This is a genomic window from Paraburkholderia madseniana, from assembly GCF_009690905.1.
Classification (GTDB): Bacteria; Pseudomonadota; Gammaproteobacteria; order Burkholderiales; family Burkholderiaceae; genus Paraburkholderia; species Paraburkholderia madseniana.
Genome location: NZ_VOSW01000051.1, coordinates 1 through 57,450, shown reverse-complemented (window position 1 = coordinate 57,450; position 57,450 = coordinate 1). Strand labels below are relative to the sequence as shown.

The window sequence follows — 57,450 nt, the reverse complement described above, 5'->3', positions numbered from 1 at the left end:
CAGAATTCGAACACGAATGCCGGTTTGTGACGCGGCCGGTGACATCCAAAACAGGTTTCCGATCTTGAGGCAAACGATGAGCACCCAGCAACCGACGATCATCTACACCCTGACCGACGAGGCCCCGCTGCTAGCGACCAGCGCCTTCCTGCCCGTCGTCCGCACGTTCACCGCGGCGGCCGGCATCGACGTCACCACCAGCGACATCTCTCTCGCGGGCCGCATCCTGGGCGAGTTCCCCGAATTTCTGACCGAGGCGCAACGGGTGCCCGACAGCCTGTCCGAACTCGGCCGCCTCACCCTCCTGCCCGACACCAATATCATCAAGCTGCCCAACATCAGCGCCTCAGTCCATCAACTGGTCGGCGCGATCAAGGAGCTGCAGGCCAAGGGCTACGCGGTGCCGGATTTCCCTGAAGAGCCGAAAACCGACGTTGAGAAAGCCATCCGCCAACGCTATTCCAGGTGCCTGGGCAGCGCTGTCAATCCGGTACTGCGCGAGGGCAACTCGGACCGCCGCGCGCCCGCCGCCGTAAAAAACTATGCCCGCAAGAACCCGCACAGCATGGGCGAGTGGAGCATGGCTTCGCGCACCCACGTGGCTCACATGAAGCACGGCGACTTCTACCATGGCGAAAAGTCCATGACGGTAGACCACGCCCGCGACGTGAAGATGGAATTGCTGACACAAAGCGGTAAAGCCATTGTGCTCAAGCCCAAGGTGTCGCTGCTGGACGGCGAGATCATCGACAGCATGTTCATGAGCAAGAAGGCGCTGTGCGACTTCTACGAAGAGCAGATGGAAGACGCCCGCAAAACCGGCGTCATGCTATCGCTACACGTCAAGGCGACGATGATGAAGGTTTCGCACCCCATCGTCTTCGGCCACGCGGTGAAGATTTTCTACAAGGAAGCCTTCGAGAAGCACGGCAAGCTGTTCGACGAACTGGGTGTGAACGTCAACAACGGCCTCGTCAACCTGTACGACAAGCTGGAAAGCCTGCCCAGCTCGAAGCGCGAAGAAATCATCCGCGATATGCACGCCTGCCACGAGCATCGCCCCGAACTGGCGATGGTGGACTCGGCCAAGGGTATCTCCAACCTGCATGCGCCCAACGACGTGATCGTGGACGCCTCGATGCCGGCCATGATCCGCATCGGCGGCAAGATGTGGGGCGCCGACGGCCGTCCGAAGGACACCAAGGCCGTGATCCCGGAGAGCACGTTCGCCCGCATCTACCAGGAGATCATCAACTTCTGCAAAACCAACGGCAACTTCGACCCCGTCACGATGGGCACGGTCCCCAATGTCGGGTTGATGGCCCAGCAGGCCGAGGAATACGGCTCGCACGACAAGACCTTTGAAGTTCCGGAAGCGGGCGAAGCCCGCATCGTCGACCTCGCCACCGGCGAAGTGCTGCTCACGCAGAACGTTGAAGAAGGCGACATCTGGCGCATGTGCCAGGTCAAGGACGCGCCGATCCGCGACTGGGTCAAGCTGGCCGTCACGCGCGCCCGCAACTCCGGCATGCCGGCCATCTTCTGGCTGGACCCGTACCGCCCGCACGAAGCCGAGGTGATCAAGAAGGTTGAGACCTACCTCAAGGATCACGACACCACGGGCCTGGACATTCAGATCATGTCGCAGGTGCGCGCCATGCGTTACACGCTGGAGCGCGTCATTCGCGGCCTCGATACCATCTCGGTCACGGGCAACATCCTGCGCGACTACCTCACCGACCTGTTCCCTATCATGGAGCTTGGCACGAGTGCCAAAATGCTATCCATCGTTCCCCTGATGGCAGGCGGCGGTATGTACGAAACAGGTGCCGGCGGCTCGGCGCCCAAGCATGTCAAGCAACTCGTGGAAGAAAACCATCTGCGCTGGGATTCGCTGGGTGAATTCCTGGCGCTCGCCGTGTCACTGGAAGAGTTGGGCATCAAGACCGACAACGACAAGGCAAGAATTCTGGCTAAAACGCTGGATGCCGCCACGGGCAAACTGCTGGACAACAACAAAAACCCGTCGCCCAAGACCGGTCAGTTGGACAACCGCGGCAGCCAGTTTTATCTCGCCCTGTACTGGGCTCAGGAATTGGCGGCGCAAACCGACAGCGCAGCGCTCGCCGCACAATTTGCCCCGCTGGCCAAGCAACTGACTGACAACGAGCAGACCATCGTGGACGAATTGTCAGCCGTGCAAGGCAAACCGGCAGACATCGGTGGCTACTACCGGCCTGACGCCGAAATGCTGGCCGACGTCATGCGTCCGAGCAAGACGCTGAACGCTGCACTGGCGGCTACGCAGGGTTAAGAGGGTCCGGTCGCCCTGTCAATCAGGGCGACTCGACGGATAGATGTGCCGGTAACCCGGCGGACTATTTTCGACCGATCAGCACGCCGACACCCAAGGCCACACCGGCCGTCGTCCACGGACGGTCATGCGCATAGTCGTTGGCAGCCCGAGCAGACTTGCGCCCCGTCTCGATGACGATGACCTGCGCATCGGCCGCCTTCTGTTTCGCACGCTTAAGACGCGCGCGCACCTTGCCGGACACCGGCTCCGCGTCCACGCTGGAAGCGTGTGCGACGTCTTCCGACGAGCCATTGATGTCGCTCACTGCGCTACCGAAATTTGACATACTGCCTCCCTGCAAGCGTGGTTAAGAACATCTACGCATCCCTCATCAGCGCGACGGCTGATGAGGCGTTACATCGGTCCGTCAGCTTTGACTCTGACTCTGGCTTTGACCCTGGACCGGCAAAACGCTGAGTTCGACAGTCAGCGTCTCAGCACCCTGCCCGGTGCGAATACCGGATACGGGCATCGCGTCGCGATAGTCGAGGCCGGTGGCGACGCGCACATAGCGCTCGTCCGGACACGTATTGTTGGCCGCATCGAAGCCGACCCAACCGAGTCCGTCGAGATACGCCTCCGCCCATGCGTGGCTCGCCGCCTGCATCGCGACACCGTCCATCAGCAGATAGCCCGAGACGTAGCGGGCCGGGATGTGGAGCGCTCGCGCCACGGCGATAAAAACGTGCGCGTGGTCCTGACAGACCCCGTGGTGGTTGAGCAAAGCCGTCTCTGCATCCGTGCTCACGTCGGTCATGCCGGGCTGATATGCGATCCGGTCGTGGATCGTATTCATCAACGCATGCAGCGACTGGAGCGGCGCGTCTTCGGTGCGCAGGTCAGCGGCAAGCGCCTTGATTCGTTCGCCGGCCCGCGTCAGCGGCGTCTCCCGCTCGAAGACCCAGGGCGGGGCAAGGCCATCGACCACGCCGAAGATCCCGGCCCGGTCCTCCGTGTCGACCGTTCCCTGCGCCACGATGACGATCTCGCGCTTGTTGCGCTCGTGCCGCACGAAATCGACACGGTTACCCAGACCGTCCACGTAAGAGACGTTCGGCTCGACGCCGTCGACCGTGACCTGCCAGTCGATCACCGTCTGCCCGGGGCACGACTGCGGACGCAACCTCAGACGCTGCAACGCGTAAGGGACCGGCTGATCGTACTGATAGTGCGATGTGTGGCGAATAGCGATACGCATGGCCGGTCTCAATCGAAGTTGTAGGTTTCGGCGATTTCAAAACCAAGCCGGTTGTTCTGCCCAATGAAGCCCTCGAGAAACTCGTGCAGGCCCTGCGCAAAGATCTGCTTGACCGTGTTGTCCCGAAGCGTGGCGAGCGTGATGTCGGCGGTCTTGTGGCAGGCATGGGTGAAACCATAGTCTTGCGCCAGATACGCGAGGTTCTCGACGATGTTCAGATAGCAGAAGTTCAGCGAGCGCGGCATGCGGCCGTTGAGGATCAGATAGTCGGCGATATTGGTCGGCTTGTACTGGACGTCGTAGACCCAGCGGTAGGATCGATGCGCGTCGACCGAGCGCAGGATCGATTCCCACTGGTAGTTGTCGAGCGTCGTGCCCACATAGGACACCGCGGGCAGCAACAGGTGGTATTTGACGTCCAGAATGCGCGCGGTGTTGTCAGCGCGTTCGATGAACGTGCCGACGCGGGCGAAATCGAAAATCTCGTTTCGAAGCATCGTGCCGTGAAAGGTGCCGCGAATCAGCGCAGTCTGGCGCTTGATCTGATCGAGCACGACCGGCAGTTCACTCGCCGCCACCGGCTTTGCGAGCACGCGCCTGACCACCATCCACGCTTCGTTCACGCTCTCCCACGCTTCGCGGGTGAGCGCCGTGCGCACCATGCGGGCATTCGAGCGCGCCGCTTCGATGCACGACAGGACGCTCGACGGATTGTGGCCGTCGCGCAGCAGATAGTCGGAAACGGTGCCGGCGGTATAGGCGTCGTGTTTCTCCCGGAATCCCTCTTCCGTGCCGGAGGTCACCACCACGGACGACCAGGTTGCCTGCGCATCGGACGTTCGGGTCAGCGCCATACGCAGCCCGGCGTCGACTATCCGTGCGATGTTTTCCGCGCGTTCGATATAGCGGTGCATCCAGTAGAGTCCGTTTGCTGTGCGTCCGAGAAGCATGTCCTGTCCAACTCCAGTGTCTGTTCTTTTCCGTGTGCCAGCTCTGTATCAGGCTGGCGTTCTGTGAGGCTCGCCACCGGCCCTCAGTCGGCCCTCAGTCAGCCAATACCCAGGTGTCCTTGGTGCCGCCGCCCTGGCTCGAATTGACCACCAGCGAGCCTTCTTTCAAGGCGACGCGCGTCAGACCGCCCGGCGTGATGCGAATGCGGTCCGACACCAGCACAAAGGGCCGAAGATCCACGTGGCGCGGCGCGAGACCTTTTTCGGTCAGGATCGGTGTGGTCGACAGCGCCAGCGTTGGTTGCGCGATGTAGTTGTTCGGACGGGTTTTGAGCTTGGCTGCGAAATCTTCCCGCTCCTTCTTCGACGCGGCGGGCCCGACCAGCATGCCGTACCCACCCGACCCGTGGACTTCCTTCACCACCAGTTCTTCGAGATGATCCAGCACGTATTTCAGGCTGCCCGGCTCGGAACAGCGCCAGGTCGGCACGTTCTCCAGGATCGACTTGCGGCCCGTGTAGAACTCGACGATTTCCGGCATATAGGAATAGATCGCCTTGTCGTCGGCGATGCCGGTGCCCGGTGCGTTGGCGATCGTGATGTTGCCCGCGCGGTAAACGTCCATGATGCCGGCGACGCCAAGCACGGAATCGGGCCGGAAAGTCAGAGGATCGAGATAGGCGTCATCGAGCCGGCGATACAGCACGTCGATGGCGCGGAACCCTTCGGTTGTGCGCATGGCCACGCGGCCGTCCACGACCTGGAGATCGCTGCCCTCGACCAGATGAACCCCCATCTGGTCGGCGAGGAACGCATGCTCGTAGTACGCGGAGTTGTGGATGCCGGGCGTCAGCACCGCGATGGTCGGATTGTCCTGGTTGCCGCCGGGCGGACATACCGCGGCAAGCGACTCGCGCAGCAGTTGGGGATAGGCTTCGACCGGCCGCACCTTGACCTGCTGAAACAGCTCAGGGAAAAGCTGCATCATCGTCTCGCGGTTCTCCAACATGTAGGAGACACCGGAGGGTGTACGCGCATTGTCTTCCAGCACGTAGAACTGGTTTTCGGCGGTGCGCACGATGTCCACGCCGATGATGTGCGTGTAGACATTGCCCGGCGGCCGGAAGCCGATCATCTCCGGCAGAAAGGCCTCGTTCTGGGCGATCAGTTCCTTCGGGATACGCCCGGCGCGCACGATCTCCTGACGATGATAGATATCGTCGAGAAAGGCGTTGAGGGCGATCACGCGCTGTTCGATGCCTTGCGAAAGGCGCGTCCATTCCGAACCGGAAATGATGCGCGGGATGATGTCGAACGGAATCAGACGCTCGGCCGCCTCTTCTTCGCCGTACACGGCAAACGTAATGCCCGTCTTGCGGAACACGCTTTCCGCGTCATCCGCCTTCTGCGCGAGATTCGCAGGATGCTGCGTATCGAGCCATTGCTTTAGCAGTTCATAAGGCGCGCGGACCCCGTCAGCGGACGTCAGCATCTCATCGAATGGCTTCACTTCGGTTCTCCGTCGTTATTGCTGTTGTTGCTGTTGTTACTGTTGTTGTCGATGCAACAGGGAGGCGCTGCGCGCCGCCGCATTAGCCCGCATTAGCCCGCGTTGTCCTCGAGCACGCTCTGAGTCAGGGCGACCGACGGGATCGTCGGCTTCATCATCGCATGCGCGCGGCGGCGCACCCCGTACCAGCCGGCAACCAGGATCAGAGCCACGACCGGAATCGCGGCAACGGTCCACGTGCCGTTCGGATAGTCGAATGCCATCAGTACCAGCACCCCCACCAGAAACGCCAGTGTCAGCCAGGACGTCACCGGCGCGCCCGGCATTCTGAACGTCACCGGCTCAGCCTCACCACGGGCCACCGCCTGACGGAGCTTCATCTGGCAAACCACGATGAATCCCCAAGTGCTGAGAATACCGAGCGAGGCCACGTTGAGCACGATTTCGAACACGCTCGACGGCACGAAATAGTTCAGCACGACACCCACGATGTAGATCGCGACCGTGACCAGAATGCCGGCGTACGGCACCGACTGCGAGCTCATGCGGGACAGGAAATGCGGCGCGGAGCCGCCCATCGACAACGCACGCAACACCCGCCCGGTCGAATACAGCCCCGAGTTCAGGCTCGACAGCGCCGCCGACAGCACGACGACATTCATGACCGAGCCGACACCCGGCACGCCGAGCGCGGCGAAGAACGTGACGAACGGGCTCTGCCCCGCCTTGTAGGCACTCCACGGCAACAGACAGACCAGCAATACCACCGCGCCCACATAGAACACGGCGATGCGCCAGATCACGCTGTTGATGGCGCGCGGCAGCACCTTGCGCGCGTCCTTGCATTCGCCCGCAGCCGTGCCGACCAGCTCGACGCCGGCGAACGCGAACACGACGCCCTGCACGAGCACCAGCGCAGGCAGCAAACCATGCGGGAACAGCCCACCGTTCTCGCTGATCAGATGCACCCCCGTGGTGTGCCCGCCGACGTGCGTCCCGGTACCCAGAATGATCGAGCCGATCACGAGGAACAGCGAGATCGCGGCAACCTTGATGAGCGCGAACCAGAACTCCATTTCGGCAAACCATTTCACGCCGATCAGGTTCATCGCCGCGACGATGCATAGCGCAATCAGTGCGAAGATCCATTGCGGCACGGACGAGAACGCCGCCCAGTAATGCATGTACAGCGCGACGGCCGTGATGTCGACGATGCCGGTCATCGCCCAGTTCAGGAAGTACATCCAGCCGGCGACATACGAAGCTTTTTCACCGAGGAACTCCCGGGCGTACGACACGAAGCTGCCACTGCTCGGCCGATGCATCACCAGCTCACCCAGCGCGCGCAGGATCAGAAACGAGAAAACGCCACAGACAAGATAGACGACGGCAAGCGAAGGACCCGCTATTTGCAGGCGCGCGCCCGCGCCGAGAAAGAGGCCAGTGCCGATCGCGCCGCCAATGGCAATCATCTGAACCTGACGATTACCCAACGTTTTGTGATATCCCGCTTCGTGCGACTCCAGCCAGCTTTTCTTATCTACGTCGCCAGGGGATGCCGGGGAATTTGGGTTGTGCAGTGTGGACATAATCAGTTCAATCCTTTTAATGCGGGCACTTGACTTCGCAATCCCGGAGACATATACGGAAGGATGTATGCGCGATGGCGCATCGATTAAGCTGCAAATCAACAACGTAAATTTTTGAACAGTCGTTCGTTTTTAGCGCCGGACCAAGGGCAGTTTGTATCGGGTCACCGAGGGCAGGCAGACAAAAGGTATGTAGCCCAATTTATGGGGGCAACGCTCATGCATATTTCGACTAACACCTATCGAAAAAAAACATCGGTATTCTTGCAATGAGGAACGGTAGGCTAGCGTTGCCGCGTCGCACAGACGCGGTTGTCGATTGACCCAACACAAGTGATCAATATGGAAGCAAAGTGGTTGGAAGACTTTCTTAGCCTTTCGGATACGAAGAGTTTCTCCCGGTCGGCGCGCAGCCGGCATCTCACCCAGTCAGCTTTCAGTAGACGGATCGTGGCGCTCGAAACGTGGATGGGCACGAAGCTCGTCGATCGCAGCGTCAATCCGATCACCCTCACGCCCGCCGGCCGGATGTTTCGCAGTCTCGCGGCGGACATCCTGCGCAGCATGCATGCGGCACGCAACCTGGTGGGCGGGTACGAACAGTTCGCCGAAAACGACCATGTGGTTCATTTCGCGGTTGCCCATACACTCGTCTTTACGCTTTTTCCCGACTGGCTCAAGCGCCTGACCAGCGAGTTCGGCCACATCATGGCCCGGGTTCAGGCCGTCAACGTGCCCGAGGGTGTGCAACACCTCGTGGCAGGCGACTGCGACCTGCTGATTGGCTATCACCACCCGCAATTGCCGATCGCTCTCGATCCCAATCACTTTCCTTTCCTTACACTCGGTGTCGAGCGCATCGTGCCTGTCTCGGCAGCAGGCAGTGACGGCAAGCCTCTCTTCGAACTCCCTGGCAAGAGCAGCAGACCGCTGCCCCTGCTCGCCTACTCATCCGGTGCATTCCTTGGCAACGTTGTCGAAATGCTGTTGATGAACGCGACGGAACCGTACTCGCTGTTCCGCTGCTTTGAGACCCACATGTCAGAGGCGTTAAAAGGCATGGTTGTAGCCGGCCACGGAATCGGCTGGCTTCCGGAAAGCTGTATCGCCAAAGAGTTAAGCGAAGGAAATCTGGTTCGCGCTGGCTCGGACATCTGGGCGACTGAGTTGGAGATACGCCTGTACCGCCCGGTCAAGGAGCGGGGCCAGGCGGCAGAACAGCTTTGGGCTTTCATCAGCTCCCAGTTGATTGAGCCGCGGGTGGATCGGTTACCAGACATCCTGACCGCGGCGTGAGGCCAGTCGGTGCGCAGCTATAAGGCGAGCTTGGCCAATTCACCATAAGCGCGATGTAGCCACACTTTGACGCGTTGCCGCTCAAGCATGCCCAAGCCTGCGGCGGCGCGATCATGATGATTGATGGCTGCCCAAAAGCTTGCGCTTTGCCGATCGATCTTCTGCATCGTCGCGTCGGGCAGCCGGCGCAGCGTGATCACGCTCGCGCCGAGCGCTTCAGCACGCGCGAGTTCACCGGATGCGTCCAGGATCTCGAAGCGGTCACCGCGAAGTTCGTTCAATACGATCACCAGCTTGATTCGTCCACCAAACTGGTCGAGCCACTGTCGCAGCAGATCGACCGAATCGCGTCCTGCGTCCATGACGTGCCACCAGGTCAGCGTTAGACCGTGCTCTTCGGCAAGACCGATGACGTCCGCATCGTCCAGCCATTGTCCGAGAGACTGCTGCGTTTGAGCGGCAAGATCGACCAGAACACGCCGCTGCGGATCTTCGAGTGCATGTTCGATAATGGGATCCAGGCTGTCGTGCTGATCGAGTACTGCCGGAGCTGCAAAATCGGCATAGAAGCGCAACAAGGCGCCATGTGATTTGTCGGTGTCAAAACCGACGAACTGAATACTCTCGTCGATAAAATACTGGGCCAAAACGCGGGCGACCAGCGATTTGCCGACGCCGCCCTTCTCGCCGCCAATAAAGTGGATGAAGCTCATCTGTGCAGATCCTTGGTTATGAAGCCGGCTGGGTTGAAAACAAAAAATACCAGATCTAAAAGGCGGAACTGCGACTTAGTCTACAGAGGATTTCCCATTTCCCCCTCCAAGGGAGTACCTCTTCGCGCCGCTTGCCCCACCGATATTGGCCGGTGAATGTCGCCAGAGTGACAACACCTCTGGAGAGCCGAACGTGAGTTCCGTAAATGATGCAGGTCAGGAGCTTCATCTTGCCGCGCCGATAGACGCAACAGGACTTCATAGAAAGATCGGCTGGGCAGGCGCATTCTGGGTAGCCAGCGGCGTACCGGCGCTGGTGCTGTTCTCGATCGGCTCGATTGCGGCGACCGTCGGCAAGCCGTCGTGGATCATCTGGGCGATTTCGATCTGTTTCGGCTTCATCCAGTCCTTTTCCTATGCTGAGATCGCCGGGCTGTTTCCGCACAAGTCCGGCGGCGCATCGGTGTATGGCGCGGTCGCCTGGGTGCGCTACAGCAAGCTGCTCGCTCCGCTCTCCGTGTGGTGCAACTGGTTCGCGTGGTCGCCGGTATTGGCGATCGGCTCGGGCCTCGGCGCAGGCTACGTGCTGAACATGTTGTTCCCGGCGACCGCCGCAATCAACACCTGGCAAATCACGCTGGTCGATCTGGGTTGGTTGTCGAGCGGCCTGAGTCTGCGAGTCAATGCCACTTTCGTGATCGGTGCCGCGATTCTGCTGACAACCTTCGCGATCCAGCACCGCGGCATCCTTCAAGCCGCGCGGCTCCAGATGATTCTCGCGATCTCCGCACTGCTGCCGCTCCTGTTGGTCGGCGTCTACCCGCTGCTGACGGGCGATCTGCCAATGCACAATCTTTTCCCGCTCTATCCGCTGGCAAAAGACGCCGGCGGCCGCGTGATAGACGGCACGTGGAATCTGAGCGGTATCGAACTGATGGCCGGCGGACTCTTTATCGCGGCCTGGTCCACCTACGGATTCGAAACGGCAGTCTGTTATACACGCGAATTCAAGGACCCGCGCCGCGACACGGTCAAGGCGATTGTCTATTCCGGACTCCTGTGCCTCGTGTTCTTTACGCTAGTCCCACTCGCGTTCCAGGGCGCCCTCGGTCTCGGCCAACTCGTCTCGCCCGAGGTCAAGGATGCCGCTGGCAATGTGACGCAACCCGCTGTCTATGACGGCATTCTTTCGCCTGGCATCTACAGCGGCATGGGTGTTTCCGAAGCGATGGCGAAAATCGTGCATGCCGGCAACTGGGGTGAATTCATTCTGAAGCCCATGCTGGTGTTCGCGCTCGTACTCGCCATCATGACCTCGATGGCGGGCTCGTCGCGCACGCTCTACCAGGCTTCCGTCGACGGCTGGCTGCCCAAATATCTTTCGCACGTCAACCACAACGGCGCACCGACCCGCGCGATGTGGACCGACCTCGTATTCAATCTCGTGCTGCTGCTGATGTCCGACTACGTCGTCGTACTCGCGATGTCGAATGTCGGCTACATCATCTTCAACTTCCTGAATCTCAATGCCGCGTGGATCCATCGGCTCGACCGGCCAACCTGGGAGCGCCCTTTCAAAGCGCCAAAATGGGTACTCGGCGCCGGCGCCGTGTTGTCGTTCGTCAATCTCGCACTGATGGGACTGGGTGCGGATGTATGGGGCAAGGGCACGCTGATTTCGGGCATCGTCTTCTCGGCGCTGATCGTGCCGGTGTTCATCTGGCGCCACTACGTGACTGACAAAGGCCGCTTCCCGGACGCAATGCTGGACGACATGGATCTTTCGAACGCCAGTACCAAACGGCGCGCGGGTTTCCTGCCGTATGCGGCGTTAGTGCTCGGCGTGGTAGTCGTCTTCGTGAGCCACTGGATCACGACCTGATTGCGCGCGTTGCTCTGAAGACCGAACGCCCGTGTTGCGCGAATCTCCGCGCAACACGGGCGAAGTTCATCGCACGGCAAAGATCGCGCCTTCGATACCCAGCACCTCGCTGCTGGCCGAATAAATACCGATGCCGCGCTCCCATACGTTTCTCACATCGCCATTCGCGCCGCGAATGCGATAACGCAGTTCGAACGGCCTGCGATCCGCCAGTGCTTCCTGCACGCCACGCCAGACGTAATCGACGTCGTCCGGCACGATCAACTGGCTGTAGCTATGTTCGTGACTGTCGACAAACCAGGCGGCCGGATAGCCCGTCAACTCTTCGCAGCCGTCGCTGACGAATTCCATTGACCACGATGGATTGTTGCGGCCGCGATAAATCAATCCCGGTACGCCGTTCAGGAGTCCCATCGCACTACGCAACCTGGCTTCGATTGAAGTCTCCTGACGCTTTTGCGCCGTGGTGTCGAACGCGGAGATAAAGAAGGCGTCTTCGTGCCGGCGACATGCCACCTCCAACCAGCGAAGCTGACCGCGAGGATGAACGAAGCGTATCCGCTCGCGGCTACAGACGCCGGTTTCGTTACGCAGCCGCGCCAGCATCTCGCGCCAGATCAGGCGATCCTCCGGATGGACATATGCGGCCATCTCGACGCCCACGGCGCCTGCATCCATCAGTTCGGACCATGCAGCGTTAGCGCTGCGAATGCTGCCCTCGTTATCCACTTGAAGCAACGCGACCGGATAGGCATCGAGGTTCATCGCGGCTGCGGCGAATTCGCTTACAACAGCATTGTCTTGCATTCGTTTACGCCTTCATCATTGACGCGTAAGAGCATCGCGGTGAACCCACGCTGCCAGTTCGAGCCGGGAACGCAAATTCAGCTTGCGCAGCAGATTCTTTACATAGACCTTAACGGTGCCATCGCTGATGCCCAATTGCCGGGCGATCTGCTTGTTGCTCATGCCTTCCGAAATGAGCGCCAGTGTCTGCGCTTCACGCTCGGTCAGTTCGACCCGGCGAGCGCCTCCTTCACCTTCGGGACCATCGTCGTCTTTCGCAAGCAGGGTGACCAGACAATCGTCCAGCACGATCACGCCCTGCACGCAGTTGCGTATGTATAAGCGCAGATCGTCGGGCTCGGTTTCCTTCAGCATATAGCCGTCGGCACCGAGACGAAGCGCGCTCAATAACTCCTTGCGATCGAGCGAAGCGGTCAGCACGACTTTGCGGCTCTCGATCTCGAGCTGGCCCAATTCATCGAGCACATGCAAGCCGCCGAGTCCCGGCATGTGAAGATCGATCAGGATCAGGCCGGGTCGTAACTGCTCCGCGAGCGCAATGCCCTGCCGGCCGCTGGAAGCTTCGCCGACTACCTGAAACTCCCCGGTCGAGTTGAAGTACTCGGCGAGGCCACGCCTGAACAGCGGATGGTCGTCAATCAGAAGCAACGTCGTCGGACCCATCAAGGAACTCCTTTCTGGCATCGTCATTCGGGACAAGCAGGCGCACCCGCGTGCCATTCGGCTGCACATTCTCGATTGCAACTTGCGCGCCTATCGCACGCGCCCGCTCGCGCATGATCTCCAAGCCATAGTGATTTTCCTCTACCGATGCGGGCCGCAATCCGAGCCCGTCGTCAGTCACGGTCACACACAAAGCGCCTGCGGGGTCGTCTATCACTTCAATCCGCGCATGTCTTGCATGCGCGTGGCGGACCACATTCGACAACGCTTCGCGCACGATCTGCAATGCGTGCAGCGCGACATCCGGCGCGAGTTCGATTTCCGGCATGCGGTTATCCAGTTCGAAGACCACGTTGCAGCGACGCGAAAATTCATCGACGGAATCAGCCAGCGCCTGGCGCCACGAGCGCCCTTCGAGCGTCAGGCGCGCACCGGTGATCAACTGGCGAACGTCGCGCTGCAACCGCGTCATCGTGGTCCGCAATTCCGCGAGCAGCGGTTCGGCGGCCTCGGGATTGCGCACCTGCTGTTGCACACGGCTGACGAGAAACGACATGAAGCCCAGTTGCTGTGCGACCGAATCGTGAAGCTCACGGATAAGCGCACGGGTGCCCGCGTCGCAATCGACCTCGCCGCCCCCATCCACCAGTTGCGTGGATGCATCGCGCTGCACCAGGGTCCGGGTCACCGCCATCCAGGCCACCCCACGGGAAAAGCGATCTTAGAGGCAAGAAACGTGCCGTTTGCGGCACTACTCCTTTGGGCATACCTCGTTATCAGGATTGAACGGTGTTTCCCTTTAAGAAACTATTTTGCTTGTGGGGAACGCCGCTTTTCGGGTGTTTTATCCGTCAGACCAGCGATTCGCAACGCACTCGAATGGAGCACACGCCCCGTTTTAGTTCAGATGCAAATGCACACGTTTGAAGCGAAACATGATCCACGTGCTTGACCCGCATCGACAGAACCGGCGACTAAAGACATGACACTGACGCACGATAGAACACCAGGCTCGCCTCCGAGTCTTCCGCGATATCAGGCGCTCCGGATATGTGAGGATGCGCGCCAACACGTTGTGGTCGTTCAAGCCGACGCACTTGCAAAGGTCGAAGCTTTCATCGCGACGCTGCCGGTCGAGCCTGACGTGAGCACGCTGCTCGTTCAAGGCGACACGTCGGCAACGGCTCGCCGTGCATCGTTCTTCCCGACACACGACGCGCTCGATCGCCATCTTCTCGCGACCCTGGATCGCGCGGCAATCGGCTTACGGCTCTATGTATGCGGCGACGAAGCGTTCATCTGGCGCATCCGCCGCCTCGCCGGCGAGGCCGGCATGCTGCCGGAAGAAATCACTGCCGAGCTCGATGCCGCACCGCGCGCCGTCTATTGCGTGCACTGCAGCGCTTCGCATGTGTACGACGCGCTGCCCGAAGTCGAATGTGCCGGCTGCGGCATCAACCTGAGTGTGCGCCAGCATTTCTCGCAGCGCGTCGGTGCCTATCTGGGCGTCTGCGCCGATCCGGATCGTCCTTACCTGGTGCGCCACGCATGAACACAATCGAGGTTCGAGTCGAAGCAACGCGGCTGCTGACGCCGGTGGTACGCGAGTTCACCCTGGTCGCGAGGCACGGTCGGCTGCCGAAGTTTTCCTCGGGCAGTCATATCCAGGTGCAGTTGCCACTGGATGACCGCCCATTGCGCAACGCCTATTCGTTGATTAGCGATCCGGCGGACGCATCCAGCTATCGCATTGCCGTACGCAAACAGGACGATTCGCGCGGCGGCTCGGTATTCATGCATGAGCAAATGCGTGAAGGTGCGGCATTGAAAATCACGCCGCCGGCCAATCTGTTTGCACTGCATTCCAGCGCTCGCGCTCACATCCTGATCGCGGGGGGCATCGGCATCACACCGTTCGTCGCGCATGTCGCCGCACTGGAGCGCGATGTTGCCGACTTCGAACTGCACTACGCCTACCGGCAAGGGCTCACGGATGCATATCGCGCCGAGTTGAGCGAGCGCCTCGGCAGCCGCTTCCATGGATACGACGGTGAGCGTGCGCGCCTCGATGTCGAACGGGTGCTGCGCGGTCGCCCGCTGGGCACGCATGTTTACGTGTGCGGTCCGCAAACCCTTCTGGACTCGGTACGAGACACGGCTCGTGCCCTCGGCTGGCCGGACGGCCGCGTGCACTGGGAAGCCTTTGCTGCGCCGCAGTCCGGCACGCCGTTCGTCGTGACACTCATGCGTAGTGGCTCGAGGTTGGAAGTGGCGGCAGACCAGAGCCTGCTGGAAGCGCTCGAAGCAAGCGGACTCGACATCCCGAACCTGTGCCGCGGCGGTGTCTGCGGTCGGTGTTCGACCCGTCACGTTGCCGGCGAGGTCGACCACCGCGATCTGTTCCTTCACGAATCCGAGCGCGCCACGCACCTGATGCCGTGTGTCTCGCGCGCCCACAGCACCTCCCTTTTCCTGGATCTTTGAGGAACACCCGCCATGAGCGTCATTCTGAAGCCCGCCGAAAGCTATCGTGAAACGTTTTCGTTTCGCAACAGCGAAGCCGCCATCGCCCGCTTCCCCTTCCCGTTTCCCGAAGACGCCTACATGTATTCGGTGAATATCGAGCCGGCCACGTCACGCGATCCAGGCTCGGTCTTCGAGCACTGGTTCGATATCGACGAGCACTACCGCTCCGAAGTCGCCGAACGCGCGATCGTGCTGCAAAACGACTCGCGCCGCTGCATGGTGATGCCGCACATGCAGAGAGCGTCGTGGGACGCGCTGGAAATGATCATGGAGCATCTCGCCCAGGATTATCCAAAACTGTTTTCACTTACCCGCGCAGGCGACCAGTGGTTGTGGCGCAATCGCGCGCTCGGCATTGAGCAGGCGTTTCGTTTCGGCAATGCCGAGACGCTGCCGTGCGAGCCGCTCGAATACATCATGCGGCAGACGCAAGGCGATATCGCGCTGCTCGATCAGCGCGACGGCGACCTCTTTATGGATGCCGGTGTCATCACCGGCCCTGCCGACTGGTCGCTCGCGTTCGATGCGGGAATGAGTTTCAAGCAATGGCATTCGCCGGTTCCCATGGCACACGACATGGGCATTTTCGATCGCGCGCTGAAGTATCTGCTGCATATCCAGGTAGACCGCCCGGTACGCCGTCTGAATTGGACACTCACGATCAACCCGCGCCTCGATACCGCTCCCGAGAATTACCACCTGTGGGGCGCGGAGCGCGGCCAGGTCACGCCGGAGAACGTTGCGCAATGCGTGCATCTGCGCGTCGAACTGCAATTTATGGCGCGGCTGCCACAGAGCAACGCGATGATGTTCAGCATCCGCACGTATCTCGCCAGCATGGCCGAGCTCGTCACCCAGCCGGCGTGGGCGCGCCGTCTTCATCGGGTGCTGCGCGACCTGCCTGAGCCCATTGCCGACTACAAGGGTATGACGCGTTACCGGAAGACCCTGGTCGACTGGTTGAGTCAGTTCGACAACGGCGCCTGATGCGTTGTCGATTTCGTACACCAACACATCCTCACCTCTGGAGTAGCAGACATGGCTAATTCATGGCGTATTTCCGCGCTCGCGGACCGTCATCGCGCATTGGGCTCGAACCTCGAAGACTGGAACGGCATGGGCACCGCATGGACGTACTCCGGCGACCTCGCCGATCAGCACGAGGCGATTCGCACCAAGGCTGGCTTGATGGATGTATCCGGTCTGAAGAAGGTCCACTACGTCGGCCCGCACGCGGAGAGCCTGCTCAACTGGGCAATCACGCGCGACGTCAGCAAGCTCTACCCCGGCAAGTCGGTTTATGCAGCGATGCTGAATGAAGACGGCAAGTTTATCGACGACTGCATCGTCTACCGCACCGGGCCGAATGCGTTCATGGTCGTGCATGGCTCCGGAACCGGTTATGAACGCCTCGTTCGCTCCGCGCAGGGCCGCCAGGTCGCCGTGCTGTTCGACGACGATCTGCATGATCTGTCTTTACAGGGTCCCGCCGCCGTGGACTTCCTCGCCGAACACGTGCCGGGCATCCGCGATCTGCCTTATTTTCATCACCTGCAAACGCGGCTTTTCGGCAAGCCGGTGATGATCTCGCGCACCGGCTATACCGGCGAGCGCGGCTACGAAATCTTTTGCAAGGCCGCGGATGCACCGTTCATCTGGGACACCGTCCTCGACAAAGGTGCGGCGTCCGGCATCATCCCGTGCGCGTTCACGGCGCTCGACTGGTTACGCGTCGAAAGCTATCTGCTGTTCTTCCCCTACGACAACTCCGAGATGTACCCGTTCGCGAACGAAAAGGCGGGCGACACGCTGTGGGAGCTCGGCCTCGACTTCACCGTATCGCCGGGAAAAACCGAGTTCTGTGGCGCGGGCGAACACTTCCGTCTGCAAGGCAAGGAGCGTTTCAAGATCTTCGGCGTACTGGTGGACTCCACCGAAGCAACCAACGGCGGCGACGCATTGTGGAACGACGGCAAGCAGGTCGGCGTCGTCACATGCGGCATGGTCTCGCGGTTGACCGGCCGCTCGATGGCGATCGCCCGCCTCGACGTGGACTACGCACGCCCCGGCGCGCCGCTCGAAGTGCGCGGCCGCATCAAGGCCCGTGCCAGCGCCGCCGAATTGCCGTTCGACGATCCGGAAAAGAAGAAACGCACCGCAATCGGCTGATCCGTCGACGGTCTCCCGTTACGTCTCTCACGTATTTTCAGGAGTGTCGCAGTGACCCAGAATTACATACTGACGATCAGTTGCCCGGCCACCTCCGGCATCGTCGCGGCCGTCTCGTCCTATCTCGCGCAATCGGGCTGCTATATCAGCGAGCTGGCACAATTCGACGACGAATCCAACGGCACATTCTTCATGCGTGCGGTGTTCCGCTTCAACGATGCGAAGACCGGCAGCATCGACAAGCTACGCACCGACTTCGGCAGCATCGCAAACGACTTCGCGATGCAATGGAAGCTCTACAGCGCCGCGCAACCGATGAAGGTGCTGCTGATGGTCAGCAAGTTCGACCATTGCCTCTCCGACCTGCTGTACCGGTATCACAAAGGCCAACTGCATATGCAGATCACCGCCGTCGTCTCCAACCATCTGGACCTGCGGCCGATGGCGGAGCGCGAAGGCATCCGTTTCATCTATCTGCCGGTGACACCGGAAACCAAGGACCAGCAGGAAGCCGAACTGTTGAAGATCGTCGCCGAGACGGAGACGGAACTCGTGGTGCTCGCGCGCTATATGCAGATTCTCTCCAACAACCTCTGCAAGCAGCTCGCCGGCCGGGCCATCAATATCCATCACTCGTTTCTGCCGGGATTCAAAGGCGCAAAGCCGTATCACCAGGCATTCGAACGCGGCGTCAAGCTGATCGGCGCCACCGCGCACTACGTCACGTCAGATCTCGACGAAGGACCGATCATCGAACAGGAAGTGCAGCGTGTCGATCACGTCCTGCAACCGGACGGGCTCGTAGCGATCGGGCGCGATACGGAAACGGTGGCGCTGTCGCGTGCGGTGAAATTCCATACCGAACATCGCGTCTTCCTCAATCGCGACCGCACCGTGATCTTCCGATAACCCTGGCTCAACTCATCGGCGGCAAACCATGAAAAAACGCGTTGCAATCATCGGTGCGGGCCCTTCCGGGATGGCGCAATTGCGCGCTTTCCAGTCCGCGAGAGAAAAAGGCGCAGACATTCCCGATATCGTCTGCTTCGAGAAGCAGAAGGACTGGGGCGGCATGTGGAATTACACATGGCGCACGGGCGCCGACGAGAACGGCGAGCCGGTGCACGGCAGCATGTATCGCTACCTGTGGTCCAACGGGCCAAAGGAATGTCTGGAGTTCGCGGACTACACCTTCGAGGAGCATTTCGGCAAACCGATCGCCTCGTATCCGCCGCGTGAGGTGCTGTGGGACTATATTCGCGGACGCGTCGAGAAAGCCGGTGTACGGCCTTATATTCGCTTCAATACGGCGGTTCGTCAGGTGAGCTTTGACGCCGCAACCAGGAAATTCACCGTCACTGCGCAAGACTATTCCGCCGGCACAACGACGTCGGAAGAGTTCGATTACGTCGTCAACGCGTGCGGCCACTTCTCGACACCGAATGCGCCAAGCTTCCCCGGCTTCGAGAGTTTTGGCGGCCGCATCCTGCATGCACACGATTTCCGCGACGCGCTGGAGTTCAAGGACAAAGATGTATTGCTGGTCGGCAGCAGCTATTCGGCGGAAGACATCGGCTCCCAGTGCTACAAGTACGGTGCGAAGAGCATCACCAGTTGCTATCGCACGGCGCCGATGGGCTATCACTGGCCCGAAAACTGGGAAGAAAAACCGATATTGCAGCGCGTGCGCGGCAATATCGCTTACTTCGCCGACGACACGCACAAGCGCATCGACGCGATCATCCTGTGCACCGGGTATCAGCATCACTTCCCGTTTCTACCCGACGAACTGCGCCTGAAGACCGGCAATCGCCTGTGGCCTTTGAACCTTTATAAAGGCATTTTCTGGGAAGACAATCCGGGCCTGATCTACCTCGGCATGCAGGACCTCTGGTATTCGTTCAACATGTTCGACGCTCAAGCCTGGTATGCGCGCGATGTGATCCTCGGACGCATCACGCCGCCGTCGAAAGCGGAGATGACTGCACACAGCCTCGCATGGCGCGCGAAAGAAGAAAAGCTCGTCACCCATCAGGAAATGTTCGAGTTTCAGGGCAGCTACATTCAGGAGCTGCTCGATGCGACCGACTACCCGAGTTTCGACATCGAAGGGGTGAACCGAACTTTCCTCGAATGGAAACACGACAAGCATGACGACATCATGGGCTACCGCAACAAGTCCTATCGCTCGCTGATGACTGGCACGCAATCCCCGCCTCATCACACGCCGTGGCTATCGGCACTCGATGACTCGATGGACGCGTATCTTGGCGAACCCGTTGCGGCGTTGAAAACCGCCGGCTAAGCGGCGCGAGCCAGGGAAGAACATGCTGATACGCACCCCCATAAGCTCGCGTCCCGCTGAGCCGGCGCTATTTGCTCGCGCGGCCGGATGCGAACGATATCGCGTGGCGGGCGGCGGCCTCACGGTCGTCGCGCTCACGCCCGGCGATACTTTGCAGATCGTGGATATCGAAGGCCTGCAGCCCTGCGAACTCATGGCCTTCGATGCGCACGGCGAAGCGGCGCTGGCCGCGCTCGATCTACAAGCGTCGGCGGGCGCTTCGTTCATGGCGAGTCTGTTGCATAACAGCGCGGCCTCGCACGTGCTGACCGGTCTGCTCAAGCGTGGCGTTCATGCGAGCGCATTGCAGTCCGCGGCGACTATCTGGAGCGGCGACACACCGGCGGGCTTTACGCGAAGACTCATTGCCTCCGAAGCGCTGCTCGTCATCGTCGCCGCGCCGGGTGCCGCAAGGGCAATCGATTCGCAGAACCCGCCCACCGGCTTGCGCCTCACGATCGATCGCGCGAATCCCGCGCTGCTCGCCGCGCCGCCGCTTCCCGCACCATTGGCCGACACGCTGAACGACTTCACGATCCAGCCCGGCACCGCCACCGCGTACACGGTGCGCGCGGGAGAATACATTCAGGTACTGGACGTCGCGGGTCGGCAATGTTCGGATTTCGTCGCCTTCGATCTCGCCGCGTTGGATAGAAACAAGGAACTCGACCTCGACCAGACCGTGACGAGAACGCTGAATGGCAATGCGTATCCCGCTCCCGGCCTGTTCTCGAAGTTCTTCAATCGAAACATGCAGCCCATGCTCGAAGTCGTACGCGATACGGTGGGCCGTCACGACTCATTTGCACTGGCGTGCGCGGCGCGCTATTACGAAAGCCAGGGCTATTTCGGCCATAGCAACTGCAGCGACAACATGAGCCGTGCCCTCGCCGCTTTTAACGTGGCGCCGCGCCCCGGCTGGCCCGCGATCAATTTCTTCTTCAATACCGGCATCAATGCCCATCAGCAAATGACACTCGATGAACCGTGGTCGCGTCCAGGCGACTACGTGCTGGTGCGCGCGCTGACCGACCTCGTGTGCGTGAGTTCGTCCTGTCCCGACGACATCGATCCTGCGAACGGCTGGAATCCGACCGATATCCAGATCCGCGTCTATCCGAACAAGGAACGCTTCTCCATTGCCATGGCTACCCGAACCACGCCCGATGCCGAACCGGTCCTGACCCGCGAGTCAGGCTTTCATGCAAAGACGTCGGCGCTCACCCGCCATTTCACCGACTATCGCGGCTGGTGGCTGCCCACGCACTACGAGGGCTTCGGCACCGTCGAAGAATACTTCGGCTGCCGGGAGCGCGTCGCCATGATGGATCTGTCCGCGCTGCGCAAGTTCGAGATCATCGGTCCCGACGCGGAAGCCCTGTTGCAATACTGTCTGACGCGCGACGTCCGGCGCCTCGCGGTAGGCCAGGTCGTGTATTCGGCGATGTGCTATCCGCACGGCGGCATGCTCGACGACGGCACGCTGTTGCGCCTCGGCCCGGACAATTTCCGCTGGATCTGCGGCGAAGACTACGCCGGTGTCTGGCTGCGCGAGCAGGCCGCGGCGCTCGGCATGAAAGTGTGGATCAAATCGGCCTCGGATCAGATTCACAATCTGTCGATTCAGGGACCGCTGAGCCGCGAGTTGTTGAAGCAGATGGTGTGGACGCCGCCCACCCAGCCGGCACTCGATAAGCTCGGCTGGTTCCGCTTTCTGGTCGGCCGGCTCGACAATTACGAAGGCTGTCCGATCATGGTCTCGCGCACCGGCTACACCGGCGAACTCGGCTATGAAGTCTGGTGTCATCCGCAGGATGCCGAACGCGTGTGGGACCGTTTGTGGTTGGCTGGGCAACCGCTAGGCATGGTTCCGCTCGGACTGAACGCGCTCGATATGCTGCGCGTCGAAGCCGGCCTGATCTTCGCCGGCTACGAGTTCACCGACGAGACCGATCCGTTCGAAGCCGGCATCGGCTTTTCGGTGCCGCTGAAAACCAAAGCGGACGACTTCATCGGCCGCGACGCATTGCTTGCCCGCAGCGCGCATCCGCGGCACAAGTTGGTCGGACTCGAACTCGACGGCAACGAACCCGCGCATCATGGAGATTGCGTGCACGGGCAACACAACGCGCGCGCGCAGATCGGCGTGGTCACGAGCGGCGTGCGTTCGCCGATCCTCGGCAAGAACATTGCGCTGTGCCGTATCGATATCGCCTATGCCGAACCGGGAACACGCTTGCAGGTCGGCAAGATCGACGGGCATCAGAAACGCATCGACGCTCAGGTCGTGGCGCCGATCTTCTACGATCCGGACAAGAGCCGTGTCCGCGCCTGAACGGCTGCAGCACGGGCCCCGGCTTGCGCCAGGTAGCGCGGCGGGGCTGCGCCACCAACCCCGCTCAATGCCGCATCAAGGACCACAACAGCAGCGCCAGCAACAGCACCACGACCACCTGCCAGAACAGCACCGGATCGCTCTCGAGCAAGGGCTTGCGCCGAATCGGCGCCATCGCGTCCCGACCGCTCGAAAAACGATCGAGATCAGCGCAGACTTCGAGCACGTCCTGATACCTGCGCGCCGGGTCGGTCTGCAGGGCTTTCTCCAGCACCAGGTCGAGCCATTGCGGCGCGTCCGGCCGGTACTGATAGAGCGGCACGCGTCCATTAAAACCGTAGGGCAGCTTGCCGCCGCTGAACAGCCGGTACAGGGTCACGCCAAACGCGAACACCTCGGAGCGCGCATCGCCCTGTGCGCCCTTCATCAACTCAGGCGCCATATAAGCGGGCGAGCCCGGCGCGGCGTCAGGGCCTGGCAACTGCATGCCCGGCATATAACCGAAACCGAGATCGAGCAGGCGCGTGCTATCGCCCCACATCACGAGCACGTTCTCGGGTTTGATATCGCGATGGAAGATATTGCGGCGATTCAGCACGTCGATCGAATGGCCTAGCTGTTGCGCGATCTTGAGCGCACGTGGCAGTGCCATGGGCTGAGGCGCCGCCAGCAGTTTTTCGAGCGTGACGCCTGCGCCGAGCGGCATCACCACATAGAGCCGGGTTTGCCGGTCGGCATCGATCGGCATCGGCGCGAGCACGCCGTCGTCGCCGATCTTGCCGGCCAGCCAGCGCTCGCGCACGATCGACTGCCGCACGTTCTCGTCCTGCTCGACACGCGGCTTGGGAAACTTGAGCGCCAGCGGCGTGTTCGGATCGGCCAGATCGTAGCCGGCGAAAATCCGCGAATAGAAGCCATCGCTCAACACGCTCTTGAGCAGATATCCGTCGACCACCTCGCCGGCGTCGGGAACAGCCGGAATAGGCAAAACGCCGACCACACGTTCGAGGTAACCGACATCGAGCGAAGGCAGGGCGCCCACATCGAGCACCACGCTCGTCACGTCGTCCTGCGAGCCGCGCGTCAGCGCCAGCGCGCCCAGCCGCCGTGCCGTTTCGAGCGCACCGCCGCGCGCCGCCAGCACCGTCTGCAGTTCGCGCATCGGCACGCGGCGATAGAGTCCGTCGGAGCACATCAGCAGTCGGTCGCCCTCGCGCAGCTCAAGCGTTTCGATGCGCGTCACCAGCGTCGGAAGCATGCCGACCGCGTGCGCCACATACGAACCGAAAGCAACCGGCACCACGTCGTCGTCACCGAGCTGGGTCAGTTGGCCATCGCGCAGCAGATAGAGCCGCACATCGCCGGCCGCGACCAGATACGCGGTAGCGCGGCGCACGATCAGCGCCGCAAAGGACGCGGACATCTGCTTCAGTGCAGGGTCGACGCGGCCGATCTGATGCAGCCAGCCGTGTATCGCCTCGAGCGCGCGCGCAGCGGCCACGCCGGGCTGCAAGGTGTCGGCGAGCCCGTAATAGGCATCGATAAAGGTCCGCACCGAGAGTTCGGCTGCGACCCGTCCGCCCTTGCTGCCGCTCACGCCATCGGCGAGAGCGATCACGCTGCCACGCGCGGCGCGCGCCGCGAGATCGCCGAGCATCACGCCGACGTAGTCTTCGTTAATGTGATCCTGCCCGCGGGCGCGGGCAGGGAAAGAAACACAACCGATCTCGAGCGCGGCGCACTCGCCGCGCTCCGGCCTCAACTGCAGATCGATTTCCTGGCCGCTCATTCCGCGACCGCTAGCGGGCCTTCCCTCTGGATCGTCTGGCACCGGGCTGGTGTTCGGTGCGGGCAAGCTATCCTGGGAGAAGGGTTCATTCATTTACTTTTTGCCGTGGGTCATCACGTCGCTTGTTTCCAGATCGTGCTCGATCTTCTCGAGCACCTGCGGCGAGCGCTTCTTGAGCATCAACAACCAGACTGCGCCAACCAGCATATACGCAACGAACAGATACGGCAGGATGTTATACGGATAATCGGGCACCGGATACACGCTGCCGATCACCGCGCCGACCATCGCCAGTGCGCCGAGCACGCCCCACACCACGTTGCTCGTCTTGAGCTCGCCCTGCTTCTTCAGATAAACCGGTGCCGCGATGGCGACCAGGAAATACACGACCAGGAAGCCGAAGGTCGCAAACGTACTGGTATAACCGAAGGTGTTGAGCGGACCCGTGCCGAGCATCGCGATACACACCACAAAGGTCACGATGGAGGAAAACGCAACGGCAATGTACGGTGTCTGGTGCGTGCGGTGCACCATGCCCATCGAGCGATGCACGAACTGATAGCGGCCCATCGAATACAGCAGACGGCTGGACGAGTTGATGCACGCAAGCACGCACGAGAACGCGCTGACCGAGGCAATCAGATAAAACACCGGACCGAGCGGCGAGGCGCCGACGCTCGTAAGCAAGGTGCTGAGCACGGCCGAATCGCCGCCGAGCTTGGCTGCGTCGTCGTGGTAGGCGATCGTCATAGAGTACGCCACGAACATGAAGAACAGGCCCGACAGGATCACGCACCAGACCACCGCACGCGGAATGACGCGCAACGGGTTTCTGGTTTCCTGGCCGAGCGAGGCCGCGCTTTCGAAACCGACGTACGAGAAGATGCCAAGCACCATGCCCTGTGCCATGCCCTTACCGCTCACGCCCTGCAGACCCAGTTGCGTATGGTCGATGATATGGTCCGGATGCAGTGCGAGCACATAGATCAGCACACCGCCCACGATCACCACCGAAGCGGCTTCGATTGCCAGCGACAGGCGCGAGGAGAGCTTCACGTCACGCGCCGAGAAGAACCAGGCCAGGCCGACAAAGATCGTGTAGACCGCCCACGACGGGATATTGACACCCCAGGCCGTAAAAGCGTTCTGCACGAACACTACGCCTGCGGCGCCAACCCCCATTGCAGTGCCCACGTAAGCCGCGATCAGGCCCCAGCCGGCAATGCCCCCCGCCATCGGCCCAAGCGCGCGCGAGATATAGATAAAGAACGAACCCGCCGACGCGATCCGGCTCGAGAGCGCGATGATGCTCATGCTCACCAGCAGCAGTCCGAGCGTCGAAAGACCATAAATCAACCATGTCCCCGCACCGGCCAGCGCCGCGATCGCGGTCACGTTGATCGACGGCGTGAAGGTCGGTGAAAGGTTCGCGATAGATTGGCCGATGACCTCGGGAAAACCTAACGTGCCGGCACGCAGACCGCCGGATGGTGCCGGCGCTGCTTGCGTGGTGCTTTGCGGAGTGCTCATGTCGGGCTCCTGATAGATTGGTGAATCAAGGTTGAATGCACTCAACTTTTCCACAGTCAAAAAACTCAAAACAATTCAATTCATTTGGTCCATCCGGGAATCCAGGAAGTACCCGCGAGCGGAATGCGCGCCATCGCCGCCGCCTCGACCGTCAGCGCGACCAGATCCTCCGGTTCGAGGTGATGGACGTTCTGCTTGCCGCACGCGCGCGCGATCGTCGTCAGTTCCATGTTCAACGTCTTCAGGTAGTTGCGCACGCGGCGCGAACCTTCATCTGGCTGGACACGCTGTTCGAGCACCGCGTCCTGGGTGGTCACGCCGACCGGGCACTTGCCCGTGTGGCAGTGATGGCAGAAACCCGGCGACGTATTCAGCGCCGCGTAATCCGCCGCCGCCGAATGCAGCGCGCCGTTCTGAAAGTACGTATCGCTGTTGCAGCCGAGCGCCATCAGCATGCCCTGCCCGATCGCCACCGCATCCGCGCCGAGCGCCAATGCCTTCGCCACGTCAGCACCGGTGCGGATGCCGCCCGAGACGATCAGTTGCACCTGGCCTTTCATATTCAGGTCTTCGAGCGCGTCCACCGCCTGGCGAACCGCGGCCAGCGTCGGAATGCCGACGTTCTCGATGAAGCAGGTCTGCGTCGCCGCCGTGCCGCCCTGCATCCCGTCGATCACCACCACGTCCGCGCCCGCATGCACCGCGAGCTTGACGTCGTTGAACGTGCGGGTTGCGCCGACCTTCACGTAGATCGGTTTTTCCCAATCGGTGATTTCGCGCAGTTCCTGAATCTTGATCGCCAGATCGTCCGGGCCGGTCCAGTCCGGATGACGGCTCGCAGAACGCTGATCGACGCCGGCCGGCAACGTGCGCATCGAGGCGACGCGCGGATTGACCTTCTGCCCGAGCAGCATGCCGCCGCCGCCCGGTTTCGCGCCCTGGCCGATCACGATTTCGATCGCATCGGCGCGGCGCACGTCGTCCGGATTGAAGCCGTAGCGCGACGGCAGGCACTGATAGACCAGCGTCTTCGACGAGCGGCGCTCTTCCTGCGTCATGCCGCCGTCGCCGGTGGTGGTCGAGGTGCCCATCGCGGTCGCGGCCTGGCCGAGCGCTTCTTTCACGTTTGCGGACAGCGCGCCGAAGCTCATGCCGGCGATCGTGATCGGAATGTCGAGCACCACCGGTTTTTTGGCGAAGCGCGTGCCGAGCACGGTCTGCGTCGCGCATTTCTCGCGATACCCTTCGAGCGGGTAGCGCGACAGCGAGGCGCCGAGAAACAGCAGATCGTCGAAATGCGGCACACGGCGTTTCGCGCCCAGACCGCGAATTTCATAGAGGCCGCGCTGCGCGGCGGCGTGGATATAGTCGATCGTCTTGCGGTCGTAGCCTTGCGACTCTTCCTGCTGCAAGCGGACGAATTGAACGGATTTGGCTTCCATGGGGGCCTTCTTCGAGAGCGTGTGTTCAATATTCCTGGTTCGCGTCGGCGTTCCAGTGATAGAGCGTGCGAGCGGAGGCGATCCGTTTGAACGACGCCGGGTCGTGGTCCATGCCAGCGGCGGTCAGCAGCGCGCGCACCGCGTCGATATCCGTCTGCGTCATCGGCTCGTACTGCGCGTCCGCGCCGAGCGATTTCACGTCGCCGCGCACGTACAGCACCGCTTCGTAAAGTGAGTCGCCGAGCGCATCACCCGCATTGCCACAGATCACCATGCGGCCCGCCTGCGCCATGAACGCCGAGAAGCTGCCCACCGAGCCGCCCACCACGATGTCGCCACCCTTGAGCGAAATACCGCAGCGCAGGCCCGCATCGCCGTCGATCACCAGCAGGCCGCCGTGCGCCGAAGCGCCCGCGCCGTTCGACGCGAAACCCTTCACATGCACCTTGCCGCTCATCATGTTTTCCGCGACGCCGGTGCCCGCGCTGCCGTCGATCTCGATCGTCGCGTGTTTGTTCATGCCGCCCGCGTAATAGCCGGCGTGACCGGCGATCGTCACTTGCACCGGCGCATCCACGCCGACTGCGAGGTTATGCGCGCCATTCGGCGCGACGACCGTCACCGCCTGGCCCTCCAGTTCGCTCGCCGGTTTGTGCAGGAACTGGTTCAGCTCACGGACCGTCGTGCGCGCCAGATCGAAAGTCAGGCTTTCCATACATACATCTCCTCAGGTGCGGGTTCGAAGACCCTGGCGTTCTTGATATCGGGCAGATGCGCGAGCGAACGGAACTCGGAAGCGATAGCGACGTAGTCGTCGTTTTCCGCGACCACCGCCGGCTTGCACGCGAACGGATCGCGAATCAGCGCGAGTTCGGTCGAAGTGCCCATCAGGAACGTGTAGAAGCCGTCGAGTTCTTCGAAACCCTTCTGCAAGGCGACCGGCAACGTGTCGCCTTCGCGCAGCCGCCATTCGAGAAAGCGGCAGGCGGCTTCGGTGTCGTTGTCGGTATCGAAGTGAATGCCTTGCGGTTCGAGCTTGCGGCGCACGCCATGCGCGTTCGAGAGCGATCCGTTGTGGACGAGGCAGAAGTCGTCGCCGGCCGTGAACGGATGGGCGCGGTCAGGCGTCACCGCCGATTCGGTCGCCATACGTGTGTGGCCGACCAGGTGCGAGCCTGTCAGGTTCGCAAAGTCATAACGCTCGGCGACTTGCGACGGCGAGCCAATATCCTTGTACAGATCGATCGAGCGGCCGCTCGACAGCAGATACAGCTTCGGATAGCGCTCGCGCAACCACGTCTTCACGCGCTCGACATTGCCTTGCACCGTCAGTACCGCATGATTGCCCTTCGCATCGGCACGGGCAGTCACGTCCATTGCCGCGTTCAATGCGTCCAGCAGCGGTTGCCATGCGAAGTCCGCGCCTTCGTCGGTGAAGCCCGCGTAGATGCTCAGCTTGCGCTGGCTCGCTTCGACCTGTTTGCCGAACACCGCGAGGCCCGCCGAATCCGGTCCGCGCTCGGTCATGCCGATCAGCATCGGCACCATCAGTTCGCCGAGCCGTTCGCGCAATGCCGGCGTCTTGACCAGCAAGCCCACAATTCCGCACATGGTGCTTCTCCTTAGAAAAATTCGAGGTAGGTCTTCAGTTCCCAGTCCGAAACGTGGCGCATGTATTCGAGCCACTCCATCCGTTTGAGCTTGAGGAATTCATCGGCAACCGGGCCGAGCGCGTCGCAGATCACGCGGTCGCTTTCGAGCGCATCGAGCGCCTGCTCGAGGTTTTGCGGCAACACGCCGATGCCGTGTTCGGCGAGTTTCGCGGGCGACCACTCGTAGAGATTTTCGTTAGCCGGTTCGCCCGGCGACAGACCACGGTCGACGCCGTCCAGCCCCGCGGCAATCACGGCCGCCGTCGCGAGATACGGATTGCATGCGCCATCCGGCAAGCGCAGTTCGATGCGCTCGCCGGGCATGCGCACCATCGTCGAACGGTTGTTGTCGCCGTAGCTGATGTAGGCCGGCGCCCACGTTGCGCCTGTCAGCGAACGGCCAACCACGAGGCGCTTGTACGAGTTCACCGTCGGATTGCACAGCGCGGCCAGCGCCGGCGCGTGCGCGAGCAGGCCCGCCGTGAACTGGTAGCCGAGCGTGGAGAGGCCCATGCCGAGCTTGTCGCTCTTGTCGGAGAACAGGTTGCGTTCGCCGTCGCCGATGGACATATGCATGTGCATGCCATTGCCGGGACGGTTCGCGAACGGCTTCGGCATGAACGAGCAGATCATGCCGAGTTCATTGGCGATCTCGGAGGCTGCCATCTTGAAGAACACGTAGTGATCGCACGAGGTCAGGCAATCGGTGTACGTGTAGTTGATTTCGAACTGACCGTTCGCGTCTTCATGATCGATCTGATAGACGTCGATGCCGACCGCGCGCATCGACTCGGTGAGCTTTTCCAGGAAGACGCGCGTACGCGAGAGTCCCTTGTAGTCGTAGCACGGCTTGGCGAGCGTATCGCTCGGATCGCAGGGCTCCAGCGTGCCGGACGCCGAACGGCGCAGCAGCGAGAATTCCGGTTCGAGGCCCGTGAAGAGCGTCCAGTCGCGCTCGGTCATCCGTGCGACCTGCTTCTTCAAGGTCACGCGCGAATCGTATTGCCACGCTTCGCCATCCACATGACCGTCGCAGACGATCCGTGCGAGACCCGGCTGCCACGGCACCGGCGTGAGCGTCGCCAGATCGCCGACGGCCATATAGTCGGGGCCGTTCGGCTCGATACCGACTCCCCAGATCGCAAACCCCGCGAAACCGGCACCCGCTTTCAACACGCTCTTCAGATGACTGACCGGCACCGATTTCGCCTTGGCCACGCCGTGAATATCGACAAACTGCGCCAGCACGTACTTCACGCCCTGCTGCGTCAGATACGCTTGCGCCTCTTCCGCCGAGCCGAAGCGGGGCACGCATCCGAGCTCGTTGACCGGCAGCTTGCTCGCATCGTTCAAGTTCATCGCCACTCCTTGCAACTGCATCTTTCGTGGTTTGGAAAAGCCACACACAACGCGTGTGACCGGGTTACGCAATACGCTCCCGAACGCCGGTTGCGGCGCGCTTCGAGCCTGTTTTCAATCGGCCGGATACTTTATTGGTGAGAAACAAAGATTCTTTTAGTGAAACTCTTTGCGCGTGACTTGGCGCTGCAATCTGCTACGCTTTCCTTTTACGTGAGGCTTACATGCAAATCGGTGAAGACAATAAAACGCCGCTTGAACGCTACCTCGGCAACACCATTCGCGAATTACGCCAACGCCACGGCCTGACCATTGCTCAGGTTTCCGCTCAGGCCGGCATCAGCCGCGGCATGCTCTCGAAGATCGAAAACGCGCAGACTTCCGCAGGTCTCGAGGTCCTCAACCGCATCGCCCAGGCACTCGGCGTTTCGCTCTCCATGCTGTTCCGCAATTTCGACGTGCCGCAAGGCGGTGCACAACTCGTCAAAAAAGGCAGCGGCATGGAAGTGGTGCGCAAGGGCACCAAAAGCGGCCACACCTATCACCTGCTTGCCTATGACCAAGGTCCGCATAAGCTTTTCGAACCCTTCCTGATCACGATGGAGGACGAAGCCGAACGCTTTCCCGTGTTTCAGCATCCGGGCACCGAATTCATTCACATGCTCAAGGGCGTGATCGAATACCGCCACGGTCAGCAAACCTACATTCTTCATCCTGGCGACACCCTCACCTTCCAGGGCGAGATACCGCACGGTCCGGAACGCCTGATCAAGACGCCCATTCAATTCCTGTCGATCTTCGTGTATCCGCAATCGAGTGCAACTGACTGATCGCTCGCTGCGGCCGTCTCAGTCGATGCCTCTATCAATGCAACGTTTGTGCCATGTTTATCTGAGTGAATCAAAGATTCCCACCAATAAACGCTTTGGACGCCATGCGCCGTTCCTGATTTCGACGCTGAAAGGTTCATCAGTCTGACTGCGGTGCACATCGTCGCTGTGACTGGTGCGACTTTGCACAAAAACGAGGTGTGCGGTTAAGCAGCGTTAAAAGCAACACTTATACAAACTCGCGCTATCGCGCCTGAATCAGCGCAATGCATCGTCCGGCAGATCGGGCAGCGCCCGCGCGAGCGACGGTTGAATCGCGTTGTCCAGCACGCCGCGCGTCAGCATGACGATGTCGCCGGCGAACTGTTCCCACTCGCCCTGGCGATGCAGCAGGAAAAAATCGCGCCGCCCGAGGCGGCTCGGCGGCAACGGCATCACCGCGATATCGTCCAGATAGTGCCGCGCCTGCCACAGACACAAAGGGGTCGAAATCGCGAATCCCACCCGCGCGGCTACCAGACTCAGCAGCGGATCGGTCGCGTCGAACTCGTAACGCCGCGGACTGTTGATGCCCAGATGCCGCGCGAAACGCTCGATCTGCTGGCCGATCACCGAGCGCGCCGTATAGCGGATCAGCGGCAGCTCAAGCGCAAGCGTGCGCCAGTCGATATTGCGGCGTCCGTTTAATTGGCTGCGTGCAACCACCACCACGAATGCCTCGGAAAACAGCGGCACTTCGATGATCCGTGCGTCGCTCAGCGTGGTCTGCGTGCAGATCGCGATATCCAGTTCGCGGTCGTGCAACTGTTTGCTAAGCCCCGGCGTGAGACCGGACCACATCGAAATCTGCCGCTCTGAATTCGACACCGCACGAATCAATTCAGGCCCGACAGTGGCCGCGAACGAATCGACGCACCCCAGGCGTACCGGCATCTTGCCGGCCTGCGAGGCATCGCCGATGCGGGTGCTCACCATCTGCGCGTGTTCGATCAACGGCCCCGCCAACTCCAGCAACGCGCGCCCCGCTACATTCGGGCGCGGCGGACGGCTCTCGCGATCGAACAGCGTCAGGCCCTGATCTCGCTCCAGCGCGGCAATCGACTGGCTGATGGCGCTCTGGCTCACGCCGAGCTGCTTCGCCGCGCCCGTCATCGAGCCGCTGTCGCAGACAGCCACAAAAGCCTGCAACGCGCGCAGATCGATCGGGGTCGGGGTTCGTCTCATGAAATGCTCCGCTCGCGTGGGTGACATGCCGGTCATCCTGTGCGGTACGACAGCATGGTGCCGAGGTTCGCGCGGTTGGTGCACAGGATGAGAAATTGCATTGGCTCGCCATAAGTTTGCCTAATACAAAATTGGCGCGGCCAACGTTTTCCTAGAATTCGCCTCATTGCCTACACAGAGGTCCACATGAGCCACTACGATTTCATCGTGATTGGCGCTGGCGTCATCGGCGCGTCGGTCGCCCATCATCTCGCCGCATTGGGCGCGCAAAGCGTGCTGGTTATCGAACAGGGCACGATCGGCGCGGGCACCACGTCACAGTCGTCCGGCCTGTTGCGCACGCACTATTCGGTGCGCCAGAACGTCGAACTCGCGCGCTCTTCGTGGTGGGCATTCAATAATTTCGCTGACTATCTCGGCGACGACGAAGCGTCCTGTGGTCTCGTCAAATGCGGCTATCTGATCTGCGCGCCCGACGGCGACAAGCTGGAGCCGCTGCGCGCCTCGCTCGCCGCGCAGCAGGAGATGGGCATCGAAGTGCAACTGCTCGACAGGGCGCAAGCGCACGAGCGCCTGCCGATCGCGAACTTCGACGACGCCGCGCTGATCGGCTATGAACCGGAGGCGGGTTTTGCGGATGCCTATCTGGTGGCGACCGGCTTCGCCCGTTCGGCGCGCCGGCGCGGTGTCAAGATCATGGAAGGCGTGACGGTCACGGGGCTCGTGCGCGAAGGACGCCGGATCACCGGCGTCGCAACCAGCGCGGGCAACTTCAGTTGCGGAACTCTCATCAGCACGCAGAATATCTGGACGCCGGAACTCGCCGGCTGGATTGGTGTGCCGCTGCCGGTCAAGCCTGAGCGTCACACGGTGCTCGCGCTCGAATGCGATGGCGCCGCGTACTCGTTCAAGATGCCCGCGTTCAAGGACCTGGGTTCGGCCGGCATGCTCTATTACCGTAGCTATGGCGGCAGTCAGATGCTCGTGTCCGAAGGCGTGGTCGGCGAAACGCTGAACTCGCCGGAAACCGAACAGGGCGATATCTCGCTCGACTACGTCGCCGAAGTCGGCGCGCAAGTTGCCGAACGCTTCCCTGCTTATGAGGCCGCCGGGCTGGCTTCGTCATGGACCGGCGTCTACGACGTGACGCCCGACTGGAATCCGGTGTTGGGCAAGGTCGCCGATATCGAGGGACTCGTTGTCGGCTTTGGCTTCTCCGGGCACGGCTTCAAGCTGTCGCCGGGCATCGGCAAGATTCTCGCGCAGCATGCGCTCGGCCAGCCCACGGATGTTTCTCTCGCACCCTATGCGCTCGACCGGTTCGCCAGTGGCGCGCTACTGGTGGGCAAGTATGGCTCGGGCGCGGTCTCCTGACTACTGGACGTAAATACAGAACGTAAAGGGTGCTCAAGTCATGACAATCAACATTCTGGTTCCAGTCAAGCGCGTGGTGGACGCCAACGTCCGCGTGAGGGTCTCGTCGAACGGTTCGATCGACACCACCGGCCTCAAGATGTCGCTCAACCCGTTCGACGAATGTGCCGTCGAAAAGGCATTGCAACTCAGGGAAGCCGGTGTTGCGTCGAAGGTGACGGTGATCACGTGCGGCACGCAAGCCAGCCAGGACGTGTTGCGCACGGCGCTCGCGATGGGTGCCGACGATGCCGTGCTGATCGACACATCGGCGGCAACCGCCACGCTGGATTCGCTGGCGGTGGCGCGTCTGCTGAACGCTCACATGGCGAGTCGGGAATACGGCCTCGTCCTATGCGGCAAGCAGGCGATCGACGGCGACATCGGCGGTGTCGCCGCCATGCTCGCCGCCCTGCTCGACTGGCCGCAGGCGTTGAACGCAGGCGCACTCACGGCGGATGGCACAGGCTGGTCCGTCATGTGCGACGACGACACCGGCACGGCGACGTGGCGGCTCGAGGGCGCGGCTGTCGTCAGTGCGGATCTGCGCCTCGCCGAGCCGCGCCGCGTGACCTTGCCGAGCATCGTCAAGGCGAAGCAGAAGCCGCTCGCGATCGTGGACGCCGCCACGCTGTCAATCGACCTGACGCCCCAGAGCCATATCATCAAGCTCAGCGATCCGCCGGTTCGCCAGCCCGGCATCAAGGTCGCCGACAGCGCCGCGCTCATCGCAGCGCTCGCAGAACGGCGCGTATTCGATCAAGCAGGAGTGTCCGCATGAGAAGCCTTGTCGTAGCCGAAAGCGAAAACGGCCGCGTGGCCGACGCGACGCTTCGCGTCATCACCGCGGTGATGCAACGCGGCCTGCCGGTCGATGTGCTCTTGCTGGATGCCGCGCTTGCATCCACGGTCGAAAAGATTGCCGGTGTCGAGCGCGTTCTCGTGATGGCCGACGCGATGAGCGAGGGCGTTGTGCCTGAAACGCTCGCCGCGCAGTTGCACGCGATGCATGGACCGTACTCGTTGATCGCCGCGAGTCATCGGACGCTCGGCCGTAGCACCCTGCCACGCGCCGCGGCGCTTGTCGGCGGTGCGTTCATTCCAGATGTGATCGCGGTGGAAGGCGAAGGCGCGTTCGTGCGCAGCCTTTATGCAGGAAGCGTCATCGCCAAAGTGAACACGGCCAGTGCCGTGACGTTCGCGACATTTCGGGCGTCGTCGTTCGCGCCGACGGCTGACAGCGGCGGCAACGCGCAACGCGTGACGCTTGAACCGGCTGCGGGCTTTAGCCGGACGAAGCTCGTCGAGCGCCAGGCATTGGCACGGACTGGCCGCGAATTACCCGACGCGCGGATCGTCGTCGCGGGCGGGCGCGGTCTGGCATCGAAGGACAACATGGATCGGCTCGGCGAACTGGCGGAAAAGATGGGCGCGGCGCTCGGCGCATCGCGGGCCGCGGTGGATGCCGGCTACGCGCCGAATACCGCGCAGGTCGGGCAAACCGGCAAGATGGTCGCGCCCGACGTCTACCTTGCATTCGGCATCTCCGGCGCGATTCAGCATCTGGCCGGGATGAAGGACTCGAAGACCATTGTCGCAATTAATAAAGATCCGGACGCGCCGATCTTTTCGGTCGCGGACATCGGGCTCGTCGGCGATCTGTTCGAAGTGGTGGGCGAGATCGAAGCGCATGTCGGCGCAGCAGGCACGAGCCGATGACGCTTCATCTGGCGGGCGCGATTGAACCGCTGGCGGACCGCTAAGAGAACCCTATGGCAAGCAACGCACTGATCGTCAAGGACCCGACCCAGAACTTCGTCTGGGTCACGCCGGAAGGTGGTGATAGACCGAACTACGCGAACATGTGAGCGCCGTAAAAAAGGCGGCTTCGGAGTCGAAGCCGCCTTTCTTATGCATTCACGCATTTGCCATCAGCGATTGCACGGTGCCTTTTTCGACATCGCCGACATAGATGCCAAAGGCATCTTCGGTCCGCTCCTTCACGTAGCGGCGCAGCATCGACTGCACGGCCGGGTCGCGAATCTCGTTCCATGGTATCGCGTCGAGCGGCACATAGCGGACGTCCGCGACTGCCGGCGCGTCGTCGACGACGCGCCCGCGATAGTAGATGTGCGTGACGCCCTTCTCCTCGAACACCGCGAACAGAAAATCGAGGTTGACGTTCAGTTTCAGAGCGTCAAGCACGCCGCGCAAACTCGTAGCGTCCGCCGACGGTTCGAGCCGCGTGCCGGTAGGCAACTGCAATCCGCTCGCGGTCCTGGTCAGCACGAGCCCTCTGGCATGTTCGAGAATCGCGCCGACTTGCGCACGTTGGCCAGTCGCCGCCAACGCTTCCTGCGACAAACTGAAATTCACATACGCGCCGCGGCAATACCCTAATGGCGTCGCGCTGGAATGCGTGAAGTCCACCACGCGCCCGATCAGGATGATGTGATCGCCGGCGTCCACCACCTGATGCGTCTCGCAGTCGAAGCTCGCCGCCGCGCCGTCCATCACCGGGCTGCCGGTGCGCCGTGCGTGCCAGGCGACCTGTGCGAACTTGTCCGCGCTCTTCGACGCGAACACGCCCGACACCGGCCGCTGGTCTTCCGCAAGCACACTGACCGCAAAACGCTGCGTCTGCGAAAACACCGGATGGCTCGACGCGGTCCTGGCGATGCACACGAGGATCAAGGCAGGATCGAGCGACACCGACGTGAACGAATTCGCGGTAAAACCGCGCGGCGTGCCGTCCGGCTGGATTGTCGTCACCACCGTCACGCCGGTGACGAACGCGCCCAACGCGCGGCGAAACTGGATGATGTCAAAAGAAGAATCGGTCATGGCGCTGCTCCTCAGGACTGACGGCTCACATCGCGAATAAAGTGCAGAAGCCGCTGATTCACAATCGACGGCGCCGTGACGTTCATCATGTGCCGTTCGTTGGCAATAATCTCGGCGCGGCCGAGCGGCGCTGCGGCCGCCATTGACTCCGACATCGCCGGACTCGAATTCGGATCGCATTCGCCGGTCATGAACAGCGCCGGCATCGCGAGTTGCGGCAAGCGGCCCAGATGCGCCTGGTCCGAACTCGCAAAAAGCCGGTACGCGCGCGCATAGCCTTCGAGATCGACGCTCTCCAGCAACGAGCGCACGAGCTCCGCGACGTTCGCCAGATGACCCGGCACCGGGTCGTCGAACCAGCGTGCGATCGTGGCATTGATGCTCGGCTGGTCGAGCCCGCCGTTCAGCGACGCCGCGCGCTGCATGACGGCGGCCCGTTGCGACGGCGTGCGGTCGTACACCGCATTGAGCGCGGTGACGCTCGTCACCCTCGGCGGGTAGCGCAACGCGAATTCGAGCGCGATCAGCGAACCCATTGAATGACCGACGACATGCGCCGTCCGAATGCCGAGGTGATCCAGCAGCGCCAGCAACTGCGCCGCGTATTCGTCCAGTTGCGGCGACGCGGCCGGCAGCCGGCTCGCGCCGTGTCCTAGCATGTCGTAGCTAACGACGCGAAAGTGCGCTCTCAACGCTGCGACCTGCGGCTCCCACACGCAGCGATTCATCCCCACGCCATGGATCAGCACGAGGACATCACCCTCGCCGGCCACGCTGTAGGCCGTGCCGTCAAACACGCCTTTCATCGACGCATTTGCGATGTCGGTTTCACGCTTCATTGGAGCCCAGCTCCTTCAGATCCTGATAGCGGTCGCCGATCCGGTGGTGCGGCCGCCCGCCAATCGACGCACCGAGCGCAATCACGAGTTCGTCCGGCGCAGGCGCGTCGATGATCGAAAACTGAATGGTCAGGTAGTGCGAGCGCATGCCTTCGTCGCCCTTGTGCATCAACGGGATCGTGACCGGGCAGTTCGGGCCGCCACGCAGGTTCGTAAAGCTCAGATAACTTTTAGCGCCGACCGCTTCGCGAAACTTGTTGCCAAAGCGCAGCGTATGAATCAGCGCCGACGCGTGTTCGACTTCACCTGACGTCCCAACGATCGCCGCCTTGCCGTAACCCTCCACCGCATCGCCGGAACCGGCGATGCGCAGAATCTCGGCCGTCAGCACTTCACCGAGTTGCGGCGCGAGCGAGTGAATCTCCGGCCTCAGGTCCTCGACGAAGCCGCGCCCGGCCCATGGATTGCGCAGCACCGCCGCAGCCGCGAACAGTTTCAACGGCCGGGCAGCAGCTTTGCCGCCTTCGATGAACGTGTCTTCCACATAGGTGATCAGTTTGCGAATCTCGAGCTTCATCAGACTTCCTCCGGAGACAGATGCGCCTTGGCTCAGTGCGCGGCGCGCTGGGAGTATTATGGTATTCCATATTAGCGTATGCAAGATTTTTCATCCCGACGACGGGTTTACGAGACTCCCTTCAGTGCACGGACGAAAAAAAACCGTCGCGCGCGACGGTTTTTCTGGCGAACGATACGAAGTGTTCAGGCGCTTTCGCTTTGATCCGCGACACGCTCGGCGAGCGTGGCCATGGCGATGGCTGCCGTGCGCCGCACATGCTCGAGCGACGCGGCAGCAGCCGCAGCGCCGTCCTTCTTTGCAATCGCGCTCAACAACTTGTTCATTTCGCGATTCGAATCCACGCCGCGCCCCGGCGACGAGATCGTCACCGAACGTAACTGGTTGATGCGGCCGTTCAGCGATTTGACCACCTGATGCATCATCAGCTTGTGGCCGCCCGCGAACATCGCTTCGTAAAAGCGTTCGGTGTAAGCCAACACCCGGCGAAAGTCGGACTTGTCGAAAGCGTCTTCGATTTCCTTGCGGATTTCGCGCAACTGCTTCACGAGCGCGGGCGTTGCAAGCTCGGCGCAAGCCCGGGCCGCCTCCGACTCGAGCAACGCCCGAATCTCGTAGATTTCCTGCACCTGTTCCGGATCGAGCCGCGCGACGATGGGGCCGGAATGCGCGACCGTCTCCACCAGCCCTTCCGTTTCCAGATGGCGCAGCACTTCGCGCACCACGGTGCGGCTCACGCCAAGCTGATCGCACAATGTTCGCTCGATCAACCGGTCGCCTGGACGATAGAAGCCCTGCGAAATGGCCTCGCGCAGCTTCTCGAGCGTGAGTTCGCGAAGGGTCGGCGCACTACGGTCAACGCGCATCTGTTCGATCATGGCGAGCTTCCCAAGCGAGATGCTGGGTCAGTTGGTTTTTGGAATACCATAGTATCGCACAGTCGTCGGCTACGGACCGCGATGCCGCGCGTCATGCGGGAAACACCTGCGCATGGGCGCGGTCCCAGTCGAGCCAGGCTTGCGCGCCCACCGCGAGCCCCGCCTCATGGGCGCCCACCGCTGTGCGCACCGCGATCTCCTGCTGCCAGGGCGTCGCCACCGAATAGTGCATGGTGTCGCCCAGATACGTGATGTCACGCACGACGACCGGCAAGCCATCGTTCGCCATGTGCGGCGCCTGCACGCGGATACGGATCTGTTCGGGCCGCAGCATCAGCGCGCCGCCGTCGCCCGCGTTAAGCGCATGGTCGCAGCCCGCGATCGGCACCGGCCTGCCGTTGGGAAACACCGCATGCGAGTCCGCATGGCCGCCGGCCAACGTGACCGGCAGGAAGTTGGAATTGCCGATGAAGCTTGCCACGAAGCGCGACGCCGGCTTTCGGTAAAGATCCTCACCCGTGCCGACCTGCTCGATGCGCCCTTTGTTGAACACCGCGATCCGGTCGGACAGGCGCAATGCCTCTTCCTGATCATGCGTCACGTACAGGATCGTGACACCGGTTTGCTGATGAATGCGCCGCAGTTCGGTCTGCAGTTCTTCACGCAGCTTCTTGTCAAGCGCGGACAGCGGCTCGTCCATCAGCAGCACTGGCGGATCGTAGGCCAGCGCACGCGCAATCGCGACACGCTGTTGCATGCCGCCCGACAACTGCCCGGGCATCCGGTCACGGCAATCGGCCAGATGCACGAGCTTGAGCATTTCATCGACTTTCGCGCGCACTTTCGCCTCCGCCCAGCGTCGCACGCGCAACGGAAACGCGACGTTCTCGCCGACCGTCAGATGCGGAAACAGCGTGTAGCGCTGAAACACCATGCCGATGTTACGGCGGTTCGGCGCGACCGACAGCAGCGGCTTGCCGTCGAGCAACACGCGGCCGTCGGTCGGCGACTGGAAGCCCGCAACGATGTACAGCGTGGTGCTCTTGCCCGAGCCAGACGGCCCGAGGAAAGTCATGAACTCGCCCTTCTCGATGTCGAGCGACACCTGATCAATGGCGACGACCTGATCGTAGGTCTTGCGAAGACGCTGAATCTGCAAAAACGGCGCGCTCACGATTTACCTCTCTTCAATACAAGGCTCAGCAACATCAGGACGACGGTCAGTCCGACGAGCAACGACGACGCGGCGGCGATCACCGGGGTCAGATCCTGCCGCAGCGTGCTCCAGATGCGCACCGGCAACGTCTGCAGCGTCGGGCTGGCCATAAAGATCGACACGACGACCTCGTCCCACGACGCAAGAAACGAGAAGATCGCCGCCGCAAACAGGCCGAGCCGGATACCCGGCAGCGTGACGCGCCATTTCACTTCAAGCGGCCCGGCGCCGCAGATCAGCGCGGCATCCTCGAGCGACGTGTCGAAACTTTCCAGCGAGTTGCTGATCGCGATGATCGAAAACGGCAACGCGATGATCAGATGGCCGATCACGAAACCGACCAGCGTGCCGGTCAAGCCGATACGCAGGAAGAAGCCATACAGCGCAACGGCGAGCACGACGACGGGCAGCACCATCGGCGTCAGAAAGAACGCCTTGAGCAAGGCACGTCCACGAAAATTGCCGCGTGTCAGCGCCAGCGACGCGAGCAGCCCCAGCACTACCGACAGCACCATCACGACGAGCCCCAGCTCGACGCTCGTCAGCAGCGAGTCGAGCCAGCCCGGATCGGCAAACAGCATGCCGTACCACTGCAGCGTCCAGCCGGGTGGAGGAAACATTAGCCATTGCGAATTACCGAACGAGAGCGCGACGATGAACAGCACCGGCAGCAGCAGGAACAGCGACACCGCTCCGCCGACGCTCAGCAGCAGCCAGCGCAACGGGCCAAGACGATCGAAATCGAGCAGCATGTCAGTGAACTCCTGTGGCGCTCACGGCGCGGCTCGAGAAGCGAAGCTGCACCGCGTACAACGACAACGTGACGAGCAGCAGCACGAACGCGGCCGCCCCCGCCAGCCCCCAATTCAGCAACTGCTGGACAAGTTGGGCGATCAGTTCGGCAAGCATCATGTATTCCGGGCCACCCAACAGCGCGGGTGTGACGAAGTAGCCGAGCGCCATCACGAACACCATCAGCGCGCCGCTCGCAATGCCTGGCATCGCGAGCGGCACCAGCACCCGCCAGAATGCCTGCCAGCGGGTCGCGCCGCAGATTGCGGCGGCGCGCAGCGTGGTCGGATCGATCGCGCGCAAGGTGGCATGCAACGGCATCACGAGAAACGGCAACATGATGTAGGTCATGCCGATTGTCACACCGGTGAGGTTATTCACGAGCGTAAACGGCTCATGGATCACGCCAAGCCACATCAGCAAACGGTTGATCGGGCCAGTCTGTTGCAGCAGCACCATCCATGCGAAAGTGCGCGCAAGCAGATTGGTCCACATTGACAGCAGCAGGATCGCGAACATCAGCTTGCCGATCCAACGCGGCGCGATCGCGAGCAGCCACGCGGTCGGAAAACCGATCACAACCGTCACGAAGGTCACCACCGAAGCGACGAAAAACGTATTGCCGAACACGCGCAGATAGGTGGTCGAGCCGAATAGCTGCGCGTAGTTCTGAATGCCGGGCGTCGGCTCCAGCACGCTGCGCAGCAGCAGCGAAAGAACCGGCAACACGAAGAACACAACCAGCAGGAACAGCGCCGGCGCGATCAGCCGGATTTTCCTGAGGCCGACTGTCATCTTCGGCGCCACGACCGGCGGTTCCGCGATAGTACTGACGGCATTCGACATGATGACTCCTTCGCTGGGTTCGTCCGGCCGCGCTTTACTTCGACTGCCACGCGTACCAGCGCTTCGCGATTTCATCGCGGTGATCGGCCCAGTACTTCATGTCGAGATTGATCTGCGTCGTCTTGTACTGATCCGGCTGGGTCTTCGCGACATCCGGCGGCAGAAGCGCGGCGGATTTCAGATTGACGGGCGCATAACCGGTTTCCGCCGCGAAATTCGCCTGGGCCTGTGCACCCGTCGCGCTGGCAAGGAGCTTCATGGCCTCGGCTTTATGTTTCGTGCCCTTCGGCACGACCAGCATGTCCGCTGCGGTCAGGTTCTGATTCCACGATATGCCCACGTCCACACCGGTCTGCTGCAATGCATGCAGCCGGCCGTTCCAGAACACGCCGATCGGCGCTTCGCCGGATGCCATCAATTGCTGCGACTGAGCGCCGCCGCTCCACCAGACGATCTGGCTCTTGATCGTGTCGAGCTTTTTGAAAGCGCGATCGAGATCGAGCGGATAGAGTTTGTCAGGCGCGACGCCGTCGGCGAGCAAAGCGACTTCGAGCACGCCGGGCGCAGACCACTTGTAGAACGTGCGCTTGCCGGGAAAGCGCTTCGTGTCGAACAGATCGGTATAGTTCGCCGGCGCGCCGCTCTTGTACGCCGCCTTGTTGTAGCCAAGCACGAACGAATAGTAAAAGCTGCCCACAGCGCCCGCCGACATGAAGCGCGGGTCCAGTTGCGCCTTGTCTACCACCGAATAGTCGATCGGTTCGACGAGGCCGTCACGCAGCGCCGCATACGCAAAATCACCTTCGACGTCGACCACGTCCCACTGCACGTTGCCGCTGTCGACCATGGCCTTGAGCTTGCCATAATCGGTCGGGCCGTCCATCAGGACCTGAATGCCCGATGCCTGCGTGAATGGTTGCGTCCAGTCCTTCTGCTGAGCCGACTGCGTCGTCCCGCCCCAACTGGCGAATACGATCGGCGCGGGGGCCGCTGACACCGGCGCATGGATCAACACGGCCGCTGTGGCGGCCACGGCGGCAACCACAGTGACGGCCACTGCGCGCGCCCGCGCGGGCATACGTAGCGCTTGCTTCATGACGACTGCTCCTTGAAAGGATACGGCTGGCTTCGAGAGGACGGTTTGCGAATACGGTGCTTACTTCAGCGGCGAAAACGCGGCGGGCTTCATGATCTTGCTTTCCATCGTTTCCATCAGCGCCTGAATCTTCGGAATGAAAGCCTGCCATGCGGGATCTTCCGCAAGCCGTTGACGGCGCGCTTCGCGCTCGTCGAGACTCGGATATGCCCACATGTGGACAATCTGGTTCAGCGGCCCGATCTCCGAGAAGAAGTAGCCGACGAGTTCACCGAGATAGCGCTTCTGCAGTTCGATGCCTTCTTCCTCGACCAGCTTCAGATACGCGGGCACCGCGCCTGTTTTGATCTTGTACGTGCGGATTTCGTAGTACATGTCAGCCTCTTTAGCGCATGACGAACGGGTCGGCGATCGGGTCGTCCGACGTACGGATCCAGACGGATTTGGTACGTGTGTAGTCGAGCACCGCATCGAGGCCGCCCTCGCGCCCGAGGCCGCTCAAGCCATATCCGCCGAACGGCACGATGGGCGACACGGCGCGATAGGTATTGACCCACACGATGCCTGCACGCAATTGCCGGATGAGCCGATGCGCGCGCGTCAGATCGCGCGTGAACACGCCCGACGCAAGGCCATACTTCGTATCGTTGGCGAGCGCGAGCGCTTCGGCTTCAGTGTCGAAAGTCATGACGCTCAGCACCGGACCAAACAGCTCCTGCGCGACGCTTGGAACGGTGGATGACGGGCAATCGACGATGGTCGGTTCGAAGAAGAAACCCTCGCCGTGTCCTTCTGGACGGCCGCCCCCCGTCAGCAGCGTGGCGCCCGCTTCGAGACTGGCAGCGAGCACGGCTTCGATGTGATCGCGTTGCTTGCGCGTCGCGAGCGGCCCCATTTCGGTACCCACATCCTGCGGATCGCCGATCCTGATCGCGCGCGCCTTTTCGATGAGCCGCGCGAGCAGCCGGTCACGGATGCCGCGCTGCACCAACAGGCGCGAACCCGCCACGCAACTTTGCCCGCTCGCGGCGAAGATGCCTGCGATCACCGCGTTGCTGACGCTGTCTACATCCGCGTCGTCGAAAACGAGCACCGGCGATTTGCCGCCCAGTTCCAGCGACGTTGCCGCGAGGTTCCCGGCGGAGTTATGCACAATCTGACGCGCGGTGTCTGGGCCGCCCGTGAACGCGATCTTCGACACGAGCGGGTGACTCGTCAGCGCGCGGCCGCAGTCCACGCCGAAACCGGTCAGGATATTAACGACGCCCCGCGGAAAGCCCGCCTCATGCACGAGTCTGGCGAATGCGAGCAGCGGTGCAGGGCCTTCCTCAGACGCCTTCAGGACGATCGTGCAACCGGCGGCGAGCGCCGGTCCGATCTTCACGGCCGAGAGAAACAGCTGCGAATTCCACGGCACGATACCGGCGACCACACCCACCGGCTCGCGTCGCAGGAAAACGTCCATATCGGGTTTGTCGACGGACAGGCAGGCGCCCTGGATCTTGTCGGCGACGCCCGCGTAATAGCGGTAGTACTCGGCGACGTAGCCGATCTGGCTGCGCGTCTCGCGAATGATCTTGCCCGTGTCCGCCGTTTCGAGTTGCGCGAGCTCCAGCGCGTTCGCCGCAACGAGGTCCGCGAGCCCGTATAGCAACTTGCCGCGCTGACTGGCCGTCAGACCCGCCCACTCTGGCGCGAACAACGCGCGGTCCGCAGCGTTCACCGCGCGGTCCACGTCCGCCGCGCTGGCTGCGGGCATCGTCGCCCATGCGGCGCCGGTCGCGGGATTCACGCTGTCAAAGGTGTCGGCCGCCTCGCTGAACTCACCGTCGATGTAATGCTGGAACGACTTCAACATAACTTCTGCTCCTGAGTGCAGAACGTCGATTCGAGGACGACCGGCAATCAGCCGTGCGCGGCGAAGGCAGGCATCACATCGGAGATGAAGCGTTCAAGCGAGCGGCGCTTGCGCTCGAAGCTCATGTTGCTGTCGACCCAGAAACTGTATTGATCGAAACCGAGTTCCTCATACTGTTTGAGACGGTCGATCACGGTACCCGGTTGGCCTATCACGAGATTCTTGCGAATCTGCTCCGGCGCGTATTGCGGAAACGACGCGATGTCGGCGTCGGTCAACGGCTCGATGAAGCCCTGCGTCACCGGACGCTCGTTCTTGAACCACTTGCTGAAGTAGCAGTAGAAGCGCGACAGGTCTTCGACGGCCGTGTCGACTTCGGCGGCATCCGCGCCGACGAAGGTGTGCATTAGCATCATGATCTGCGGCCGCGGAACATTGGGGTTAGCCTTGCAAGCTGCGTTAAAGCGCTCCATCAGACTGACGACTTCGCCGTCGCCCGCGGCGAGCGAGGTCACCTGCACATTGCAGCCGTTGCGTACCGCAAATTCATGCGAGTTCGGATCCCGTGCGGCCAGCCACATCGGCGGATGGGGCTGCTGGACAGGACGCGGTACCGGCGTGGTGGACGGCCACGACCAGAACTCGCCCTGATGCGCGTAATCGCCCTTGAACAACTGGCGCAACGCAGGAACCAGTTCACGCATTCTGGCGCCGGCGCCGAAAGCATCGAGTCCGGGCAACAGACGTTCGTATTCGAACGAGTAGGCGCCACGCGCAATGCCCAGGTCGAGCCGCCCGTTGCTCGCGACGTCCACCATGCCGGCCTCGCCCGCGAGGCGAATCGGATGCCAGAACGGCGCGATCACCGTGCCCGTGCCGAGGCGAATCCGCTCGGTGCGTGCGGCCAGATACGAAAGGTTGATGAAGGGATTGGGCGCGATCGTGAATTCCATCGCGTGATGCTCGCCGATCCAGGCGGTTTCAAAACCGCCCTTTTCCGCGATCCGAACGAGTTCGGTCAGCTCGTCGAAGAGTTGCCGGTGGGGCGTGGCAGCGTCGTAACGCTCCATATGAGCAAACAGCGAGAATTTCATGATCGACCTGTATGCAGAAAGCTGGGAGTCGGTCCTGCCGCGACCGGCGCTCGTTGAAGGACGCCGTCGCTCCGTGTCGACCGCTGGGACGCCGCGGTTGGTATTACGGTATTCCACCAGAGCGCTCAGATCAAGCGTTTCAATATTATGGAATACCATAATATATCGCGCTGCCGCCGGCGGAGCGCCCAAAGCGATGGTGTAGGCGTGGTTGGCCAGGAACAGGACTCGCCGAACCTGCTGCGGCGATCGGCACAGGTCACGTTCATGCAGGGTACGGCGCCGATTTCGTCCGCGGGAATCAGGGACTGGCGTCCGTCATCTCACGTGCGCTCAGACGCACCCAAGCGCCGCACCCATCAGGCCTACCGCGGGGGCTGTTGCCTTGGCAAAAATCCGCCGCGTGGGGTAAGCAGCTTCTCGCGTGCGTTGGAACACGGTGAATGCGCGCAAGCGTTACTCCGATCGCCGATATCTTTTCGGAAATGCGTGACGACCCTGGCATCATTCATACCGAGGCCTTAGGCTCCCCACGGTGAAAATCAATGGCTTGGCAAAAGCAAATGAAAGTCGTCAGTGCATCCGCTACCGCTTCGCGAGAGTCAACTGACGCAGGTCTATGTTGAAGCATCCGTAGAGGTCCGCACGAGCACCGTAATTGGTGAGCCGAAACGGCGGACAATCACGAATTGCGGGGCCTGGATAACGCACTGACTCTGACGTCAATGATCGCGCCGCCGGTTCCTGGTAGGTGTCGCTATCTCCCGGCGGCGCGCATCAGACAAATTACTCAGTCCATATTATTCGGCCAAATCGCTCAAGCGACGTGATGGACCCAGCCGAACGGATCGGCGATCCTGCCACGCTGTATGCCGGTGAGCCTGGTGCGAATCTGTTGCGTGACGGGGCCTTCGCCACCGTCGCCGATCCTGAACTCGCCGCCGGCATGACGGACCTCGCCGATCGCCGTGACGACCGCCGCGGTGCCACAGGCAAATGTTTCCTTAACGCGGCCGCTGGCGACGTCCGCTTGCCATGCTTCGAACGAGTACGGCGACTGGTCGACAGCGATACCTTCACGCGTGGCCAATTCGATGATCGAGGCGCGCGTGATGCCCGGCAGGATCGTGCCCGACAGGGGCGGGGTGCGCAGCGAACCATCGTCCAGCACGAAGAACACGTTCATGCCGCCCAGTTCCTCGATCCACTTGTGTTGCGCGGCGTCGAGGAACACGACCTGGTCGCAGCCCTTGCTGGACGCTTCGGTCTGCGCAATCAGGCTGGCAGCGTAGTTGCCGCCGCATTTCGCGACGCCGGTACCGCCCGAAGCGGCGCGCGTGTATTTGTCCGACACCCAAACGGTGACGGCCGACTTGCCGGGCTTGAAGTAGGGACCAACCGCACAGGCGATCACGCAGAAGATGTACTCGTGCGCAGCGCGTACGCCCAAAAAACTCTCCGAAGCGAACATGAACGGGCGGATGTAAAGGCTGGCACCTTCGGCGGCCGGAATCCATGCGCGGTCGATATCAACCAGCTTTTCGACCGCTTCAACGAACGCGGTTTCAGGCAGTTGCGGCATCGACATGCGTTCGGCCGATTCACGGAAACGCCTGGCGTTGGCTTGCGGCCGGAATAGCAATATCTTGCCGTCCTCGCCGTGATACGCCTTCATGCCTTCGAAAATCTCCTGCGCATAGTGCAGCACCGCGCAGGCTGGGTCGATCTCGAACGGACGGCGGGCTTCGACCTTGGCGTCATGCCAGCCCGTACCCTCGGTCCAGCGGATCGTGACCATGTGATCGGAGAAGACGCGCCCGAACACCGGGTTGACTAGCTTGGCGGCAATCTGGTCAGCGGGGGTAGAGTTGGCGTGCGGCTCAATGACAAACCGCAGTTGATTCTCAGTGCTCATGTCTCAGTACCTCCAAAAAAATGCGTGTCCTGAATTCTGCCATCGTAAACGGCATTGGTGCCATTGGCCACGTATCCGGTCTTCTACGTCTTCCAGCCTATACGACAGCGGCCACAATGGTGATTTCTACCAGCAGTTCCTCAGAAGCAAGATGTGCCTGCACAGTCGTACGCGGGGGCATCTCCGGCGGGAAGCCATGATTCCCACACCTCATTCAGCGTGACGCACGATCTTGCTCATGCGCGCGGTTACGTCAATGCGTTCAGTTTGAGTCGTCATTCCGAGGCATCCTCATCAGTATTTGCTTCGCCTAAACCAATATGCAATCCGCCAAGCGAGTGCAGAGGGATTGGTTTGATTGGCGCACGCGCGCGATACGCTCCAATTTGCTGCGGCGTCTCGTGCCGTGATTCGGCCAATATTTGCGTGACGGTAATCCCACACAGACGACCTTGGCAGGGTCCCATACCGCACCGGCTGAAGAACTTGGTCTGGTTCGGCCCGGTGCAGCCGAGGCGTGCCATTTCGCGCACTCGTCCTGCCGCGCGACGGGCGTAAGCTGGATGCTCGGAATCGGCCGTATCGGCGGTATCGTCGGTGCGTCCATCGGCGGAATTCTGTTGACGATGGGCTGGGACTTCCAGCTCATCTTCAATAGCCTCGCGGTACCGGCCGCGCTGGCCGCTGTGGCCATTGGCGCGATGGGTATCCAGGCGGGGAAGCTTTCGGCGCGTGGAAATCGCGAGGCGAGCGTCGATGCCGGGCCGGATCAATCTGCTCGCAGGCAGACCTGAAACCGGAGCAGCGAATCAGGACGGAACGGCAGCCGTTTCGTCGCGCAACTCCATCTCGATCTCCCGCGCACCGGTCGAGACCAGTGCGGCGAGGCGAGCAATCGTTTTCTCGTCTGTCTGCCCGGTCACGACATAGCTGATGCTTCCGACGCCCGTCCTGTCAGCCGACAGAATGGCCGCCGCGATCCCGACCAAACCGGTATCGACCTCTCCTCGTGTCACGACACTACCGGCTTTGCGCCATTCGCCCAGCACAGACCGAAAGGCGGGAAGTGTCTTGCCCAACCCCGCCTTCGCGATCGCTTTGGTGTGCTTCTCAAAGAGCGCCTTCACACGCCTCGGCGGCAGATACGCGAGCAGCATCTTCGACGTCGCGCCATAGAACAGCGGCATAGGCCGTCCCCGTTCGTAGCTGACTGCCGGCGAACTGCCCGGCGCATGCACGCGGTGAATGCACAGGACGCTTTCACCGACTGCACGGCACAGCAACACGACCGAGCCGGGCGGCGCGTAGGCAGACAGATCATTCATGACCGGGCGCGCGGCGATCAGCAGCGGGTCGGTCAACTGCAACTGCCGGTCGAGCTGTGTGATCGCCGGCCCCAGGCCGTAGCGACCAGGACGGGTCGTGGCGATCAACCCTGCTTCGTCGAGCGCAGACAGATAACGATAGGCCGTGGCAATTCCAACGTCCAAAGCTGCGGCAACGTCTTCCGCGGTCCATTCCGGATGCTCGACCGTGAAGAGTTTCAGGACGGAAAGAGAACGGTCAGATGCGGCCATGGCAAGTATTTATTGGCAGGAAAATGGTTAAATTTTCTCACCTTTAGATAATTTTGTGCAATCCATGTAAACACCGCGCCCCACGCCGATCAAAGATCTGATCGATGTGGGACCAAGGCGGGAAGTCGCCGTCCGTGCGGACGGCTGGATTGCGGCCGATGCGGCCGTATTGAAGAATGCATATTGACCGGACAATCACGGCAGCCGCGATGTAAGCGTCTCGAGTCGTCTGAACTTGCGTCAGACTTCCGTCTTGCGCCGCGCCGCCTGCTCGGCCCACAGGTCCCAGCAGCGGCTGGTCTGGGTCGCGTTGGCCCGGGTAGCAGCACCGGATTCCGCAGCGCTCAGATAGTCGACTTCCGTACCGAGCGCAATCGCCTGAGCCTGGATCCGCGCGTTGACCTCCGTGTAGACAGCCCGATACACGGACTCGCGCAGGTTGCAACCGACCACGACCGAACCGTGACCGCGAAGCAGAGACACACAGGCGCCACCAAGCGCCTGGGCCAGATAGCGGCCTTTCTCCGCATCGCGGATCAACAGGTCGGTTTCATCGCCGAAACCCTCACGGATCTCGAAGCGCGTAGCGCCATGCAGGAACGAGGCCATGTGAAATACAGGCTTCAGGCTCACCCGGGATATACCGAACGGAATGACGGATGCCGAGTGACTATGCACCACCGAAACGACGTCGGGCCGTGCCCGATAGATTTCGGCATGGATGAACCGTTCCAGATACACGCCTCGTCCATTCGCATCGACCGGTTCACCATTTTCGTCATGCTCGATGATGTCCTCGGCACGTACCCGCGATGGCGCCATGGAGCGCGAAAGCAGGAAATGCCCCGGCTTGCCGGGATGCCGTACGCTGACGTGCCCAAACGCGTCAACAACATGCTCGTTGAACAGAATATGGTTCGCAACGACCAGCTCGGCAATGACCTGTTCTAGGTTCGAATCCATGCGCGTCCCCACGAATTCAGCGTACGTTCGCCATGCGGCCAGACACCCGGCGCATCGTCAATACTGACGTGTGCCAGTTCCGCCGAGAATTCCAACCGGTTGCCATCCGGGTCCGTGACCATGAAGAAGAGGTTGTTGCCCGGTCCATGGCGGCCCGGCCCGAAGAAAATCGGCACTTCCGCCTTCGCGAACAGGTCGCCCCAATCGCGTATGTCATTCCATTCGCTCGTCTCGTAGCAGTGATGATCCCAGACATTCTGGCTGCCCTGAAAGAACGCGAGCGTGTGGTGTTCGTCGTCAGAACGCATGAAGACCACCATCGGTTTGCCGCTGTCGTCGACCACCTCGTCCGAGATCGCAAAGCCGATGACTTCCGTATAGAAGGCAATCACACGTTCCAGTTCCGTCGTCTGGAATACGGTATGTTGCAGGCGCCCCGGCATACCATTTCGCTGCGGCCCGTCAGCCGCCAGCCCAAAAGAAACCAGCCGGCCCTGGGGATCACGAACCATGAACGCCCCGGACTGATACAGCACGCTATCGGTAGGCAAGCATTGAACGTCGCTCATGGTCAATCGTTGACGCAGTCTGTCGAGTTCCTGCGTGGAGTTGAGCACGAAACCCGAATGAGGCAAACGCCCGCTGCGGAAATCGCTGATTTCCACCGCGCGCGACGGCCCCGTTAACACGATCCGGTCGTCCAGCGACTCGACATCCTCGAGGCCAAGCCGGGCGCGATAGAAAGCAGCGAGCTGTTCCGGATCATCCGACACGATATGCAGATGATGCAGTCGTGCAGGCGTGGCCTGCTGAAGCGTAGTTACCATGATATTCCCCTCAGACATGCGATGACGCAGCAGCGGACTCAGTCACCGTTGCGACATCCGCCACACGCTCGTCAAAGCGATCGATACCGAGTCGTGCTGCATAGACAGCGGCGAACCGTGACTGCTCCTCCACCTTGAAAGACCCGGCAACATAGCGATCAGGGCGTAACAGCAGCACACGTCCTTCGTGGTGTGCGAGCGGCGTTTCAAACACGCCGCTAACGTCAACAACAAATCTGTGCGAGGCGTCACTTCGAAGCGTCGGAAAGGGCGAGCCGGCAGGCAAGACATGTACCCTTGTACAACGTAACGTTCTCCACAGCGGATGATCGAGCGCAGCCAGCCCGCTGCCATTAGCCGGACCATACTGGATGAGTGCGAACCTCTGACCAGCCAGATCATCAAGCAGGCATGTCCTGCCATCGGCGGTCCGAACCAGGGGTTGCGGCAGCATGCGCCCGCGATAACTCTGTTTGCCGAGATCGTCCTCCGGTCCCAGCAACCCCTCCTTGAAGCGCGGCTTGGGCTTGAACTTCATCTGCAGGAAATAGTCGCGCAGCGGCGGGATATAACCGGCGAAGGTAAAGAACGACTGCCAGAGGAACGCGCTCAGACGCGATGACGGCGCCATCACCGTCCCAAGATTGAGCGCAAGGCGGATCAACGCCCATGCATGCTCGCGGCGCTCCATCTCGTAGGTGTTGAGCACCTGGGCAGGCAAGCGCCCCTCCAGCACAGCGGCGATCTTCCAGCCGAGGTTGAACGCGTCTCGCACGCCGCTGTTCATCCCCTGCCCGGCATAGGGTGGAGTCAGGTGAGCGGCGTCACCGGCGAGAAATACCCTCCCCTCCTGCCAGCGTTCAGCAACCCGCGCGTGGAACGTATAGACCACCTTGCGAATGATGTTCGTCTCCCGGTCGCCCCGGAACGGCATGAGCAGTTTCCGGATCGCTGCGGGTTCCATGATCGCGTCGGCGGACTCATGGGGATGAACCAGAATCTCGAACCGCCGCGTGCGGTGTGGTCCCGGCACGTCGACGACAGCCCGCTTCGCGTCGCAGTAGACCCGCATCTGCGAGAACGTATCGTCGTCGTCCTCCGTATCGATGACAAGCCATCGCGACTTGAACGTCGAGCCGACCATCTTGATACCGAGCATTTCGCGCACCGGACTGCGGCCGCCATCACAGGCAATGAGGTACTGTGCGCGAATTTCCATCTGCGCGCCGTCGTGAGCCGTGACCTGGGCGACCACCCCCTCGTCGTCCTGCGTGAAGGACTCGAGCGTATGACCGAACAGCACCTGGCCGCATTCGAACCGGTTCAACCCCTCGCGCACCGTTGCTTCGAACAGAGGCTGTCGGAACGCGTTCCGGCGCGGGAAGCCATATTCGCTGGCAGTCGGAATCACTTTGCCAAAGCACCGCCCACCGTAACGCGTAAAGTAATGAACGCCGTAACCAGGAACGACGTCTTTCATCACGGGCTCCGCAAGCCCGATTGCCTGCATGGTTCGTAGCGACTCGTCGTCGATCGATACAGCACGCGGCTCTGCGATTGTGGATGGCTTGCGGTCCACGAGCGTGAACTGCACGCCTGCGCTCCCGAGCACATTCGAGAGCGCCAGCCCGGTCGGACCGCCTCCGACTACGAGTACGTCGGCATGAATAATCTTCAATTCCTGACTCCATCAGCATCAGCTACCGGCGACGCCACCAGGGACGCGCACCAGCCGCCCACCGTAAGGCGGGCGCCTCCTGGACATTTATTCCTAGCGGGCCTCGTCGACCACCACATTGCGCAGCGTGCCGATGCGGGAGATCTCGACCTCAACCACATCGCCAGCCTTCATCCACAAGGGAGGTGAGCGGAAGGCACCGACGCCGCCTGTGGTTCCGGTGATGATCACGTCACCCGGGCGCAGTTCGGTGAACGTGGAGCAGTATTCGATCAATTGACCCACGCCGAAGATCAGGTCGTCGGTTTTCGCTTCCTGGACCGCTACGCCGTTCAGGCGTGTGATCAACGTCAGTTTCGACGGATCGCCGACCTCATCGGGCGTGACCAGCCACGGTCCAAATCCGCCGGTTGACGGAAAATTCTTGCCCGGAATGAACTGGATCGTATGCTTCTGCCAGTCCCGCACGCTGCCGTCGTTGTAGCAGGAATATCCGGCGACGTATTGCGCGGCATCCTCCCGACGCACGTGACGCGCGGTCTTGCCGATCACGATTGCCAATTCGCCTTCAAAGTCCAGTTTTTCAGACGCACCGGGCCGAACAATCGGGCCGCCGTGTGCGGTCTGCGAATCAGCCCAGCGGGTGAAGATCATCGGAAACGTGGGAATCTCCCGCCCCGTCTCCTTCACGTGCGACAGGTAGTTGATGCCGACGCACAGAATCTTCTCCGGGTCCGGCACAACGGGTAACAGCCTCACGTCCGTCAGCGCGATGCGCTCCTTCGCGCCGGCGACCCATTGCGCGATTGCCGGCAGACTCCCTTTCGCCAGCGCCGCCTTCAACGTCCCGCCAACTTCACCGGCGATGGGCGCCAGATCCACCAGGCTATCGCCATCCACCACGCCGAACGACGTGGCACCCCGATACTCGAAACTCACCAGCTTCATCTCATGTCCCTCCGGAATCGATGTCTGAATCATAACGTAATTGGAATTCACGTCAACAAATTTATCGTATTTCGATAATTACGCGTTAACGATAGTTATGTTTGTATCGGTATAGGGTCAATATTCACGCCATTGCGCGGATGCCAACACACCGGCGAACGACTGGATGACACAACAACATGAAGGAGACAGATAGATGAAAGCAGCATGGCTGGCGGCCGCACTCTTATGCACAAGCGCCACAACCGCGTATGCGCAAAGCTCGGTCACGCTATACGGTATCGTCGATTCGTATCTTGGCGTGACCCATGCCACCGGTAAGGGAACGGCAGTCAGTATTGACAGCGCCGGGTATCAGCAAAGTCGTCTGGGCCTGCGGATCGTGGAAGATATTGGTGCGGGCTACCACGTCAACGCGGTGCTCGAGAATGGCTTCTCGCTTTCGCAGGGTTCGGCTGCCGATCCCACACGCGCATTCAGCCGGCAAGCCTGGGTGGGTCTTTCCGGCCCGTTCGGCGAAGTGCGCGCGGGGCGGCAAAACTCACCGCAGTACATCATGCTGGCGCGACTCGATGCTTTCTACGGGGCAACCTACGGTTCGATCATCAACAACTCGTCAAGCCTCGGCATCCGCTACGACAACTCGCTCAGCTATATCTCCCCGAGTTTCTATGGATTCAAGGTGCAGGGACTCGTGTCGCTTGGCGGACAGGCGTCGCCGCACACCGGCAACAACGTCTATGTCGCGATGATCGATTATTCGCGCGGCCCCTGGTATTTCGGTCTGAACTACGCGGAACAGAAAAGCCAGAACGCGTCGTTCTCGGTCAAATCAACCTTCGCCGCCGCGAACTACGACTACGGCCAGGGCCGCATCTACCTGTCTTACTACCGTGGCGACAACCCCGGCGCCAATGCGCCGGCCAACGTGCGCGGCGTGTATGCCAGCATCTATTCGCTCTCGGGCGACTGGCGCATCACGCCTGCACTGGCAGTGGGCGCCGGTTGGGGATGGATTGATGTCAGCGGCGCAAACGCCCCACGGGCGTGGCAGGCAAGCGCAATCGGAACCTATGCGCTATCGAAGCGCACGCTCCTGTTCAGCACGCTCGCCTACGTCAGCAACAGTAACGGCGGCGTGTTTTCCCTTGGCGGCGCCGGGCCCATCACGCGCAATGTGCCGCTTGCCAGTGGCAGCGAGCTCGGCTTCCAGGCAGGTATCCGCCACACGTTCTAGGTTGGTCAATCCATCACGGATTAAATGCGAGGAAATTTCATGCGTATCGCTCACGTCACACTGGATGCCGCCGGCCGCGGCAAATCTGGACAATCAGACCGGCCACTCGCGAGCGGCGGCAGGTGCGAAGCGCTCGTGTGCGACGTCATCGACGCGCGCCCCATGTCGGCCCTGCAACGCTTTACCGTGGCCTTATGCATGCTGGTCGCAGTACTGGACGGGTTCGACACGCAGACCATCGGCTTCCTTGCTCCCGCCATCTCCGCCGACCTGCACATTCCGCTGCACCAGTTCGGACCGGTATTCACAGCGGGACTCGTCGGCCTGATGATCGGCGCGGTCGTATGCGGCACACTCGCCGACCGTTACGGCCGGAAAAAGATTCTGATCGCGTCCACACTTTCGTTCGGCGCATTTGCACTCCTCACCGCTTACGCGACGACACTGCCACAACTGCTGGTCGTCCGGTTCCTGACCGGTGTCGGCCTGGGCGGTGCCATGCCGAACATCGTCGCCATCGCGTCCGAGTTCTCGCCCCGCCGCCTCGCAAGAATCTCCGTGACACTGCTCTTTTGCGGCATGCCGGCCGGCGCGGTGTTAGGCGGGCTGGTCAGTGCGGCATTGTTGCCCCACTTCGGGTGGCATGCCGTGTTCTATGTGGGCGGAGGCCTGCCGCTGATCATCGCAGCGGCGCTGGCGGCATGGATGCCCGAGTCGGTGCGCTACCTCATCTGTCGCGGCGATGCGAACCTGCGCGTCAATGCAATCATGCGACGGATCGCTCCGGATCTTGACTCGAACGCCGTCGCCTTTGTCGACACCGTCCGCGGTCCAGGTGGCGCAACGATCCGGCAATTGTTCACGAACGGCCGCGCGCCCACCACAATCCTGTTGTGGATCCCCTATTTCCTCAACCTGATGGTTCTGTATTTCTCGATCAGTTGGCTTCCCGCCGTGCTTGTTTTGAACGGGCAGAATGTGTCGATCGGGATCGAGGCAATTACGGCATTCAGCGTCGGCGGCATCATCGGATCGATCGCGCAGGGCAAATTGATGAACCGGTTCGGCGTGACACCAGTGCTCTTTACGGAATTCATCCTGTACATGGCATTTGTTGCGATGCTGGTGCTGCTGCCCCTCGACAGCGCACTCATTCTGGCCTGCACGCTGGGCGCAGGCTGTGCCGTACAGGGCGCACAGGCGGGCCTCAATTCGCTCGCGGCGGAAATCTATCCTGTCTCGATGAGGGCGACGGGCGTCGGGTGTGCGCTGAGCGTCGGCCGTATCGGATCGATCCTCGGTCCGGTCGCCGGCACCCTGATGCTCACGCAGCACTGGAATGCCAGGCAGATCTTTCTGTCCGGACTCGTGCCGGGCGCCATCGCCGCACTCGCATTGCTGAGCGGCGCGCTGCTCCAGCAACGCACGCGAATTCCGGACGGGGAGCAAAGATAACGCGGCGCCGGCAGCAGCGGGACGAGCCGGAATCTTGAGCGCCGTGTCGGGCTCGCGCTGTTCAACCGCAATACCCGAGGCGTTAGCCTGACAGAGACAGGCGAGATTTTCTTCGAGCGAATAATGCCGGCAGTACGGGAGCTCGTGCTGGCTTCGGACGAGTTAGGCGCCATTGCTGAACTTCCTGCCGGATTGCTGCGCATCAACGTCGCGCGTGCCGGGCACATGATCGTCATGCAGCCTGTTTTGCGGCGTTTTCTCGATCGCTACCCGGAGATCCGCATCGACATCAGCGTCAATCATTCGCCGGCGGAGTAAAGGACCGGGATGAGCCCTTTTTCATGTCCTGTTCCGTCAAGAGCATGACGCCATCCGCCGCGTACCTCCACCGTCTGCTTCCAACGACTAAACTCAGCTTCGGTCTTTCGAGGGGGCGCTTCTCTCAAGCGAACCCCACCCCTCGAACTTTTAGCCTGCCGCTCCCTCGGGCGGCAGGCTCTTTTTCGTGGACCTCATCTATACCAGGCGGTATGAATGAGATTGGGGACTACTCGTGTGGAGGTTCGCGAAACACCGGAGATACTGTCGCTCAGGAAACGGGATGGTCAGGTCCGCACACGCTCTGCCTGGTCAACGATTGCGACTGCCGTCCACGGCCATAGACGAAGGATGATCAGTTCCTGCGGGAGAATCGCACGACGTTGTCGAGGGAAGTATGCAGCTACCGAACGTAGACAATTTCATCAAAGACCGGCAGCACGGCGTCACGTACAACATTTGCCCCTATCGCAAGCTTTCAGGCCAGGAGATGACGCGCGCGATGCAAGTCTTCATTCAGCAACAGGGCGAGCGTCAACCGAAACCAGGATCAGTCGTCAAGATCTTTTCCCTGGTGGGTCTTGGTGACGAGTAGTTGTCGTAAAGCTTCAGACGCCAATTGACGGACATCGGATAGGTCCACAATCACGCCATGCGGCCGACTGTGCCGCGAGCGGTGGAAATGCCGCGCCTGAGCCGTGTCGACGCCGCCATCTAATCGAACATTGACAGCAAATCGGCGATGTTCGTGTTAGGGAGTCGCTTGGCAAGCATGTCCCAAAAGATCACATCGCGCATCGCGCTGGCATCTTCGGCCGTCTTCCACTCGCGCGCACCGACGATAGAATCGGCCGTTTCGCGAGCTGCGGAGACAATTGTCTGAATGTCTTGTTTGTGCATGAACCCGTTAACGGT

At 61.5% G+C, this 57,450-nt stretch carries 54 protein-coding genes and 2 pseudogenes; 21 read left to right on the top strand and 35 right to left on the bottom strand.

The annotated features are described in order from the left end of the window. Positions 1-76: 76 nt before the first annotated feature. Positions 77-2,314, top strand: a complete 2,238-nt coding sequence (locus FSO04_RS25480) for an NADP-dependent isocitrate dehydrogenase (RefSeq protein WP_154563697.1) — start codon at positions 77-79, stop codon at positions 2,312-2,314. 64 nt (positions 2,315-2,378) lie between these two features. On the opposite strand, the gene FSO04_RS48560 is transcribed toward FSO04_RS25480, so the two are convergent. The 5 genes from FSO04_RS48560 to ansP form a co-directional block, all read right to left on the bottom strand. Beyond that, positions 2,379-2,642: an ElaB/YgaM/YqjD family protein gene (locus FSO04_RS48560; RefSeq protein WP_154563695.1), complete on the bottom strand. Its 264-nt coding sequence runs from the start codon at positions 2,640-2,642 to the stop codon at positions 2,379-2,381. Positions 2,643-2,723: 81 nt separating this feature from the next. Continuing rightward, entirely contained in the window at positions 2,724-3,554 is an 831-nt protein-coding gene (locus FSO04_RS25470) for a transglutaminase family protein (protein WP_154563693.1), read from the bottom strand. An 8-nt stretch (positions 3,555-3,562) separates the two neighbouring features. After that, positions 3,563-4,504: an alpha-E domain-containing protein gene (locus FSO04_RS25465; protein WP_154563691.1), complete on the bottom strand. Its 942-nt coding sequence runs from the start codon at positions 4,502-4,504 to the stop codon at positions 3,563-3,565. Positions 4,505-4,598: 94 nt separating this feature from the next. Beyond that, on the bottom strand, positions 4,599-6,014 hold the full coding sequence (locus FSO04_RS25460) for a circularly permuted type 2 ATP-grasp protein (RefSeq protein ID WP_168435833.1): 1,416 nt from the start codon (positions 6,012-6,014) through the stop codon (positions 4,599-4,601). Positions 6,015-6,106: 92 nt separating this feature from the next. After that, the gene (ansP, locus tag FSO04_RS25455) at positions 6,107-7,603 is read right to left on the bottom strand and encodes an L-asparagine permease (RefSeq protein WP_154563689.1); all 1,497 of its coding nucleotides are present in this window, start codon (positions 7,601-7,603) and stop codon (positions 6,107-6,109) included. A gap of 342 nt (positions 7,604-7,945) precedes the next feature. Between ansP and FSO04_RS25450 the strand changes: the two genes are divergently transcribed. Further along, on the top strand, positions 7,946-8,899 hold the full coding sequence (locus FSO04_RS25450; protein WP_154563687.1) for a LysR substrate-binding domain-containing protein: 954 nt from the start codon (positions 7,946-7,948) through the stop codon (positions 8,897-8,899). A 17-nt stretch (positions 8,900-8,916) separates the two neighbouring features. Here the strand turns inward: FSO04_RS25450 and FSO04_RS25445 are convergent, their stop codons facing one another. Next, positions 8,917-9,612, bottom strand: coding sequence for a P-loop NTPase family protein (locus tag FSO04_RS25445; protein ID WP_154563685.1), 696 nt, complete (start codon positions 9,610-9,612; stop codon positions 8,917-8,919). A gap of 193 nt (positions 9,613-9,805) precedes the next feature. On the opposite strand from FSO04_RS25445, the gene FSO04_RS25440 reads away from it, so the two are divergent. Further along, positions 9,806-11,494, top strand: coding sequence for an APC family permease (locus FSO04_RS25440; RefSeq protein WP_168435832.1), 1,689 nt, complete (start codon positions 9,806-9,808; stop codon positions 11,492-11,494). 66 nt (positions 11,495-11,560) lie between these two features. Here FSO04_RS25440 and FSO04_RS25435 read toward each other — a convergent pair whose 3' ends face one another. Genes FSO04_RS25435 through FSO04_RS25425 form a run of 3 tightly spaced genes read right to left on the bottom strand, consistent with a single transcriptional unit; the run spans position 11,561 to position 13,652 of the window. After that, positions 11,561-12,301: a PAS domain-containing protein gene (locus tag FSO04_RS25435; protein WP_154563681.1), complete on the bottom strand. Its 741-nt coding sequence runs from the start codon at positions 12,299-12,301 to the stop codon at positions 11,561-11,563. A 15-nt stretch (positions 12,302-12,316) separates the two neighbouring features. Continuing rightward, positions 12,317-12,964, bottom strand: a complete 648-nt coding sequence (locus FSO04_RS25430) for a response regulator (RefSeq protein WP_154563679.1) — start codon at positions 12,962-12,964, stop codon at positions 12,317-12,319. Continuing rightward, complete coding sequence (locus tag FSO04_RS25425; RefSeq protein ID WP_199203065.1) at positions 12,936-13,652, bottom strand: sensor histidine kinase; 717 nt, start codon at positions 13,650-13,652, stop codon at positions 12,936-12,938. The genes FSO04_RS25430 and FSO04_RS25425 overlap by 29 nt, the downstream gene beginning before the upstream one ends. Positions 13,653-13,946: 294 nt before the next feature. Here FSO04_RS25425 and FSO04_RS25420 point away from each other — a divergent pair, with 294 nt between their 5' ends. Genes FSO04_RS25420 through FSO04_RS25390 form a run of 7 tightly spaced genes read left to right on the top strand, consistent with a single transcriptional unit; the run spans position 13,947 to position 22,338 of the window. Next, positions 13,947-14,516, top strand: coding sequence for a dimethylamine monooxygenase subunit DmmA family protein (locus tag FSO04_RS25420; protein WP_414693464.1), 570 nt, complete (start codon positions 13,947-13,949; stop codon positions 14,514-14,516). After that, positions 14,513-15,448 (top strand): PDR/VanB family oxidoreductase, encoded by a 936-nt coding sequence (locus tag FSO04_RS25415; RefSeq protein ID WP_154563673.1) that lies wholly within the window; start codon positions 14,513-14,515, stop codon positions 15,446-15,448. Before FSO04_RS25420 ends, FSO04_RS25415 begins: the two co-directional genes overlap by 4 nt. Positions 15,449-15,460: 12 nt before the next feature. Continuing rightward, on the top strand, positions 15,461-16,477 hold the full coding sequence (locus FSO04_RS25410) for a heme-dependent oxidative N-demethylase family protein (protein ID WP_154563671.1): 1,017 nt from the start codon (positions 15,461-15,463) through the stop codon (positions 16,475-16,477). 51 nt (positions 16,478-16,528) lie between these two features. After that, positions 16,529-17,659 (top strand): aminomethyl transferase family protein, encoded by a 1,131-nt coding sequence (locus FSO04_RS25405; protein WP_154563669.1) that lies wholly within the window; start codon positions 16,529-16,531, stop codon positions 17,657-17,659. 51 nt (positions 17,660-17,710) lie between these two features. Beyond that, positions 17,711-18,568 carry a formyltetrahydrofolate deformylase gene (gene purU / locus FSO04_RS25400; RefSeq protein WP_054041202.1) on the top strand — a complete coding sequence of 286 codons (858 nt, stop codon included), beginning with the start codon at positions 17,711-17,713 and terminating at the stop codon, positions 18,566-18,568. Positions 18,569-18,596: 28 nt separating this feature from the next. Beyond that, the gene (locus tag FSO04_RS25395) at positions 18,597-19,964 is read left to right on the top strand and encodes a flavin-containing monooxygenase (protein WP_154563667.1); all 1,368 of its coding nucleotides are present in this window, start codon (positions 18,597-18,599) and stop codon (positions 19,962-19,964) included. A gap of 22 nt (positions 19,965-19,986) precedes the next feature. After that, complete coding sequence (locus FSO04_RS25390) at positions 19,987-22,338, top strand: trimethylamine N-oxide demethylase (RefSeq protein ID WP_154563665.1); 2,352 nt, start codon at positions 19,987-19,989, stop codon at positions 22,336-22,338. 64 nt (positions 22,339-22,402) lie between these two features. Here the strand turns inward: FSO04_RS25390 and FSO04_RS25385 are convergent, their stop codons facing one another. The 6 genes from FSO04_RS25385 to glnT form a co-directional block, all read right to left on the bottom strand. Next, on the bottom strand, positions 22,403-24,220 hold the full coding sequence (locus tag FSO04_RS25385) for a bifunctional protein-serine/threonine kinase/phosphatase (RefSeq protein WP_154563663.1): 1,818 nt from the start codon (positions 24,218-24,220) through the stop codon (positions 22,403-22,405). Next, on the bottom strand, positions 24,221-25,657 hold the full coding sequence (locus tag FSO04_RS25380; RefSeq protein WP_154563661.1) for an APC family permease: 1,437 nt from the start codon (positions 25,655-25,657) through the stop codon (positions 24,221-24,223). 80 nt (positions 25,658-25,737) lie between these two features. Continuing rightward, on the bottom strand, positions 25,738-27,099 hold the full coding sequence (locus FSO04_RS25375) for an FMN-binding glutamate synthase family protein (protein ID WP_154563659.1): 1,362 nt from the start codon (positions 27,097-27,099) through the stop codon (positions 25,738-25,740). 25 nt (positions 27,100-27,124) lie between these two features. Next, positions 27,125-27,814 (bottom strand): GltB/FmdC/FwdC-like GXGXG domain-containing protein, encoded by a 690-nt coding sequence (locus FSO04_RS25370; RefSeq protein WP_154563657.1) that lies wholly within the window; start codon positions 27,812-27,814, stop codon positions 27,125-27,127. Continuing rightward, positions 27,802-28,710: a class II glutamine amidotransferase gene (locus FSO04_RS25365; RefSeq protein ID WP_154563655.1), complete on the bottom strand. Its 909-nt coding sequence runs from the start codon at positions 28,708-28,710 to the stop codon at positions 27,802-27,804. The genes FSO04_RS25370 and FSO04_RS25365 overlap by 13 nt, the downstream gene beginning before the upstream one ends. A gap of 11 nt (positions 28,711-28,721) precedes the next feature. Further along, positions 28,722-30,110 (bottom strand): type III glutamate--ammonia ligase, encoded by a 1,389-nt coding sequence (gene glnT / locus FSO04_RS25360; protein WP_174825311.1) that lies wholly within the window; start codon positions 30,108-30,110, stop codon positions 28,722-28,724. A gap of 224 nt (positions 30,111-30,334) precedes the next feature. Here glnT and FSO04_RS25355 point away from each other — a divergent pair, with 224 nt between their 5' ends. Then, positions 30,335-30,940, top strand: coding sequence for a helix-turn-helix domain-containing protein (locus tag FSO04_RS25355; protein ID WP_154563653.1), 606 nt, complete (start codon positions 30,335-30,337; stop codon positions 30,938-30,940). Positions 30,941-31,198: 258 nt separating this feature from the next. Here the strand turns inward: FSO04_RS25355 and FSO04_RS25350 are convergent, their stop codons facing one another. Then, positions 31,199-32,164 (bottom strand): LysR family transcriptional regulator, encoded by a 966-nt coding sequence (locus FSO04_RS25350; protein ID WP_154563651.1) that lies wholly within the window; start codon positions 32,162-32,164, stop codon positions 31,199-31,201. Between the two features lie 186 nt (positions 32,165-32,350). Between FSO04_RS25350 and FSO04_RS25345 the strand changes: the two genes are divergently transcribed. From FSO04_RS25345 to FSO04_RS25330, 4 genes are read left to right on the top strand one after another with little or no spacing between them, the layout of a single operon-like run. Beyond that, the gene (locus FSO04_RS25345; RefSeq protein ID WP_154563649.1) at positions 32,351-33,538 is read left to right on the top strand and encodes an NAD(P)/FAD-dependent oxidoreductase; all 1,188 of its coding nucleotides are present in this window, start codon (positions 32,351-32,353) and stop codon (positions 33,536-33,538) included. A gap of 46 nt (positions 33,539-33,584) precedes the next feature. Then, positions 33,585-34,358, top strand: a complete 774-nt coding sequence (locus FSO04_RS25340; RefSeq protein ID WP_168435836.1) for an electron transfer flavoprotein subunit beta/FixA family protein — start codon at positions 33,585-33,587, stop codon at positions 34,356-34,358. Further along, entirely contained in the window at positions 34,355-35,296 is a 942-nt protein-coding gene (locus tag FSO04_RS25335; RefSeq protein ID WP_154563645.1) for an electron transfer flavoprotein subunit alpha/FixB family protein, read from the top strand. The genes FSO04_RS25340 and FSO04_RS25335 overlap by 4 nt, the downstream gene beginning before the upstream one ends. A 53-nt stretch (positions 35,297-35,349) precedes the next feature. Beyond that, positions 35,350-35,445: a 4Fe-4S dicluster domain-containing protein gene (locus FSO04_RS25330; RefSeq protein WP_154563643.1), complete on the top strand. Its 96-nt coding sequence runs from the start codon at positions 35,350-35,352 to the stop codon at positions 35,443-35,445. A gap of 49 nt (positions 35,446-35,494) precedes the next feature. Here the strand turns inward: FSO04_RS25330 and FSO04_RS25325 are convergent, their stop codons facing one another. From FSO04_RS25325 to FSO04_RS46455, 13 genes and pseudogenes are all read right to left on the bottom strand, one after another. After that, entirely contained in the window at positions 35,495-36,421 is a 927-nt protein-coding gene (locus tag FSO04_RS25325; RefSeq protein WP_154563641.1) for a flavin reductase, read from the bottom strand. Positions 36,422-36,432: 11 nt separating this feature from the next. Further along, positions 36,433-37,260, bottom strand: coding sequence for an alpha/beta fold hydrolase (locus FSO04_RS25320; protein WP_154563639.1), 828 nt, complete (start codon positions 37,258-37,260; stop codon positions 36,433-36,435). After that, entirely contained in the window at positions 37,250-37,837 is a 588-nt protein-coding gene (locus FSO04_RS25315; protein ID WP_154563637.1) for an amino acid synthesis family protein, read from the bottom strand. The genes FSO04_RS25320 and FSO04_RS25315 overlap by 11 nt, the downstream gene beginning before the upstream one ends. A gap of 185 nt (positions 37,838-38,022) precedes the next feature. Then, positions 38,023-38,712, bottom strand: coding sequence for a GntR family transcriptional regulator (locus FSO04_RS25310; protein WP_372342457.1), 690 nt, complete (start codon positions 38,710-38,712; stop codon positions 38,023-38,025). Positions 38,713-38,806: 94 nt separating this feature from the next. Beyond that, positions 38,807-39,889 carry an ABC transporter ATP-binding protein gene (locus FSO04_RS25305; RefSeq protein ID WP_168435831.1) on the bottom strand — a complete coding sequence of 361 codons (1,083 nt, stop codon included), beginning with the start codon at positions 39,887-39,889 and terminating at the stop codon, positions 38,807-38,809. Further along, positions 39,886-40,683, bottom strand: coding sequence for an ABC transporter permease (locus FSO04_RS25300; protein WP_154563633.1), 798 nt, complete (start codon positions 40,681-40,683; stop codon positions 39,886-39,888). Before FSO04_RS25300 ends, FSO04_RS25305 begins: the two co-directional genes overlap by 4 nt. A gap of 1 nt (position 40,684) precedes the next feature. Next, complete coding sequence (locus tag FSO04_RS25295) at positions 40,685-41,518, bottom strand: ABC transporter permease (protein WP_233464978.1); 834 nt, start codon at positions 41,516-41,518, stop codon at positions 40,685-40,687. 85 nt (positions 41,519-41,603) lie between these two features. Next, positions 41,604-42,665, bottom strand: coding sequence for an ABC transporter substrate-binding protein (locus FSO04_RS25290; protein ID WP_308102515.1), 1,062 nt, complete (start codon positions 42,663-42,665; stop codon positions 41,604-41,606). 60 nt (positions 42,666-42,725) lie between these two features. After that, positions 42,726-43,040, bottom strand: coding sequence for an NIPSNAP family protein (locus FSO04_RS25285; protein ID WP_154563629.1), 315 nt, complete (start codon positions 43,038-43,040; stop codon positions 42,726-42,728). A 10-nt stretch (positions 43,041-43,050) separates the two neighbouring features. Then, entirely contained in the window at positions 43,051-44,523 is a 1,473-nt protein-coding gene (locus tag FSO04_RS25280) for an aldehyde dehydrogenase (protein WP_154563627.1), read from the bottom strand. A 47-nt stretch (positions 44,524-44,570) separates the two neighbouring features. Beyond that, positions 44,571-45,617 (bottom strand): LLM class flavin-dependent oxidoreductase, encoded by a 1,047-nt coding sequence (locus FSO04_RS25275; protein WP_154563625.1) that lies wholly within the window; start codon positions 45,615-45,617, stop codon positions 44,571-44,573. A gap of 817 nt (positions 45,618-46,434) precedes the next feature. Then, positions 46,435-47,532: a branched-chain amino acid aminotransferase gene (locus FSO04_RS25270; protein ID WP_154563623.1), complete on the bottom strand. Its 1,098-nt coding sequence runs from the start codon at positions 47,530-47,532 to the stop codon at positions 46,435-46,437. A gap of 275 nt (positions 47,533-47,807) precedes the next feature. Continuing rightward, positions 47,808-48,074, bottom strand: a pseudogene (locus tag FSO04_RS46455) (FAD/NAD(P)-binding oxidoreductase); the annotation flags it as partial. On the opposite strand from FSO04_RS46455, the gene FSO04_RS46920 reads away from it, so the two are divergent. After that, positions 47,985-48,326 (top strand): hypothetical protein, encoded by a 342-nt coding sequence (locus FSO04_RS46920; RefSeq protein WP_174825309.1) that lies wholly within the window; start codon positions 47,985-47,987, stop codon positions 48,324-48,326. The pseudogene FSO04_RS46455 and the gene FSO04_RS46920 overlap by 90 nt on opposite strands. Before the next feature lie 15 nt (positions 48,327-48,341). Here the strand turns inward: FSO04_RS46920 and FSO04_RS25260 are convergent, their stop codons facing one another. The 5 genes from FSO04_RS25260 to FSO04_RS25240 all read right to left on the bottom strand — a co-directional run bounded on the left by FSO04_RS25260 (position 48,342) and on the right by FSO04_RS25240 (position 53,525). Next, on the bottom strand, positions 48,342-49,109 hold the full coding sequence (locus FSO04_RS25260; RefSeq protein WP_154563621.1) for an IclR family transcriptional regulator: 768 nt from the start codon (positions 49,107-49,109) through the stop codon (positions 48,342-48,344). A 240-nt stretch (positions 49,110-49,349) separates the two neighbouring features. Further along, a complete protein-coding gene (locus FSO04_RS25255) occupies positions 49,350-50,072 on the bottom strand; it encodes a class II aldolase/adducin family protein (RefSeq protein WP_154563619.1) in 723 nt (240 codons plus the stop codon). Then, a complete protein-coding gene (locus tag FSO04_RS25250; protein WP_154563617.1) occupies positions 50,057-50,899 on the bottom strand; it encodes a VOC family protein in 843 nt (280 codons plus the stop codon). Before FSO04_RS25250 ends, FSO04_RS25255 begins: the two co-directional genes overlap by 16 nt. A gap of 10 nt (positions 50,900-50,909) precedes the next feature. Then, entirely contained in the window at positions 50,910-52,577 is a 1,668-nt protein-coding gene (locus FSO04_RS25245; RefSeq protein ID WP_154563615.1) for a bifunctional 3-(3-hydroxy-phenyl)propionate/3-hydroxycinnamic acid hydroxylase, read from the bottom strand. Positions 52,578-52,670: 93 nt separating this feature from the next. Next, entirely contained in the window at positions 52,671-53,525 is an 855-nt protein-coding gene (locus FSO04_RS25240) for a fumarylacetoacetate hydrolase family protein (protein ID WP_154563613.1), read from the bottom strand. Positions 53,526-53,721: 196 nt separating this feature from the next. Between FSO04_RS25240 and FSO04_RS25235 the strand changes: the two genes are divergently transcribed. The 5 genes and pseudogenes from FSO04_RS25235 to FSO04_RS25220 all read left to right on the top strand — a co-directional run bounded on the left by FSO04_RS25235 (position 53,722) and on the right by FSO04_RS25220 (position 57,130). Then, positions 53,722-54,762, top strand: a complete 1,041-nt coding sequence (locus FSO04_RS25235) for a porin (protein WP_154563611.1) — start codon at positions 53,722-53,724, stop codon at positions 54,760-54,762. A gap of 39 nt (positions 54,763-54,801) precedes the next feature. Next, the gene (locus tag FSO04_RS25230; protein ID WP_154563609.1) at positions 54,802-56,217 is read left to right on the top strand and encodes an MFS transporter; all 1,416 of its coding nucleotides are present in this window, start codon (positions 54,802-54,804) and stop codon (positions 56,215-56,217) included. A 39-nt stretch (positions 56,218-56,256) separates the two neighbouring features. Then, a pseudogene (locus FSO04_RS48555) lies at positions 56,257-56,310 on the top strand (hypothetical protein); the annotation flags it as partial. Between the two features lie 30 nt (positions 56,311-56,340). Next, positions 56,341-56,535, top strand: coding sequence for a hypothetical protein (locus FSO04_RS46915; protein ID WP_199203064.1), 195 nt, complete (start codon positions 56,341-56,343; stop codon positions 56,533-56,535). 397 nt (positions 56,536-56,932) lie between these two features. After that, complete coding sequence (locus FSO04_RS25220; RefSeq protein WP_154563607.1) at positions 56,933-57,130, top strand: hypothetical protein; 198 nt, start codon at positions 56,933-56,935, stop codon at positions 57,128-57,130. A 119-nt stretch (positions 57,131-57,249) separates the two neighbouring features. Here the strand turns inward: FSO04_RS25220 and FSO04_RS25215 are convergent. Further along, positions 57,250-57,450: hypothetical protein (locus FSO04_RS25215; protein WP_233464977.1), on the bottom strand; the 201-nt coding region annotated here is incomplete at its 5' end.

Coding starts and splice junctions, on each gene's coding strand:
- FSO04_RS25325 (WP_154563641.1), bottom strand. CDS start 36,421: ATGACCGATTCTTCTTTTGACATCATCCAGTTTCGCCGCGCGTTGGGC.
- FSO04_RS25280 (WP_154563627.1), bottom strand. CDS start 44,523: ATGTTGAAGTCGTTCCAGCATTACATCGACGGTGAGTTCAGCGAGGCG.
- FSO04_RS25420 (WP_414693464.1), top strand. CDS start 13,947: ATGACACTGACGCACGATAGAACACCAGGCTCGCCTCCGAGTCTTCCG.
- FSO04_RS25390 (WP_154563665.1), top strand. CDS start 19,987: ATGCTGATACGCACCCCCATAAGCTCGCGTCCCGCTGAGCCGGCGCTA.
- FSO04_RS25435 (WP_154563681.1), bottom strand. CDS start 12,301: ATGCAAGACAATGCTGTTGTAAGCGAATTCGCCGCAGCCGCGATGAAC.
- FSO04_RS25295 (WP_233464978.1), bottom strand. CDS start 41,518: ATGACAGTCGGCCTCAGGAAAATCCGGCTGATCGCGCCGGCGCTGTTC.
- FSO04_RS25250 (WP_154563617.1), bottom strand. CDS start 50,899: ATGGTAACTACGCTTCAGCAGGCCACGCCTGCACGACTGCATCATCTG.
- FSO04_RS25290 (WP_308102515.1), bottom strand. CDS start 42,665: ATGAAGCAAGCGCTACGTATGCCCGCGCGGGCGCGCGCAGTGGCCGTC.
- FSO04_RS25330 (WP_154563643.1), top strand. CDS start 35,350: ATGGCAAGCAACGCACTGATCGTCAAGGACCCGACCCAGAACTTCGTC.
- FSO04_RS25260 (WP_154563621.1), bottom strand. CDS start 49,109: ATGGCCGCATCTGACCGTTCTCTTTCCGTCCTGAAACTCTTCACGGTC.
- FSO04_RS25350 (WP_154563651.1), bottom strand. CDS start 32,164: ATGAGACGAACCCCGACCCCGATCGATCTGCGCGCGTTGCAGGCTTTT.
- FSO04_RS25385 (WP_154563663.1), bottom strand. CDS start 24,220: ATGAATGAACCCTTCTCCCAGGATAGCTTGCCCGCACCGAACACCAGC.
- FSO04_RS25355 (WP_154563653.1), top strand. CDS start 30,335: ATGCAAATCGGTGAAGACAATAAAACGCCGCTTGAACGCTACCTCGGC.
- FSO04_RS25470 (WP_154563693.1), bottom strand. CDS start 3,554: ATGCGTATCGCTATTCGCCACACATCGCACTATCAGTACGATCAGCCG.
- FSO04_RS25405 (WP_154563669.1), top strand. CDS start 16,529: ATGGCTAATTCATGGCGTATTTCCGCGCTCGCGGACCGTCATCGCGCA.
- FSO04_RS25465 (WP_154563691.1), bottom strand. CDS start 4,504: ATGCTTCTCGGACGCACAGCAAACGGACTCTACTGGATGCACCGCTAT.
- FSO04_RS25395 (WP_154563667.1), top strand. CDS start 18,597: ATGAAAAAACGCGTTGCAATCATCGGTGCGGGCCCTTCCGGGATGGCG.
- FSO04_RS25345 (WP_154563649.1), top strand. CDS start 32,351: ATGAGCCACTACGATTTCATCGTGATTGGCGCTGGCGTCATCGGCGCG.
- FSO04_RS25275 (WP_154563625.1), bottom strand. CDS start 45,617: ATGAAATTCTCGCTGTTTGCTCATATGGAGCGTTACGACGCTGCCACG.
- FSO04_RS25240 (WP_154563613.1), bottom strand. CDS start 53,525: ATGAAGCTGGTGAGTTTCGAGTATCGGGGTGCCACGTCGTTCGGCGTG.
- FSO04_RS25415 (WP_154563673.1), top strand. CDS start 14,513: ATGAACACAATCGAGGTTCGAGTCGAAGCAACGCGGCTGCTGACGCCG.
- FSO04_RS25380 (WP_154563661.1), bottom strand. CDS start 25,657: ATGAGCACTCCGCAAAGCACCACGCAAGCAGCGCCGGCACCATCCGGC.
- FSO04_RS25365 (WP_154563655.1), bottom strand. CDS start 28,710: ATGTGCGGAATTGTGGGCTTGCTGGTCAAGACGCCGGCATTGCGCGAA.
- FSO04_RS25375 (WP_154563659.1), bottom strand. CDS start 27,099: ATGGAAGCCAAATCCGTTCAATTCGTCCGCTTGCAGCAGGAAGAGTCG.
- FSO04_RS25230 (WP_154563609.1), top strand. CDS start 54,802: ATGCGTATCGCTCACGTCACACTGGATGCCGCCGGCCGCGGCAAATCT.
- glnT (WP_174825311.1), bottom strand. CDS start 30,110: ATGAACTTGAACGATGCGAGCAAGCTGCCGGTCAACGAGCTCGGATGC.
- FSO04_RS25300 (WP_154563633.1), bottom strand. CDS start 40,683: ATGCTGCTCGATTTCGATCGTCTTGGCCCGTTGCGCTGGCTGCTGCTG.
- FSO04_RS25315 (WP_154563637.1), bottom strand. CDS start 37,837: ATGAAGCTCGAGATTCGCAAACTGATCACCTATGTGGAAGACACGTTC.
- FSO04_RS25270 (WP_154563623.1), bottom strand. CDS start 47,532: ATGAGCACTGAGAATCAACTGCGGTTTGTCATTGAGCCGCACGCCAAC.
- FSO04_RS25320 (WP_154563639.1), bottom strand. CDS start 37,260: ATGAAGCGTGAAACCGACATCGCAAATGCGTCGATGAAAGGCGTGTTT.
- FSO04_RS46915 (WP_199203064.1), top strand. CDS start 56,341: ATGCCGGCAGTACGGGAGCTCGTGCTGGCTTCGGACGAGTTAGGCGCC.
- FSO04_RS25480 (WP_154563697.1), top strand. CDS start 77: ATGAGCACCCAGCAACCGACGATCATCTACACCCTGACCGACGAGGCC.
- FSO04_RS25255 (WP_154563619.1), bottom strand. CDS start 50,072: ATGGATTCGAACCTAGAACAGGTCATTGCCGAGCTGGTCGTTGCGAAC.
- FSO04_RS48560 (WP_154563695.1), bottom strand. CDS start 2,642: ATGTCAAATTTCGGTAGCGCAGTGAGCGACATCAATGGCTCGTCGGAA.
- FSO04_RS25410 (WP_154563671.1), top strand. CDS start 15,461: ATGAGCGTCATTCTGAAGCCCGCCGAAAGCTATCGTGAAACGTTTTCG.
- FSO04_RS25220 (WP_154563607.1), top strand. CDS start 56,933: ATGCAGCTACCGAACGTAGACAATTTCATCAAAGACCGGCAGCACGGC.
- FSO04_RS25430 (WP_154563679.1), bottom strand. CDS start 12,964: ATGGGTCCGACGACGTTGCTTCTGATTGACGACCATCCGCTGTTCAGG.
- FSO04_RS25235 (WP_154563611.1), top strand. CDS start 53,722: ATGAAAGCAGCATGGCTGGCGGCCGCACTCTTATGCACAAGCGCCACA.
- FSO04_RS25335 (WP_154563645.1), top strand. CDS start 34,355: ATGAGAAGCCTTGTCGTAGCCGAAAGCGAAAACGGCCGCGTGGCCGAC.
- FSO04_RS25285 (WP_154563629.1), bottom strand. CDS start 43,040: ATGTACTACGAAATCCGCACGTACAAGATCAAAACAGGCGCGGTGCCC.
- FSO04_RS25450 (WP_154563687.1), top strand. CDS start 7,946: ATGGAAGCAAAGTGGTTGGAAGACTTTCTTAGCCTTTCGGATACGAAG.
- FSO04_RS25370 (WP_154563657.1), bottom strand. CDS start 27,814: ATGGAAAGCCTGACTTTCGATCTGGCGCGCACGACGGTCCGTGAGCTG.
- FSO04_RS25445 (WP_154563685.1), bottom strand. CDS start 9,612: ATGAGCTTCATCCACTTTATTGGCGGCGAGAAGGGCGGCGTCGGCAAA.
- ansP (WP_154563689.1), bottom strand. CDS start 7,603: ATGTCCACACTGCACAACCCAAATTCCCCGGCATCCCCTGGCGACGTA.